54 protein-coding genes and 1 riboswitch (2 of these 55 cut by a window edge) are annotated in these 55,091 nt (G+C 65.1%); of the genes, 26 read left to right on the top strand and 28 right to left on the bottom strand.

All coding sequences use genetic code 11. From position 1 onward, the window contains the following. On the top strand, positions 1–616 hold the 3' end of the coding sequence (locus tag AACH87_RS21005) for a DUF5682 family protein (protein ID WP_338796507.1). It extends 2,120 nt beyond the left edge of the window; the window shows 616 of its 2,736 coding nt (coding positions 2,121–2,736); its start codon lies off the left edge, out of view; it ends in the stop codon at positions 614–616. 326 nt (positions 617–942) lie between these two features. Here the strand turns inward: AACH87_RS21005 and mnmA are convergent, their stop codons facing one another. Both mnmA and AACH87_RS20995 read right to left on the bottom strand, forming a co-directional pair. Further along, positions 943–2,079: a tRNA 2-thiouridine(34) synthase MnmA gene (gene mnmA, locus AACH87_RS21000; RefSeq protein WP_338796506.1), complete on the bottom strand. Its 1,137-nt coding sequence runs from the start codon at positions 2,077–2,079 to the stop codon at positions 943–945. A gap of 17 nt (positions 2,080–2,096) precedes the next feature. Continuing rightward, positions 2,097–3,017, bottom strand: a complete 921-nt coding sequence (locus AACH87_RS20995) for a LysR family transcriptional regulator (protein ID WP_338796505.1) — start codon at positions 3,015–3,017, stop codon at positions 2,097–2,099. 179 nt (positions 3,018–3,196) lie between these two features. Between AACH87_RS20995 and AACH87_RS20990 the strand changes: the two genes are divergently transcribed. The 4 genes from AACH87_RS20990 to AACH87_RS20975 all read left to right on the top strand — a co-directional run bounded on the left by AACH87_RS20990 (position 3,197) and on the right by AACH87_RS20975 (position 8,278). Continuing rightward, positions 3,197–4,288 carry a 4-oxalomesaconate tautomerase gene (locus AACH87_RS20990; RefSeq protein WP_338796504.1) on the top strand — a complete coding sequence of 364 codons (1,092 nt, stop codon included), beginning with the start codon at positions 3,197–3,199 and terminating at the stop codon, positions 4,286–4,288. A 167-nt stretch (positions 4,289–4,455) separates the two neighbouring features. Continuing rightward, positions 4,456–5,415: a tripartite tricarboxylate transporter substrate binding protein gene (locus tag AACH87_RS20985; RefSeq protein ID WP_338799044.1), complete on the top strand. Its 960-nt coding sequence runs from the start codon at positions 4,456–4,458 to the stop codon at positions 5,413–5,415. A 53-nt stretch (positions 5,416–5,468) separates the two neighbouring features. Beyond that, a complete protein-coding gene (locus AACH87_RS20980; protein WP_338796503.1) occupies positions 5,469–6,530 on the top strand; it encodes a porin in 1,062 nt (353 codons plus the stop codon). A gap of 164 nt (positions 6,531–6,694) precedes the next feature. After that, positions 6,695–8,278 carry a methyl-accepting chemotaxis protein gene (locus tag AACH87_RS20975; protein ID WP_338796502.1) on the top strand — a complete coding sequence of 528 codons (1,584 nt, stop codon included), beginning with the start codon at positions 6,695–6,697 and terminating at the stop codon, positions 8,276–8,278. Positions 8,279–8,392: 114 nt separating this feature from the next. Here the strand turns inward: AACH87_RS20975 and AACH87_RS20970 are convergent, their stop codons facing one another. Continuing rightward, the gene (locus tag AACH87_RS20970) at positions 8,393–9,421 is read right to left on the bottom strand and encodes a LysR family transcriptional regulator (RefSeq protein WP_338796501.1); all 1,029 of its coding nucleotides are present in this window, start codon (positions 9,419–9,421) and stop codon (positions 8,393–8,395) included. Between the two features lie 90 nt (positions 9,422–9,511). On the opposite strand from AACH87_RS20970, the gene AACH87_RS20965 reads away from it, so the two are divergent. From AACH87_RS20965 to AACH87_RS20955, 3 genes are all read left to right on the top strand, one after another. Continuing rightward, positions 9,512–9,832 carry a hypothetical protein gene (locus AACH87_RS20965; RefSeq protein WP_338796500.1) on the top strand — a complete coding sequence of 107 codons (321 nt, stop codon included), beginning with the start codon at positions 9,512–9,514 and terminating at the stop codon, positions 9,830–9,832. A gap of 17 nt (positions 9,833–9,849) precedes the next feature. Next, entirely contained in the window at positions 9,850–10,848 is a 999-nt protein-coding gene (locus AACH87_RS20960) for an alpha/beta fold hydrolase (RefSeq protein WP_338796499.1), read from the top strand. 92 nt (positions 10,849–10,940) lie between these two features. Then, positions 10,941–11,915 carry a tripartite tricarboxylate transporter substrate binding protein gene (locus AACH87_RS20955; RefSeq protein WP_338796498.1) on the top strand — a complete coding sequence of 325 codons (975 nt, stop codon included), beginning with the start codon at positions 10,941–10,943 and terminating at the stop codon, positions 11,913–11,915. Positions 11,916–11,963: 48 nt separating this feature from the next. On the opposite strand, the gene AACH87_RS20950 is transcribed toward AACH87_RS20955, so the two are convergent. The 3 genes from AACH87_RS20950 to AACH87_RS20940 are packed head-to-tail and all read right to left on the bottom strand — an operon-like array spanning position 11,964 to position 15,308. Then, positions 11,964–12,755 (bottom strand): citryl-CoA lyase, encoded by a 792-nt coding sequence (locus AACH87_RS20950; RefSeq protein WP_338796497.1) that lies wholly within the window; start codon positions 12,753–12,755, stop codon positions 11,964–11,966. Between the two features lie 14 nt (positions 12,756–12,769). Further along, the gene (locus AACH87_RS20945) at positions 12,770–14,275 is read right to left on the bottom strand and encodes an AMP-binding protein (protein ID WP_338799043.1); all 1,506 of its coding nucleotides are present in this window, start codon (positions 14,273–14,275) and stop codon (positions 12,770–12,772) included. 40 nt (positions 14,276–14,315) lie between these two features. After that, on the bottom strand, positions 14,316–15,308 hold the full coding sequence (locus tag AACH87_RS20940; RefSeq protein ID WP_338796496.1) for a tripartite tricarboxylate transporter substrate binding protein: 993 nt from the start codon (positions 15,306–15,308) through the stop codon (positions 14,316–14,318). A gap of 161 nt (positions 15,309–15,469) precedes the next feature. Here AACH87_RS20940 and AACH87_RS20935 point away from each other — a divergent pair, with 161 nt between their 5' ends. From AACH87_RS20935 to AACH87_RS20885, 11 genes are all read left to right on the top strand, one after another. Continuing rightward, entirely contained in the window at positions 15,470–16,255 is a 786-nt protein-coding gene (locus tag AACH87_RS20935) for an IclR family transcriptional regulator C-terminal domain-containing protein (RefSeq protein WP_338796495.1), read from the top strand. A 161-nt stretch (positions 16,256–16,416) separates the two neighbouring features. Next, the gene (locus tag AACH87_RS20930) at positions 16,417–17,319 is read left to right on the top strand and encodes a LysR family transcriptional regulator (protein WP_338796494.1); all 903 of its coding nucleotides are present in this window, start codon (positions 16,417–16,419) and stop codon (positions 17,317–17,319) included. 104 nt (positions 17,320–17,423) lie between these two features. After that, entirely contained in the window at positions 17,424–18,440 is a 1,017-nt protein-coding gene (locus tag AACH87_RS20925) for an NAD(P)-binding domain-containing protein (protein ID WP_338796493.1), read from the top strand. 152 nt (positions 18,441–18,592) lie between these two features. Further along, positions 18,593–19,612 (top strand): dihydrodipicolinate synthase family protein, encoded by a 1,020-nt coding sequence (locus tag AACH87_RS20920; protein ID WP_338796492.1) that lies wholly within the window; start codon positions 18,593–18,595, stop codon positions 19,610–19,612. A gap of 11 nt (positions 19,613–19,623) precedes the next feature. Beyond that, on the top strand, positions 19,624–21,093 hold the full coding sequence (locus tag AACH87_RS20915) for an NAD-dependent succinate-semialdehyde dehydrogenase (RefSeq protein ID WP_338796491.1): 1,470 nt from the start codon (positions 19,624–19,626) through the stop codon (positions 21,091–21,093). Positions 21,094–21,157: 64 nt separating this feature from the next. Next, entirely contained in the window at positions 21,158–22,126 is a 969-nt protein-coding gene (locus AACH87_RS20910) for a tripartite tricarboxylate transporter substrate-binding protein (RefSeq protein WP_338796490.1), read from the top strand. Between the two features lie 194 nt (positions 22,127–22,320). Beyond that, positions 22,321–23,331 carry a LysR substrate-binding domain-containing protein gene (locus tag AACH87_RS20905; RefSeq protein WP_338799042.1) on the top strand — a complete coding sequence of 337 codons (1,011 nt, stop codon included), beginning with the start codon at positions 22,321–22,323 and terminating at the stop codon, positions 23,329–23,331. Between the two features lie 147 nt (positions 23,332–23,478). Continuing rightward, on the top strand, positions 23,479–23,601 hold the full coding sequence (locus AACH87_RS20900; RefSeq protein ID WP_338796489.1) for a hypothetical protein: 123 nt from the start codon (positions 23,479–23,481) through the stop codon (positions 23,599–23,601). Continuing rightward, on the top strand, positions 23,591–25,090 hold the full coding sequence (gene tcuA / locus AACH87_RS20895) for an FAD-dependent tricarballylate dehydrogenase TcuA (protein WP_338796488.1): 1,500 nt from the start codon (positions 23,591–23,593) through the stop codon (positions 25,088–25,090). The genes AACH87_RS20900 and tcuA overlap by 11 nt, the downstream gene beginning before the upstream one ends. Next, positions 25,077–26,258 (top strand): tricarballylate utilization 4Fe-4S protein TcuB, encoded by a 1,182-nt coding sequence (gene tcuB / locus AACH87_RS20890; RefSeq protein WP_338796487.1) that lies wholly within the window; start codon positions 25,077–25,079, stop codon positions 26,256–26,258. Before tcuA ends, tcuB begins: the two co-directional genes overlap by 14 nt. A 158-nt stretch (positions 26,259–26,416) precedes the next feature. Next, positions 26,417–27,391: a tripartite tricarboxylate transporter substrate binding protein gene (locus AACH87_RS20885; RefSeq protein ID WP_338796486.1), complete on the top strand. Its 975-nt coding sequence runs from the start codon at positions 26,417–26,419 to the stop codon at positions 27,389–27,391. Positions 27,392–27,453: 62 nt separating this feature from the next. On the opposite strand, the gene AACH87_RS20880 is transcribed toward AACH87_RS20885, so the two are convergent. Together AACH87_RS20880 and AACH87_RS20875 are read right to left on the bottom strand one after the other, a co-directional pair. Continuing rightward, a complete protein-coding gene (locus tag AACH87_RS20880) occupies positions 27,454–27,936 on the bottom strand; it encodes an NUDIX hydrolase (protein WP_338796485.1) in 483 nt (160 codons plus the stop codon). A 137-nt stretch (positions 27,937–28,073) separates the two neighbouring features. Next, positions 28,074–28,595 carry a GNAT family N-acetyltransferase gene (locus AACH87_RS20875; protein WP_338796484.1) on the bottom strand — a complete coding sequence of 174 codons (522 nt, stop codon included), beginning with the start codon at positions 28,593–28,595 and terminating at the stop codon, positions 28,074–28,076. Between the two features lie 256 nt (positions 28,596–28,851). On the opposite strand from AACH87_RS20875, the gene AACH87_RS20870 reads away from it, so the two are divergent. After that, entirely contained in the window at positions 28,852–29,199 is a 348-nt protein-coding gene (locus tag AACH87_RS20870; RefSeq protein WP_338796483.1) for a hypothetical protein, read from the top strand. Positions 29,200–29,253: 54 nt separating this feature from the next. Here AACH87_RS20870 and ubiD read toward each other — a convergent pair whose 3' ends face one another. The 12 genes from ubiD to AACH87_RS20810 all read right to left on the bottom strand — a co-directional run bounded on the left by ubiD (position 29,254) and on the right by AACH87_RS20810 (position 41,438). Next, positions 29,254–30,741, bottom strand: a complete 1,488-nt coding sequence (gene ubiD / locus AACH87_RS20865; RefSeq protein ID WP_338796482.1) for a 4-hydroxy-3-polyprenylbenzoate decarboxylase — start codon at positions 30,739–30,741, stop codon at positions 29,254–29,256. Positions 30,742–30,805: 64 nt separating this feature from the next. Continuing rightward, positions 30,806–31,447 carry a UbiX family flavin prenyltransferase gene (locus AACH87_RS20860; protein WP_338796481.1) on the bottom strand — a complete coding sequence of 214 codons (642 nt, stop codon included), beginning with the start codon at positions 31,445–31,447 and terminating at the stop codon, positions 30,806–30,808. Further along, the gene (locus AACH87_RS20855) at positions 31,440–31,880 is read right to left on the bottom strand and encodes a putative zinc-binding protein (protein WP_338796480.1); all 441 of its coding nucleotides are present in this window, start codon (positions 31,878–31,880) and stop codon (positions 31,440–31,442) included. Before AACH87_RS20855 ends, AACH87_RS20860 begins: the two co-directional genes overlap by 8 nt. Continuing rightward, entirely contained in the window at positions 31,877–32,491 is a 615-nt protein-coding gene (locus AACH87_RS20850; protein ID WP_338796479.1) for an SCP2 sterol-binding domain-containing protein, read from the bottom strand. The genes AACH87_RS20855 and AACH87_RS20850 overlap by 4 nt, the downstream gene beginning before the upstream one ends. Positions 32,492–32,529: 38 nt before the next feature. Further along, a complete protein-coding gene (locus AACH87_RS20845) occupies positions 32,530–33,450 on the bottom strand; it encodes a U32 family peptidase (RefSeq protein WP_338796478.1) in 921 nt (306 codons plus the stop codon). Positions 33,451–33,511: 61 nt separating this feature from the next. Continuing rightward, positions 33,512–34,645: a peptidase U32 family protein gene (locus tag AACH87_RS20840; RefSeq protein WP_338796477.1), complete on the bottom strand. Its 1,134-nt coding sequence runs from the start codon at positions 34,643–34,645 to the stop codon at positions 33,512–33,514. A 313-nt stretch (positions 34,646–34,958) separates the two neighbouring features. Beyond that, complete coding sequence (locus tag AACH87_RS20835; protein ID WP_338796476.1) at positions 34,959–35,828, bottom strand: lysophospholipase; 870 nt, start codon at positions 35,826–35,828, stop codon at positions 34,959–34,961. Positions 35,829–35,905: 77 nt separating this feature from the next. Further along, on the bottom strand, positions 35,906–37,432 hold the full coding sequence (locus AACH87_RS20830) for a M20 family metallopeptidase (RefSeq protein WP_338796475.1): 1,527 nt from the start codon (positions 37,430–37,432) through the stop codon (positions 35,906–35,908). A gap of 126 nt (positions 37,433–37,558) precedes the next feature. After that, positions 37,559–38,782 carry a diguanylate cyclase gene (locus AACH87_RS20825; RefSeq protein WP_338796474.1) on the bottom strand — a complete coding sequence of 408 codons (1,224 nt, stop codon included), beginning with the start codon at positions 38,780–38,782 and terminating at the stop codon, positions 37,559–37,561. Between the two features lie 234 nt (positions 38,783–39,016). Then, positions 39,017–39,601, bottom strand: coding sequence for a methionine biosynthesis protein MetW (gene metW / locus AACH87_RS20820; RefSeq protein WP_338796473.1), 585 nt, complete (start codon positions 39,599–39,601; stop codon positions 39,017–39,019). Beyond that, positions 39,598–40,725: a homoserine O-acetyltransferase gene (locus AACH87_RS20815; RefSeq protein WP_338796472.1), complete on the bottom strand. Its 1,128-nt coding sequence runs from the start codon at positions 40,723–40,725 to the stop codon at positions 39,598–39,600. The genes metW and AACH87_RS20815 overlap by 4 nt, the downstream gene beginning before the upstream one ends. A gap of 149 nt (positions 40,726–40,874) precedes the next feature. Next, on the bottom strand, positions 40,875–41,438 hold the full coding sequence (locus AACH87_RS20810) for a TMEM165/GDT1 family protein (protein ID WP_338796471.1): 564 nt from the start codon (positions 41,436–41,438) through the stop codon (positions 40,875–40,877). Between the two features lie 16 nt (positions 41,439–41,454). Continuing rightward, positions 41,455–41,636: riboswitch (yybP-ykoY riboswitch) on the bottom strand. A gap of 234 nt (positions 41,637–41,870) precedes the next feature. On the opposite strand from AACH87_RS20810, the gene AACH87_RS20805 reads away from it, so the two are divergent. Both AACH87_RS20805 and AACH87_RS20800 read left to right on the top strand, forming a co-directional pair. Then, a complete protein-coding gene (locus tag AACH87_RS20805; protein ID WP_338796470.1) occupies positions 41,871–42,248 on the top strand; it encodes an RNA-binding protein in 378 nt (125 codons plus the stop codon). 327 nt (positions 42,249–42,575) lie between these two features. Next, positions 42,576–43,133 (top strand): RNA-binding protein, encoded by a 558-nt coding sequence (locus tag AACH87_RS20800; protein ID WP_338796469.1) that lies wholly within the window; start codon positions 42,576–42,578, stop codon positions 43,131–43,133. Between the two features lie 110 nt (positions 43,134–43,243). On the opposite strand, the gene AACH87_RS20795 is transcribed toward AACH87_RS20800, so the two are convergent. The 4 genes from AACH87_RS20795 to AACH87_RS20780 are packed head-to-tail and all read right to left on the bottom strand — an operon-like array spanning position 43,244 to position 46,275. After that, entirely contained in the window at positions 43,244–44,029 is a 786-nt protein-coding gene (locus tag AACH87_RS20795) for an SDR family oxidoreductase (protein WP_338796468.1), read from the bottom strand. A gap of 37 nt (positions 44,030–44,066) precedes the next feature. Continuing rightward, positions 44,067–44,693, bottom strand: a complete 627-nt coding sequence (gene lptC / locus AACH87_RS20790; protein WP_338796467.1) for an LPS export ABC transporter periplasmic protein LptC — start codon at positions 44,691–44,693, stop codon at positions 44,067–44,069. Then, on the bottom strand, positions 44,690–45,274 hold the full coding sequence (locus AACH87_RS20785) for a 3-deoxy-D-manno-octulosonate 8-phosphate phosphatase (RefSeq protein ID WP_338796466.1): 585 nt from the start codon (positions 45,272–45,274) through the stop codon (positions 44,690–44,692). Before AACH87_RS20785 ends, lptC begins: the two co-directional genes overlap by 4 nt. Further along, entirely contained in the window at positions 45,274–46,275 is a 1,002-nt protein-coding gene (locus AACH87_RS20780; protein ID WP_338796465.1) for a KpsF/GutQ family sugar-phosphate isomerase, read from the bottom strand. The genes AACH87_RS20785 and AACH87_RS20780 overlap by 1 nt, the downstream gene beginning before the upstream one ends. Before the next feature lie 97 nt (positions 46,276–46,372). On the opposite strand from AACH87_RS20780, the gene AACH87_RS20775 reads away from it, so the two are divergent. Beyond that, complete coding sequence (locus AACH87_RS20775) at positions 46,373–48,358, top strand: monovalent cation:proton antiporter-2 (CPA2) family protein (RefSeq protein WP_338796464.1); 1,986 nt, start codon at positions 46,373–46,375, stop codon at positions 48,356–48,358. A gap of 92 nt (positions 48,359–48,450) precedes the next feature. Here the strand turns inward: AACH87_RS20775 and AACH87_RS20770 are convergent, their stop codons facing one another. Next, positions 48,451–51,537, bottom strand: a complete 3,087-nt coding sequence (locus AACH87_RS20770; protein ID WP_338796463.1) for an EAL domain-containing protein — start codon at positions 51,535–51,537, stop codon at positions 48,451–48,453. 17 nt (positions 51,538–51,554) lie between these two features. Then, positions 51,555–51,728, bottom strand: coding sequence for a hypothetical protein (locus AACH87_RS20765; RefSeq protein WP_338796462.1), 174 nt, complete (start codon positions 51,726–51,728; stop codon positions 51,555–51,557). A 249-nt stretch (positions 51,729–51,977) separates the two neighbouring features. On the opposite strand from AACH87_RS20765, the gene AACH87_RS20760 reads away from it, so the two are divergent. Continuing rightward, positions 51,978–52,532 (top strand): adenine phosphoribosyltransferase, encoded by a 555-nt coding sequence (locus tag AACH87_RS20760; RefSeq protein WP_338796461.1) that lies wholly within the window; start codon positions 51,978–51,980, stop codon positions 52,530–52,532. Positions 52,533–52,538: 6 nt separating this feature from the next. Here the strand turns inward: AACH87_RS20760 and AACH87_RS20755 are convergent, their stop codons facing one another. Next, a complete protein-coding gene (locus tag AACH87_RS20755) occupies positions 52,539–52,682 on the bottom strand; it encodes a hypothetical protein (protein WP_338796460.1) in 144 nt (47 codons plus the stop codon). A gap of 12 nt (positions 52,683–52,694) precedes the next feature. Beyond that, complete coding sequence (locus AACH87_RS20750) at positions 52,695–52,961, bottom strand: DUF2061 domain-containing protein (RefSeq protein WP_338796459.1); 267 nt, start codon at positions 52,959–52,961, stop codon at positions 52,695–52,697. A 352-nt stretch (positions 52,962–53,313) separates the two neighbouring features. On the opposite strand from AACH87_RS20750, the gene AACH87_RS20745 reads away from it, so the two are divergent. After that, complete coding sequence (locus AACH87_RS20745) at positions 53,314–54,360, top strand: SPFH domain-containing protein (RefSeq protein WP_338796458.1); 1,047 nt, start codon at positions 53,314–53,316, stop codon at positions 54,358–54,360. Between the two features lie 119 nt (positions 54,361–54,479). Continuing rightward, on the top strand, positions 54,480–55,091 hold the 5' portion of the coding sequence (locus AACH87_RS20740; RefSeq protein ID WP_338796457.1) for a DUF4178 domain-containing protein. 897 nt of this gene lie beyond the right edge of the window; only the first 612 of its 1,509 coding nucleotides appear in the window; its start codon is at positions 54,480–54,482; its stop codon lies off the right edge, out of view.

The raw sequence follows: 55,091 nt of genomic DNA, 5'->3' as shown, positions 1-55,091 counted from the left end.
AGCCGTGCAACACCTGCTGGCCCTGCGCGAGCTGGGCCGCATGCTGCACACGCTGGATGCGCTCGCTGATACAGCGGCGCCGGCCCGTGCGTTGATCGACGCCAGCCTGCTCACCCCCCACCTGCAGCACTTTGCCACCGCGCCCGACACCGCCCCCGGCGTGTGCGGCGCTGCCACGGCCCTGCTGTACCTGGAGGGGCTGTGGGACGACGCGCAGCTGGATACCGTGCTGTGCCAACGCTTTGGCCCCGGTGCCGTGCCTGCCGATGCGGTGCGGTTTTTGAACGGAGTGATGCAAGCCGCCCCCGAGCTGCTGCTGCGCTTACCCGCCCTGCTGCACGGGCTGGACGCCCTGGTGCGCGGCTGGGACGATGCCGCCTTCATCGCCCACCTGCCCGACCTGCGCCAGGCCTTCACCGCCCTGCGCCCGCAAGACACCGCCACCCTGGCCGAACGCGTGGTGGGCCTGCACGGTGGCGATGCGCGCGTGGCCGGGTCTTTGGTGGCCATGCACTACGAGACTAGCGAGGCCGATTTGCAAGCCGGGCTGGCGCTACAGCAGGCCTTGCAGGCGTCGTTGGTGCGCGATGGGTTGGGGGCGTGGGCGGGGCAGTGAGGGGCACCACACCACCCGTTCGGGCTAGGTTGGTCAAAGCTACGGCATCTACCCTATCCGTTCGGGCTGGGCTTGTCGAAGCCGGGGCATGCCGCAAAATACTCCTAAAACAATAGCTGTTTGCGCTTATTGCACGATGCTTAGAGCCATATTTGATGTTCTGCGCAGCGCTTCGACAAGCTCAGCGTGAACGGGTGGGGGAGTACAGGGCGGGAAATACGGGGATGGAAATACGTGTGGGGGAATGCGGGCAGGGAGCTCCTGGCACCACCCCTACCCGTTCAGGCTGAGCCCATCGAAGCCAGGGTACGCAGCGGGCCACCCCCTCAGCGAGCGGCCTCCACCGGGCGCTCCACCGCATTGATCACTCCCCCCCCCAAACACACGTCCCCGTCATACAGCACCGCGCTCTGGCCCGGCGTCACCGCCCATTGCGCATCGACAAAGTCCAGGGCAAAGCCCTCGGGGGCGGCGGTCAGGCTGCAGGCTACATCCTGCTGGCGGTAACGGGTTTTGGCGGCATAGGCGCCGGGTGCGGGGGCGTGGCCTGCGCACCAGCTCACGTCCTGCGCTACCAGCCGATGTGACAGCAGCCAGGGGTGATCGTGCCCCTGCACCACGCGCAGGGTGTTCTTCTCCAGGTCTTTGCGGGCCACAAACCAGGGCTCGTGCGCGCCGCCGCCGCGCTGGGCTCCTTTTTCTTTCACACCGCCAATGCCCAGGCCCTGGCGTTGGCCCAGGGTGTAAAAGCTCAGGCCCACATGCTGGCCCAGCTTGCGCCCTCGGTCGTCCAGGATGGGGCCGGGGGCGTGGCTGATGTAGCGGTTCAAAAACTCGCGGAAGGGCCGCTCGCCAATGAAGCAGATGCCGGTCGAATCCTTTTTCTTGGCGTTGGGCAGGCCAATTTCTTCGGCAATGCGACGCACCTCGGTCTTGTGCAGCTCGCCCACGGGGAACATGGTCTTGGCCAACTGCGTCTGGTTCAGGCGGTGCAAAAAGTAGCTCTGGTCCTTGCTCGGGTCCAGGCCCTTGAGCAGCTCGTGCAGCCCTGTGGCCGGGTTGTGGCGCACGCGGGCATAGTGGCCCGTGGCAATCTTCTCGGCCCCCAGGCGCATGGCGTGGTCCAAAAAGGCCTTGAATTTGATCTCGGCATTGCACAGCACATCGGGGTTGGGCGTGCGCCCGGCCTGGTATTCGCGCAGAAACTCGGCAAACACCCGGTCTTTGTAGTCAGCCGCGAAGTTGACATGCTCGATTTCGATGCCAATCACATCGGCCACGGCGGCCGCGTCCACAAAGTCGATGTTGGACGAGCAGTACTCGCTGTCGTCGTCATCTTCCCAGTTCTTCATGAAGATGCCGACCACTTCGTGGCCTTGTTGCTTGAGCAGGTAGGCAGTGACGGCGGAGTCCACTCCGCCGGAAAGGCCTACGACAACGCGATGTTTGGTATGGGCAGTCATTACCCCAATTGTATTTTTTATGCCCCGGCGGCCTTCCGCGGACGCGCAGAACGCGTAGCCACCAGCAGGTCATACAGCTGTTGCGCAGCGGGCGAAAGGGTTTTGCCTCTGCGCTTGATCAACCCCATTTGCCGGGTGACGACCGGCTCCACCAGCGGAACGCTGACCAGCGTGGGGTGGTCCTTGCCGGGCATGGCAAGGCTGGGCACTGCGGCCACACCCAGCCCGGCCTCCACCAGTCCCAGCAGCGTGGTCACGTGTTTGGCTTCGTACAGGCACTGGGGCCGGTCGGGCACGTTGGCCAGCGCCAGGTCCATCAGCAGACGGTTGCCCGAGGTCTTGCCGACCGACATGAAGTCGTGCTGACCCAGCTCCGCCCAGCTCACCTTCTTGCGCCGGGCCAGTACATGGTCTCTTCGGCATGCGGCCACAAAGCGCTCTGCCAGCACAGGCTTGAATTCGATCTCAGCCTCCTGGCTGCCAATGAAGTTGAGGCCAAAGTCCGCGTCGCCCTGCGCCACGGCCACCAGCACCTCGTTGGCGCTGGCGTCATGCACTTTGACGCGGATCTTGGGAAACCGCTCGTGGTAGCGCTTGACCACCTGCGGCAGGAAGTAATACACGGCAGAGGGCACGCAGGCGATGGTCACTTCACCCATGCGGCGTGCCGCCACATCGCCTAGGCCCATCAGCATGCCATCCAGGTCGTCCAGCCATGCGCGGGTCTTGCGTGCAAAGTCGCGCCCCACGGCAGTGAGCGTGACTTTGCGCGTCGTGCGGTCCAGCAGCCGCACTCCCAGCGCTTCCTCCAGCTTGTCTATACGGCGGCTGAACGCGGGTTGCGACAGATGGATGGCCTCTGCCGCCGCACGGAAGCTCTGCAGTTCTGCCACTGCGGCAAAGGCCTGGATATCAGCGAGATCGAATTTGTTGTTCATGTATGGGCCTTGTACTGCATCAGCAATTTGATGCGTTGAATGCATCAAATGTTCTGAAAATTGCAATTCATAAAGGATAAGGTGTTTGTTAAAGCAGATTTTATTATTTTGTTCAGTGCATCAATCATTGCCAACAATGCAATTCACAGAATGAACCGGGGGCAGCACCATCACGGTCCATGAGCTTCACCCTTCCCTGTGTTCTGATGCGTGGCGGCACCTCCCGCGGGCCGTTCTTCCTGGCGGACTGGCTGCCCAAAGACGCCGCAGCCCGCGACAAGACCCTGATTGCAGCCCTCGGTTCGCCCCATGAGTTGCAGATCGACGGGCTGGGCGGCGGCAACTCGCTGACCAGCAAGGTGGCCATCGTGTCGCGCTCAGTGCATGCCGACTGTGATGTGGACTATCTGTTTGCACAGGTCAGTGTGGAGGAAGCGCGTGTGGACACCAAACCCAACTGCGGCAACATGCTCGCAGGGGTGGGACCATTTGCCATAGAGCAAGGGCTGGTGAATGCCTCTGAAGGGCCTACCACCAAGGTCCGCGTTTTCAACGTCAATACGGGCTCCCGCATTGACGTTCAGGTTTGCACAGCGGGTGGCCATGTGCGCTACGAAGGCGATGTACAGATCGATGGCGTGCAGGGCACTGCAGCGCCGGTGCTGATGAATTTCCTGGATGCGTGGGGAGCGGTAACCGGTCAGATCTTCCCGACTGGGCAACGCATTGACACCATCCAGGGGCTGCAGGTGACCTGTATTGATGCCGCCCAGGTGATGGTGCTGGTGCGCGCTGCTGACCTGGGCTTGCAGGGCACCGAAACCCCTGCGCAGCTGGATGCCAATGCCGACTTGCTGCAGCGGCTGGAGTCCGTACGCCGTGAGGCCGGGCACCGCATGGGCATGGGTGATGTGTCCCAGAGCGTGCTGCCCAAGCCCGTCATCGTCTCCCCCGGTGCAGAGCTGGGCAGCATTGTTTCCCGCTATTTCACGCCTCATCGCTGCCATCGGTCGCACGCGGTCACAGGAGCCATTGGTGTGGCTGCCGCCATGGTGCTGCCCGGCACGGTGGCATCCGATCCTCGTTCCCAACCTGTTGCCGGTGTGCAGCGGGTGGAAGTGCAGCACCCCGCCGGACGCATCCATGTCGATGTGGAGCTGGCCATGGAAGGGGGGCAGTGCACGCTGGTGCAAGCCGCGCTGGTCCGCACAGCGCGAAAGATTTTGCAGGGCACCTTGTACGTACCCGACAGCGCCTTGCTGGCGCACTGAGCCAGTCCACACCTTCGCGAAGCATGGCTTCGCATTGCCTTGAGCGGAAGCCGCCCGTCGTGCGAGCCCGCATTTCCAACCAGGAGACAAACATGCAAGCTATCCCTTTCCACCGCACTCGCCATGCCGCATCTGTCGCAGTGCAATCTGCTGGCCGCCGCCGCGCCATGGGGGCGCTGCTCGCAGCAGCAGCCACGGTGGGCATGGGCTGGAGCAGTCCGGCGCTGGCTGCCTACCCTGAAAAGACGATCACCCTGGTGGTGCCCACCGCAGCCGGTGGCGGCAACGATGCCATTGCCCGCGTGGTGGCGCAGAAGATGAGCACCCTGCTGGGGCAGCAGGTCATTGTGGACAACAAGGCCGGGGCCAATGGTTCCATTGCGTCAGAGTTTGTGGCCCGCGCCACGCCTGATGGCTACACCATCCTGTTCGGCTACATCGCAACGCATGGCATGAACCCTGCGCTGCAAAAGCTGCGCTATGACCCCATCAAGAGCTTTGAGCCGATTGGAATGGTGTGCACATCGCCCACCCTGATGGTGATGAACCCCCAGGTGCCCGCCAAGTCGGTGGCTGAGCTGATCCGGCTGTCGCAGTCTGCTCCTGACAAATACAACTACGCCTCGGCAGGCAACGGTACAGCCCCGCACTTTTCTGCAGAGATGTTCAAGCTGGAGAGTGGAGCCAAGCTGGCCCACGTGCCCTACCGCGGATCGGCCCCAGCCATGACAGACACCATGGCCGGCCAGACCCAGGTGATGTTCCCCAGCCTGTTTGCAGCCTATCCCTACGTCAAGTCTGGCAAGTTGCGCGCCATGGCCGTCGCAGGTACCAAACGTTCACCGCTGCTGCCCCAGGTTCCCACGCTGGAGGAACTGGGTGTCAAGGGTGTGGACATCAACCAGTGGTATGCCCTGTTTGCACCGGCGGGCACGCCCAAGCCGCTGGTCGACCAGCTCAACAAGGCTTTGCTGGCATCGCTGGCCGACAAGGACGTGGCCAAGCGCATTGAAGACCATGGCGCGCAGGTGGAGGGCAGTACCCCCGAGGTGCTGGCCCAGACCGTGAGCAAAGAGCTGACCAAGTGGCGCGGTGTGGTGCAGAAGGCCCAGCTCACACCCGACTGATATCCCAAGCCACGCGCACCCTGCGCACCAACGATTCACAACGAGGAGACTTCATGAAAAAGACAGTAGCAGCCTGCCTTGCCCTGGTGGGCACCTGTGCCATGGCGCAGACCAGCAATGTGACGATTTACGGCATCATGGACCTGGGGGTGCGCCATGCCACCGGGCTCACTGCGGCGCATGCCCCCGCAGCCGCCTCTACGGACAGTGTGGGCAGCGGCATCAACACCACCAGCCGCTGGGGCTTTCGCGGCACGGAAGACCTGGGCGGTGGCATGGCTGCTGTCTTCAACCTGGAAAGCGGTCTCAATGCCGACGTGGGCGCGCCCGCCAACAGCAGCAAGTTTTTTGACCGCGCCTCCTGGGTGGGCTTGCAGTCGGGTTGGGGCACCGTGGCGCTGGGCCGCCAGACGACGCTGCTGGCCGACGCCATCTCACCCGTAGACCCTCTGGGCATGCGCTTTGCCAGCTTCAACCCCAACATCGGCGTCACGGCGCTGAGCCAGCACGGGCTGGGCATCGAGTACGGCAGCGCGGGCAGCAACAGCGGCTCCTACCGCCTGGACAATTCCATCAAGTACACCGCCCGCTGGGGTGCCTGGACGGGCCGCGCCATGCTGGGTATGGGCGAAGTCGCAGGCAGCAGCTCTGCGCTGGCTTCTCGTGGCCTGGGATTGGGCTACGGCGCAGACGGGCTGGCGGTCTCCGGTGCCTACCAGACCTTCAAGGACGCGAACCGCCGCGATCTGGACGCCACATCACTCGGCGCTGCGTACCAGTGGGGTGCGTGGCGCCTGTCGGCCAATGTGGGCCGAAGCAAGGCTGAGACGGCTGCCGGCAAATTCACTGTGCAGCGCGTGCTGTCTGCAGGTGCCACATGGGCTGCCACCAGCCAGGTGGACCTGGTGGCCAGCTACTACAAGGTGGATCGCAGCCGTACCGGCCTTGCAGACGACGGCTACGGCCGCTGGGTAGGCTTTGCCGAGTACAAGCTCTCGCGCCGTACCAAGCTCTATGCCGAGCTGGATCGGACCCAGTGGCGCCGTGGATACCAAGGGGCCGCCAACAAGACGAATGCCACGGGTGTTTCTGCAGGGGTGATGCACACGTTTTAACGCTGGCATCTACAGGCGCAGGTCTGTATAACCATCCAACCGTGCAGTAACTGGTGGGGCTGCACGGTCTTTTTGCGTTGTGATTCAGAGCTATCTTTTGCAATAAGCGCAGGTCTTCCCATCGAGTTGGAATGCGGCCCCATCCGTACCGAAGGACACGAAGCATGAACAACCTCTCGATTGGAAAGCGGCTTGCGCTGGTGCTGGGAGCCATCCTGGCCCTGCTGGTTATCACCAGTGCACTGGCCATTGCCATGTTGCAGCAGCTCGGCCAGGAGGTGGAAGTGATGCTGGAGCGCAACACCCGCACAGAGCGCCTGGCGGTGGACTGGAGCATGAACCTCAACGCCGCCGTGCAGCGGCGCGCGGCCATCTCCAAGAGCCAGGACCCCAGCCTGAAGGCCTACTTTGCCGAAGCGAATGCGCAGAGCGTGCGGGTGACCGGAGAATTTCAGAAGCTGATCGACGAACAGCTCACCTCATCGGGCGATCGTGCTGCGCTGGAGGAAGTCAACACCCGCCGCAAGACCTACCAGACGGTGCGTGACGAAGTGACCAAGCTCAAGGACGCGGGTGACGAAGCGGCTGCGGCCCGGCTGTTTGACGAAAAGTTCGATCCTGCCGCGCGTGCGTATCAGGAAGCTGTGCAGAAGGTGGTGAACCTGCAGCGCCAGCAGCTGGATGCACGCGGCGCCCAGGTGCTGGCCTTGCGCTCACGCACCCTGTGGCTGCTGTCGATCAGCGCCGGGGTGGGGCTGGTGCTGGGTGCCGTGCTCGCGTGGCTGCTGTCACGCAGTATCGTTGGGCCGGTGCGCCGTTCGCACGCTATTGCCGTGGAGATCGGGTCGATGGATCTGCGGGGCCGCCCCCAGGCGGGCTACAGCCGGGATGAGACCGGTGCCCTGTTGCAGGCCTTGGACCGCATGCGTGCAGCACTGCGGAACACCTTGCTGGAAGTGCGCGGTGTGGTGGATGGTGTGCACACCGCCAGCCAGGAAATTGCCGCAGGCAACATGGATCTGAGCGCCCGCACCGAAAGCACCGCAGGCAGCCTGGAGGAAACCGCCAGCGCCATGGAGGAACTGACCAGCACCGTGCAGCAAAGTGCCGACGCAGCCACGCAGGCCAGCCAGCTGGCGCTGACGGCGGTGGATGTGGCCCAGCGCGGTGGCCAACTCATGGGCACCGTGGTGCAGACCATGGACCGCATTCACTCCTCTTCGGGCCGCATTGCCGACATCATTGGCGTGATCGATGGCATCGCCTTCCAGACCAACATCCTGGCCCTGAATGCCGCCGTGGAGGCCGCGCGTGCGGGTGAGCAGGGCCGGGGCTTTGCCGTGGTCGCCAGCGAGGTGCGTGCGCTGGCCCAGCGCTCGGCCTCTGCTGCCAAGGAGATCAAGACACTCATCGACGCCAGCGTGGGCGAGGTGGGCACGGGCTCCACCCAGGTCAAGGAAGCCGGGGCCACCGTGGCGCAGATCGTCGACAGCATCCAGAAGGTGCGCGACATCGTCAACGAAATCAGCGTGGCCACACGGGAGCAGAGCCAAGGCATCGCACAGATCAATGTGGCCATCAACCAGCTGGACCAGATGACGCAGCAGAACTCTGCGCTGGTCGAAGAGTCTGCCGCAGCGGCAGGCAGCCTCAACGAGCAGGCGCAAAGGCTGACACGTGCCGTGTCTGCTTTCCAGTTCGAGGATGGAGCCCGTGAGGGCGTTGCTCGGCTGGCGCATATGCAGTAACGCAGACGGGCTGGTGTGCGTGGCAAAAACAACCCCTTGGCGTTGCTTTGGTGGCCGCACAAGGCTTACGACACAACGGGAAACGACGCCAAGCGCGTGTCCGTTGTTTTGGGGTTATGGCGTTTTCCGCTGTGCCCTCGATGAAGTAGCCTGACGAGTGCGGCTTGCCCGCCGCTGCAGCGGCAGCAACCCATTGCCTGCCGACTGAGCCGTAGTCAGGGCAGACTGGGTTTTAGCGGGGGCACCAGGCGCCAACTGCACCTGCAAAAGTTGCCATAGCACTTGGGCGGGTTGCGAGAGCAGCGCGTCACGACGGCGTAGCAAACCGATGGGGCGCACGATGGCAGGCTCGACCAGTGGCCGGGTGCGCAACTCTGTGGCGTCGGCCGAGTGCAGCGCCCAGCGCGGAAGCACGCCGATACCGACACCACCGCGCAACAGGCCAAGCATGGAGGACAGGTGTTCCACTTCGTCAAACCAGGGGGGTGTCACGCCAGCCTCCGTGAGCGCCGCGTCTATCTGCTGGCGGTTGGCACTGGTGGACCGCAGGGCTACCACGCGATGTGCCGATAGCGTGCGCCACGGTACTTTCCGCATCCTCTCCAGAGGGTGTCCCGGCGCGAAAGCAATGACGTAAGGGTCGTCTGCGCAGTGCTGACTGATGATGTCGGGCGGCAAGTTGTTCAGCACGCCGACACCAAACTCCGCCTCCCGCTGCAGCACGGCTTGCACGACGCGTTGACCCGTGTCATCGCGCAGGTGCAGACGCAGCTGCGGGTATCGCTGCTGGAAGGCTCGCATGATCGGTGGCAGTAGGGCATAGGCCACGGTGGTCAGGCAGGCGACGCTCAGGCGACCGGATTCGCCTCGCGCGCAGCGGGCCGTTTCGGCCAGCGTCTCGTCGAGCTGCTCCAGCAGTGGGCCGGCGTTGCGCACCAGATCGAGCCCGAGGGTTGTCATGGCAACCTTGCGCGTGGTGCGCTCAACCAGTGCACCACCCAGCGCGGCTTCGAGCTGGGCAATTCGACGACTGAAGGCGGGCTGTGTGATGTGCAACTGTTCGGCCGCGCGCACAAAACTGCCACTGCCATGCAAAGCCAACAGGGCACGCAGATCATCGAGCCGGTAATTTATAGATGGCATGCATGAATGGTGCAAAAAATAGCAATTTACCAAATGGGTTGCCATTCCCACAATGCCGGATGCACCCGCTGATGGACGCCGATTCAACCCATGCCAGTCATCAAAATCTTCACCGCACAACCCACACCCGCGCAGGCCGCCGAAGCCTTGGCGCAGGACATCGAACACCTGTGCCTCACGCTGCTGAGGGCCCAGCCCACGGCCATTCAGGTGCTGCTGGTGCAGGCGCTCATGGTGCGCGGCAACCCCGTGCTGGTCGAGGCGCACTACCGCGCCCAGCCCTACCGGGACGCTGAGGCCCTGGAGCGCTTCATGGACGGTGTTGACCACTCGGTACAGCAGCACCTGGGCGAGCAGCCGCGCATCCGTTGCTTTGCGGTGGATCAGGCGGGCCTCTCGGCACGCCACTGACCTGGGGCTCATCACCGATGCCACCCTCTCCCCTGTCATCCGCTCCACTGCGCTTGCGGCGCATCCACGGCTTCTTCGTCAACGGCGGGCTGCGCAGCTTGCACGGCCTGCCTGTGGAGCAGCGCCGCTTTGCACAGAACGGGCCACTGCGGGCCGTGGACCCGAACGGCGATTACGTCACCGGCCAGATGTACGTACAGGCCTATCTGCAGGCCGAGCCCTCGCACGACGTGCCAATCGTGCTGTGGCACGGCGGTGGCATGACCGGCGCGAACTGGGACGCGACCCCCGACGGACGGCCCGGCTGGCTTGAGCTGCTGCTGCATGCGGGCTTCGACGTGTACGTATGCGATGCCGTGGAGCGCGGCCGATCGGGCTGGTCGCGCTGGCCCGAGATCTACGAATCCGCGCCCCTGCACCGCACGTTGAATGAAGGCTGGGACATGTTCCGCCTGGGACCTGCCGATGGCTACCACAGCACCGCAGCACGGCGCCGGGCCCATGCAGGCCAGCAGTTTCCGCAGGAGGCCTTCGATACCTTCGCGGCCCAGTGGGTGCCGCGTTGGGCTGGGCACGAGGAGATCACCCTGGCCGCGTACGGCGCGCTGCTGCAACGGCTGGGCCGCAGCATCGTGGTCGGCCATAGCCAAGGGGGCGGATTCGCCCTGGAAGCCACGCGCCGCTGGCCACAGCATGTGGCGGCTGTTGCCGCGATTGAGCCCTCGGGCGCGCCATTGCCGCAGCAGGTACCGTCGGTTGGCCAGCCGTTGCCACCGCACCTGTGCATGTGGGGCGACTTTCTGTCAGCCCATCCCATCTGGGTGCGCTACCGCGAAGCCGTGGACGCTTACTGCGCTGCGGTCCGCGCATCAGGCGTGGCCGTAGACCTGTGCGATCTACCGGCTGAGGGTGTGCGCGGCAACTCGCACTTTCCCATGCTGGATCGCAACTCGGACGTGGTCGCAGACCGTCTGCTGCGCGGGCTGCATTCGCTGCGGCAGGAACCTGTGCGCTAGCACACAGTGCGCGACTGCAACAGCCTGCATTCCTTGCGATCCCTCTTTGGCCAAGGCCTCTCAACGCATTTCAATCACGGAGACAAAACATCATGACCCGCCGCACCTTTCTGCGCGCTGCCTGCGCTGCCGCTGTACCTGCCAGCCTGGGCCTACCGGCGCTGGCGCAACCCGCCGCCTGGCCTGCGCGCCCCGTCCGCGTGATCGTGCCATTCGGTGCCGGTAGCGGCAACGACATCGTGGCGCGCCTGATGGGCGACCATTTGGGTCGGGCTTTAGGTCAGCCCATCGTGGTGGACAACCGGGTCGGCGCCAACGGCTCCATTGGTGCCGATGCGGTGGCACGCTCAGCACCCGATGGTTACACCTTGTTTGTGACGACCAACACCACGCAGGCTGCCAACCCGGCGCTGATGAAAAAGCTCAACTACGACCCCATCAAGGATTTCGCGCCCATCGGGCGCATCGCCAACACGCCAGCCATGCTGGTGGTGAACCCGTCGCTGCCAGTGCGCAACCTGCAGGAGCTGATCACGCTGGCCAAGTCTCGTCCAGGCAAGCTGACTTACGCCTCGGGCAGTGCAGGCACACTGGTCCCCGCCGCTATGCTCACGCACATGGCGGGTATCGACATGCTGCATGTGCCATACAAGACCATCCCGCCTGCGCTCAACGACGTGGTGGCTGGTCAAGTGGACATGATGTTCACCGACATGGCCACCGGCATGCCTCAGGTCAAGGGAGGCAAGGTGCGCGCCATTGGTGTGAGCAGCCTGCAGCCCGTTGCCAGTCTGCCCGATGTGCCGCCGATCGCCGCCACCATCAAGGGCTTTGAGCTGCTGGCGTGGTACGCAATGTATGCGCCCGCGGGTACCCCCACTCCGATCATCGAGCGACTCAGCCGCGAACTGCAGGCCGCAGTGAATCACCCGGGGCTCCGTGAACGCCTGGCCTCCCTGGGTCTGCAGCCCGTGAGCAGCACACCCCAGGAATTGGCCGACTTCAGCCGCAGCGAGCTGGCACGCTGGGGCCAGCTGATCCGCAGCGCGGGTATTGAGCCCGAGTAAACGGCCTTGGGGTCCCCAGCCGCGCAGATGGAGATGGGAGAGGGTGTTTCAGTCGGGGTTTGTGGTACCAGCTTGACCCACGTAGGGAATCGCGTGCTCTACCGTGTCCCAGATAAATCGGCCTGAAGGGCTTTGCTGCTCTTCAACGATATGGGCCACCAGCCCGGCGGCGCGGGAGATCACGGCAAAACCGCGCATCACGTTGGTGGGCACGCCGATCTCCCCCAGCAGCGCGGCCACGGCACCGGTGGCATTGAGGGTGATGGGCCGCCCGGCCACCTGGTCTACCGCGCGTGACAGTGTCTCCAGCGCCTGGATGTGCCGACCCGCCAGGTCGGGCTCGGCCCGGGCCAGTTCCAGCAGTTTGTAAGCACGTGGGTCCACCGGCTTGTGCAGGTGGTGGCCGAAGCCGGGCATCGCGCTTTTGCTCTCGCGGTACTGGCGTGCAATGGCCAGGGCTTCGACCTCGGGGTCGTCCGCAGCCAGGATGCGGTCGAGCAGGCGTGAGCAGTTTTCCATGGTGCCCACAAAGGAGCTGCCCACGGCCAGCAGGCCCGCACTGACAGCGCCCTGCAGGTTTTCTGGTGCGCTCATGTAGATGAGCCGCGTGGCGATGGCGCTGGGCGTGAGGCCATGCTCCATCAGCACGATGAGCACTACGTCTGTGATGCGCAGGTCTACAGGGCGCGGCGTGCGGCCCAGGATCTGCATCAGCATCACCTCGGTGAAGGTCTTCTTGCCCATCAGGTCTTCCACCAGATTGGCGTCGCGGTAGTGCAGGCTGGTAAGGCTGTGGGTGCACAGCCGGGTCACGGGGGTGTCGTTGCGTACGGATGTCATGGTGTCTTTCAGGTTCATGAAGCCAGGGCCTGCTCTCGCACGCTGCTTTTGAGCACCTTGCCCACCGGCGAGCGCGGCAGGCTGGCATGGAAGTGGATGCGCTTGGGCGTCTGTACCGGCCCCAGGCGCTCGCGCACAAAGGCGATCAGCTCGGCCTCGGTGGTCTGCACGCCGGGGCGCAGCTGCACTGCGGCCTGCACGGCCTCGCCCCACTTGTCGTCGGGTATGCCGAACACCGCGCACTCGTGCACCGCCGGGTGCTGCCCCAGGGCGTTTTCCACATCCACGGGGTAGACGTTGAAGCCGCCGGTAATGACCAGGTCCTTGAGCCTGTCCTTCAGGTACAGGTAGCCGCGCTCGTCCACCAGGCCCCGGTCACCCGTGTGCAGCCAGCCATTGACCAGCGTCTCGGCCGTCTTGTCGGGCAGGCGCCAGTAGCCAGTCATGAGCAGGTCGCCGCGCGCCACCACCTCACCCACCTCGCCGCTGGGCAGAAGGCGTCCGTCCGGAGCCATGATGGCCACTTCGCTGAACCAGGTGGTGCGGCCCACGGCAGCCCAGTTGCGCTCGTCCTCAAAGTCTTCAGGGCGCATCACCGTCAGGATTTGCGGCGCTTCGGTCTGCCCGTAGGTGGTGCCCAGTACGGGGCCGAAGAAGGCGCGCACCTCGCGGATTTTTTCGGGCGGCATGGGCGCACCTCCGTAGATGAGCCGCCGCAGGTGCGGAAAATCCGCCCGGCTGGCACCGGGCAGTGCCATCAGCATGTAGACCAGCGTGGGGGGCATGAAGCACACCGTGCCGCCACGCTCACGAAAGGCTGCCCGCACCGCTTCGGCCCCCGCACCATCGATCACTACATGGCACCCCCCTTGCGCCAGGATGGGCAGCAGATAGGTCGATGTGCCGTGCGTGATGGGGGCCGCCACCACATAGCGCTCGTTTTCATCAAAGCCCCATGCGTGGATCTGGTTGGCAATGTTGGCCAGCCACGCACGGTAGGGCTGCATCACCCCCTTGGGCAGGCCGGTTGTGCCACCGGTGAACTTGATGGCCTGGGTGGCGTTCTCGGGCAGGTCCAGCACGGGGCGGGGGGCGCCAGCGTGCTGCTGCACCAGCTGGGCTACCGTGGGCTCTGCAGCGGGGCTGGTGCCACCCGTCAGAATGCGCTGGCCGCGTGCGCCTTGCAGCAGCGGCGCGCAGTCCGCATCCAGAATGAGTAGCGTGGGCTCGGTGGCCTCCACGATGCGCAGGATTTCGGGCTGGGTGCTCTTGGGGTTGAGGGGCACCCACACCTTGCCGCAGGCCAGCACTGCCAGCAGGGCGGTAATGTGCTCCACGCTGTTGCAGGCGCAGATGCCCACGCGGCTTTGCGGGGTGGGATCGCGCTGCAGCAGCGCGGCGGCCAGCGCAGCCACGTGGGTGGCCAGGGTGTCGTAGCGCACCTGCACCTCGGGTGCGTCGATGGCGATGCGGTCAGGCCAGCGCTCCGCAGCGCGCCAGAAGAAGTCAATGGGGTACATCACGGCAAACGGGCTCCTGTCATGGGGTGGGCGGGCAATGTCATTCGGCCTTGACGCCCGAGCGCTGGATGACCTCGCGCCAGCGTTTGGTCTCGGCCACTGCAAAGGCGCGCATCTGCTCCGGCGTGCCGGGCTCGGGCGTGGCAGCCATGTCGTGCAGCCGCTGGCGCACATCCGGCATGGCCAGCACCTTGCCCAGCGCTGCGTTGACCTGGGTGATGACACTGCGCGGTGTGCCTGTGGGGGCCGCCAGACCAAACCACGACTGCACATCAAACCCCGCAAAGCCCGACTCCGCCACCGTGGGCACATCAGGCAGCAGGGGCGAGCGCTGCGCGCTGGTTATGGCAATGGCCCGCAGGCGCCCGGCCTGCACATGCGGCAGGGCCGACGGGGCGTTGTCAAACATCGAGTCCACCTGCCCGCCCAGCAGGTCGGTGATGGCGGGCGCGCTGCCTTTGTAGGGGATGTGCAGCATGCTGGTCTGCGTCTGCATCTTGAAGATCTCGCCCGACAGGTGGATGGAGGAGCCATTGCCGGAAGAGGCAAACGTGATGCCGTCCTTGGCCGACTTGGCATAGCGGATGTAGTCCGCCACGCTCTTGATGGGCAGGGCTGGGTTCACCACCAGGATGTTGGGGATCTTGGCAATCAGGCCAATGGGTTCAAAGTCCTTCTGCGGGTCATAGCCCAGGCGGGTGTACAGCGAGGCATTGGTGGTGTTGGCAATGGTGAACACATACAGCGTGTAGCCATCGGCGGGCGACTTGGCCACCACCTCGGCCCCCAGGTTGCTGTTGGCACCGGCGCGGTTTTCCACCACCACGGGCTGGCCCAGCACCTCGCCCAGCTTCACACCCACCAGCCTTGCGATCACATCGGTGGCGCCCCCTGCGGCATAGCCCACCACCAGCCGCACCGGCTTGGTGGGCCACACAGAGGGTTGCTGGGCCCAGGTGGCAAGCGGTGCGCACAGGGTGAGGGCGGCGGCGCAACCTAGCAGGCACCGGCGCGGCACAGAGGTGAAGGTCATGAACGTGTCTCCTGGTTTTGTGATGACGCCGGGGCGGCCGGTTTCCGTACGCAAAGCATGCGGTGAAAAGGCTGCATCGACGGAAGAAATTCTTGCCAAAGCCCGTCGGGGCTGCCAGTCAAAACGTCCGCTGGCCGGACATTTGCGGTAGGCTCTCTGTCATGACCCCTGATGCCGATGCCCCCGTGGACACTGACCCTGGCAGCCGCACGCTACGCCGTGGCCTGCAGGTGCTGGACGCTGTGCTGGCCGGGGCTGGAGAGGGGGTGCGCGTGGCCGAACTGTGCCGTAGCACCGGCCTGGGCCGTGCCCCGGTGTACCGGCTTCTGGCCACGTTGCAGGAAGCCGGGTATGTGGCACAGGCCGAGCGCTTTCGCTATGTGCCCGGGCCCCGCTTGGCGGGGCAGGTGACGGCCCCTTTGCCCAACTGGGCCGTGCGGCTGCAGCCTGTGCTGGAGCGCGTGAGTGCCGCCTGCGGGGATGCCGCCTTTGCCATCGTGCGCGAGGGGCCCTTGTCGCACTGCATTGCGCGCCAGGTGGGCAGCCATCCAGTGCAGGTGTTGGTCATTCAGGTGGGCACGCGCCAGCCGCTGGGCGTGGGGGCGGCCGGGCTGGCCCTGCTGGCAGCGCTGCCCGATGCGCAGGTGGAGTCCATCATTGCCGCCAATGCTGCCGTGCTGGGCCATTACGGCGGCATGACGCCCGAGCGCATGCGCCTGCTGGTGCGCACCACCCGGGAGCGCGGCTGGTCGGTCATCGGCAACCACGCCACGCGCAACGTGCTGGCTGTGGGCATGCCCGTGCGCAACGCCCAGGGCGAGCCGGTGGCCGCGATCAGCGTGGCATCCACCCAGGCCCGCATGCCGCGCGAGCGGCAGCAGCTCATCGCCCGCTGGATGGGCGAAGCCTTGGTTGCGCTGCAATCCCCGTCTCGCCGGGCGAACTGAATTGCTCCTGAAATCGTAGCTGCTTGCGCTTGCAGCTCTCCACAGCGCTGTTAACCTTCGGCTTCTTTGCTCCGATCTGGGTGCAGAGTCCACGCCGCAAACATCGAGCGCCTGTGCGAGAGATCCACAGGTGCCTGCATGCCAATCGATCACGACCGATGATGAAATTTCTGGATCCTCGCTGGCAACTGTTCATCCGTGTTGCAGAGTACGGCAGCATCTCGGGCGCAAGTGCTGCATTGGATGTGCCGCAATCCGTGCTGAGCCGGCAGATCGCGCAGCTCGAAGCGGAGGCCGGTGCGCGCCTTTTTCGCCGCACTGGCCGGGGCGTGGTGCTGACGGAGCTGGGAGCGTTGGCTTACCCCCGCATCGTCGCGCTCATACGCCAGGCAGACGAGCTTGCGGACAAGCTGCAAAGCCACAGCGGGCAGCCCATGGGCGATGTGCACTTTGGGGTGCTGCCCTCCACGGTGCGGCTGATTGCCGGTCCTTTGTGTTCCGAGATACAGCGGCAATGGCCCCGGGTGCGCATTCACCTTACCGAGGGGTCCAGTGCCCAATTGGAGGAATGGATTGCGCAAGGGCGCCTTGATCTCTCCTTGCTCTTGAGAGAGGGCGACACTGCCTATCCCCACGAGTCGCTTCTTGCGTGCCTGCCGCTGGACCTGATCGTACCGGCGGGGCATCCTCTGGCCACGCGTCCCAGCATTCCCTTCAAAGAGGTTGCAGCGCTCCCTTTGGTCCTGCCGGGTGAGCCTCATCCATTGCGCGCCCGGCTTGCCGAAATTGCACGCGAGCAAGGTCTGTCCCTGACGCAGGCGGTGGAGGCCAGTTCCATCCACCTCCAGCACGAAATCGTTGCCAATCACGGTGGCTTTGCCATCACCGCGGGTGTTCTTGCACCGCAGGATGCGCACCGCCTTGCAGCGGTGCGCATCGTGGAGCCGTCGCTGTCGCGCAGCATCGTGCTGGGCGTCACGGCGCATCGCCCGCACACCCTCGCGACGCGCTCCGTGGCCCAACTGATCCGTACCATCTGCCCGGCGTTGCTGCAATCCGATTGACGCGGAGATCTGCTATCCGGATATCGGAAAGCTGCTTTCGCTCCAGCCCACTACCTTGCGCAGACTGGCCTGCCTACGATGCCCTCCACTGACTGGAGACTGCATTGGCAAACCACCCTATCGACTCGGCGGAGCACATCGCGCCCACCGTTCTTCTGACGGATCAAGACGTTGCGCAACTGGCGGACTGGAAAGCGGCCTTTGACGCACTGCGGGCTGCCTACGCGAGCCCGCTGGATTCAGCCATGGTGCCCCCACGCTCCATGGCGCGCGGTGAGGGGATGTGGCTGCGTGGCCTGACAGCCGTGTCCCCCAGCGGGGGGCACATGGGCTGCAAGCTGATCGCCGCAGGGACGAAGGTGCGGCGGGCCAGCTACCTGATTTCCCTGTTTGACCAAAAGACGATGGCGCTGGCTGCGCTCATTGACGGCAACCGGATCACCGGGATTCGCACGGCAGCCACGGCTGCAGTGGCCGTGGCCGCCGCAGCTCCTGACCGTCCCTTGGCCGTGGGCGTGATCGGTTCGGGCTTTGAAGCCCGCGGGTTGCTGTCGGCGCTGGCAGCGGTGCGCAAGGTGGCAAGCGCCAGGGTGTTCAGCCCCAACCCCAGCAGCCGCGAGAAGTTTGCTGCAGCCTTTCGCGACGAACACGGTTGGGTGGTCGAGACGGCGGAGTCTGCGCAGCATGCCATTGCCGGTGCGGATGTAGTGCTCTGTGCAGCCCGCAGCCGGGACGAAAGCCCGGTTCTCAGGGGTGAATGGCTGGAGCCGGGAATGACCGTGGCATCGATCGGCTCCACCCTGCCTGAGCAGCGCGAGGTGGATGAGCAGGTCATTGCCCGCGCCGCACTGGTGGTGGCGGACATGCCCGATGAAGTCGCACACGACACCGGAGACATGATTGCCGCGACACACGCTGGCGTGGACTTTGCCACCAAGCTCACCTCGCTTTCTGACTTCATTTCCGGCAAGACCTTGAGACAGCCGGAAGACATCGTCGTCTACAAGTCGGTGGGCTCCGGCCTGCAAGACATCATCACCGCCGAGATGTTGCTGGCCCGTGCACGCGCCATGGGCCTTGGCGTTGAGCTTGCACACACCATCGTCCCTGTCGCCAAGTAAGCGCGGTTCACAAAACTCCTCCGGCGTCGTGGTTCCGCCTTGCCGTGCCTTGCGCACTGCCTGCGATGGAACGCCTGCCCCGAGCCGCTTCGCCGGGTTTTGTGAGCCTTTCCCAATCTCCCCAAACCTCCCCCAACCTAGAAAGATTCGCCATGCCTGCCTACCAACGCAAACACGCCCGCGAATGGGCCCGTGAACACCTCGTCGGCTGCTCCGCAGTCACCATCCCAAGCTACAGCGGGGACTTGAAGTCCCTGAACGAACGCGGTATCCGGCACGATATCGAACTGGTCCAGAAGCTGGGGTTTACCTACACGCTGCTGTGCTCGGAAGTCGCCATCACCGCGCAAGAAAACGCACAGTTCACCGCCTGGGCGCGGGAGACAGGCGGCGAGAAACTGGGCCTGTTCTTCCACGCTGCATTTGGCACGTTGAGTGACAACATCGAGGCCGTCCAACTCGCAGAGAAGGCCGGGGCAGATCTGGTGCTGCTGTCCTACCCGTCCACCTTCTGGCCCACCAGTGAAAAAGAGATCTACGACTACACCAAGGCCTTCTGTGACGCCACAGACTTGGGCGTCATGCTCTTCCCCATCCCCACATGGGGCTTTGAACGGGTGCACCCCGCTGGCATGTCTTTGTCCTTGGTCACCCGACTGCTCCGGGACTGCCCCAACATCGTTGCCATCAAGTCCGAGCAGGGCTTCCCGCTGCCAGCGGGCATCTGCGAGATGTACCACCACTTCCGGGATCAGGTGGTCATCAGCTGCCCGATCGAGTCCGATGCCATCCCGCTCATGAGCCTGATGAAGCTGCAGTTCTCTGGCACGAGCAACACGCAATGGATGGGCGACTACTACCCTCGGGCCTTCGAGCTGGCACGCACCGGGCGCTTCGAAGAGGCCATGGAGATGTACTGGAAGGTCAACCCGGCACGCCAGGCCAACACCGCCGCATCCGCGGCCTCTGCCCCCGGCATTGGAGCACTCAACCGCACACAGTGGAAGTACCAGGACTGGCTGGCAGGCTTCAATGGCGGGCCGCTGCGGGCTCCATCGCTGCGCATTCCGGATCGCTTCATGAAGTCGCTGCGGCAGGCGCTGGCGGCGTCCGGTTGTGAAGTGACCTCTGATCCGGACTCTGCCTTCATGGTCGGGCGTCACCCTTGCTGAAGGAGTGGAAGATGCAACACCTGCTGAAAGACCCTGAACTCTGGCGCTCGGGTGCCTTCGTGGGCGGCGTGTGGACCCACACCACGCCTCATGGAACCTATGCACTGCGCAATCCGGCCAGCGACGAAGTGCTTGTAGAACTGCCCCGCTTCCAAGGCGCAGAGACGGCTGCTGCCATCGAGACTGCGCACCAGGCCTTCTTGAGCTGGAGAAAAACCACGGCCAAGGCTCGCTCAGAGATCCTGCATCGCTGGTACGAATTGATGCTGCAGCATCGCGAAGACCTGGCCACCCTGATCACGCTGGAAGAAGGCAAGCCGGTGGCTGAAGCGAAGGTCGAGATCGACTACGCGGCTTCATTCTTGCAATGGTTTGCCGAGGAGGCCAAGCGGGTTCGTGGCGACGTGATTCCGGCACCCCGCGATGGGGCACGCATCGTGGTGCTGAAAGAGCCCATTGGCGTGTGCGCAGCCATTACGCCGTGGAACTTTCCCGCAGCGATGATCACCCGCAAGGCAGGCCCGGCATTGGCTGCGGGGTGCAGCATGGTGGTCAAGCCCGCCAGTCAGACGCCTCTGACGGCCCTGGCCATCGCTGAACTGGCGCGCCGCGCCGGTGTGCCGGCCGGTGTGTTCAACGTCGTGACGGGCAATGACACCCGTGACATTGGTCAACAGCTCACCTCCCATCCCCTGGTGCGCAAGATCACGTTCACAGGCTCCACAGAGGTGGGGCGCGTGCTGCTGGCGCAGGCTGCCTCCACCATCAAGAAGTGCTCGATGGAGCTGGGTGGAAACGCGCCCTTTCTGATCTTTGATGATGCCGACCTGGATGCAGCGGCAGAGGGCGTGGTGGCCGCGAAGTTCCGCAACACGGGCCAGGCATGCATCAGTGCCAACCGGGTGCTGGTGCAATCCGGCGTGTACGACGCTTTCGCGGCCAAGCTGGTGGAACGCGTGGCCAGGCTGCGTGTGGGCAATGGTCTGGCCGATGGGGTGCAGCTCGGCCCGTTGATTGACGATGCCGCCGTGGCCAAGGTGGAAGAGCACATTGCTGATGCCACCGCCAAAGGGGCCCGTGTGCTGCATGGGGGCCAACGGCATGCGTTAGGGGGCCGCTTCTTTGAGCCGACCGTCATTACCGGGGCCACGCCGGAGATGGCGGTGGCTTTTGAGGAAACCTTCGGCCCTGTGGCTCCGCTGTTCAGGTTCGAGAAGGATGAAGACGCCATTGCGCTGGCCAATGCGACGGAGTTTGGCTTGGCCGCCTATCTGTACAGCCGCGATGCCGCCCGCATCTGGCGCACGGCCGCGGCCATCGAGTCAGGCATGGTGGGCATCAACTGTGGCCTGATCTCCAACGAAGTGGCACCGTTCGGCGGTGTCAAGCAAAGCGGCCTGGGCCGCGAGGGGTCTCACTACGGCATTGAGGAGTTTCTGGAAGTGAAGTACCTCTGTTGGGATGGGCTCGCTTCACCTTAGAGCTTGATGGCGATCTCGCAGGGGATCGCGTAGCTGAGCAATACCAAAAGAACAGGAGACAACCATGAAAGCCCCCTTCGATGGATCACGCCGCCGCATGCTTGCCGCAACGCTGGGTGCGGTAGCCAGCATCACCCACGCGCAGCCTAACATTCTCAGGCTCGTGGTTCCGTTTGCAGCCGGAGGCATCACCGATCAAGCGGCGCGGATCGTGGCTGAAAGAATGTCGCAACAACTCGGGCGCCCGGTGATTGTGGACAACCGCCCGGGTGCAGGGGGACGCCTCGGCATTGACGCCGTGGTGAAGGCCCCGCCGGACGGCAATACCTTGTTGTTCACCAACTCCAGCTACAGCATTTACCCCGTGGTCAATCCGAAGGCGGGTTTTGATCCCGCCAAAGCGCTTGCACCCGTGAGCCTTTGCGCCACCTATGGCCTGCAGATCGTCGTCAGCAACGCGCTTGCGGTAACCACGCTGCCTGAACTCATCGCCTACGCCAAGAAAAACCCTGGCAAGCTCAGCTACGGCAGTGCAGGTGTCGGCAGCGGCGCTCACTTTGCCGGTGAGTTTTTCAAGTCACTCACGGGCGCCCACCTCGTTCACATTCCGTACAAGTCCACCTCGGCTGCGCTCAACGACGTGGCGGGTGGTCAGCTGGATCTGACGTTCGACGGATCCACCAAGCCGCTGGTGGACGCGGGCAAGCTCAAACTGCTCGCCGTCACCGGAGCCAAACGTGACGCCCGGTTTCCCCACGCACCCACCGCTGCGGAAGCAGGGCTTCCCCCCTTCGCCAGCATGCAATCGTGGGCCGGAATTCTGGCACCTGCGCAGACGCCTCAGGCGCTGCTGGACCCATTGAACAAGGCGGCTACGGCAGCGGTGGCCGACCCAGGGGTGCAAAAACGCTTTGCAGAACTGGGCCTTCAGACGCAGGGCGGTGCGGCAACCCGGCTGGCCGACGCCATTGCCGCCGACATGGCGCTGTATCGACACATTGCTGCAGAGGCGCATTTGCGGTTTGATGATTGATGTGTGAGCTTTTGGCACGGCAGAAGAGAGGCCTGACGTTCTCTGGATGCTCCTGAAAATATAGCTGCCTGCGCTTGTCCATTGGGCGCTACCGCCTGTTTTTGCTCATTGCCCCCTGTGCGCGCCACACAGGGTATGCGAACATCCACCCCATCACTTTGCTGGATGGCCAGCGCGAGGGAGAGGCATTTTTCATGGAACTGCGGCAGCTGCGTTACTTTGTGCGGGTGGTGGAGCGCGGCTCCATCAGCCGGGCGGCGCTGGACCTGGACGTGGTGCAGTCGGCCCTGAGCCAGCAGATCACGCGGCTGGAGAGCGAGCTGTCCACCCGGTTGTTGCACCGCACCCCGCAGGGCGTGACGCCGACCGAGGCGGGCGTGGCCTTTTTCCGCGAGGCGCAACTCACGCTGCGGCATGCGCAGCAGGCAGTGCGGGCGGCGCAGCAGGCGCGGCTTTCGGGTTCCGTCACCGTGGGGCTGGCACCAACCACCTCGGCCGTTCTCGGCTTGCCCCTGATGCGGGCCATGCGCGCCCGCTACCCCGATGTGCGGCTGCACATGGTCGAGAGCATGTCGGGCCACCTCACCGCCATGCTCAACGCCCGCCAGCTGGACCTGGCCGTGCTGTTTGACAGCCGCCTGCACCAGGCGCGGCAGGCCGGGGGCGGGCGGGGCTGGGAAATCCTGCCCCTGCTGGAAGAAGACCTTTTCCTCATCTGCGCCCGGGGTGACAGCGGTTCCGCCCGTGCCCCCCGCCAGTTGCCCGCCAGCGTGGCCGTGGCGGACCTGGGCGAGGAGCCGCTGATTCTGCCCACGGGCCCGCACGGCCTGCGCAGCACGCTGGACACCGCCTTTGCCCGCGCCCGGGTGGACCCGCATGTGGTGATGGAAGTGGACTCGCTGGCCATGGTGATGGCGGCGGTGGATGCCGGGCTGGGCTCCACCGTTCAGCCCTGGGCGGCCATGGGGCGCTACCCGGATGCGCCTGCGCGCTTTCAGTGGGCGCGCCTGGCCGATGCGCCCGCCCGGCGCGTCAACCTGCTGTGCAGCCTGGGCGACGAAGAACTCTCGCCCGCCGCTCTGGCCACCCGCGTGGTGCTGCGCGACACCGCGCGCACGCTGGTGGATGAAGGGCTCTGGCCCGGCACCGCATGGCTGGCGGAGACGACCGAGCCAGAGACACCCGAGGCCCCTGAAGCCCTATAGATGGGCTGAGGTGGACTGAAGTGGGCCGAGATGGCACCTGCAGGCCATCTGCATATGTGATACCCCCATAGGCCCACAGGCCTGCCCAAGGCGGGCGGGGCTTTCTACAGTGGCGCATCCCCGCGAAGACCCCTGGAGACATCCCCCATGATTGCCCGCGCCCTGCGTCCCTGGCTGACGCGTTCGTCCCCTGCGCATTCGCGCGTCCTGCCCTGGTGCCGTTGCACGGCAGGTGCCTTGCCCCTTGCCGGAGCGCGCCATGCCTACTGACCGCCCGGATTCCCGCGCCCCCGTGGATGTGCTGGTCATCGGCGGCGGCAACGCTGCCCTGTGCGCTGCGCTGATGGCCCGCGAGGCCGGTGCCAGCGTGCTGCTGCTGGAGGCTGCACCCCGGGCCTGGCGCGGCGGCAACTCCGCCCACACCCGCAACCTGCGCTGCATGCACGATGCACCGCAGGACGTGCTGGTCGATGCCTACCCCGAAGAAGAGTTCTGGCAGGACCTGCTCAAGGTGACCGGGGGGCTCACCAACGAGCACCTGGCGCGGCTGGTGATCCGCGAGTCCGGCACCTGCCGGGACTGGATGCGCAGCCACGGCGTGCACTTCCAGCCCTCGCTGGCGGGGGCGCTGCACACGGCGCGCACCAATGCGTTTTTCATGGGCGGCGGCAAGGCGCTGGTCAATGCCTACTTCCGCAGCGCTGAACGGCTGGGCGTGCAGGTGCGCTACGAATCGCCGGTAGACCGCATCGAAGTGGAGAACGGCCGCTTTGTGGCCGCGCACTGCACCACCAACGGCCGCAGCGAACGCATCACCGCCAAAAGCTGCGTGCTGGCCGCAGGCGGCTTTGAATCCAACCGCGAATGGCTACGCGAAGCCTGGGGCCAGAACGAGCGCGGCGAGTGGCCTGCAGACAACTTCCTGATCCGCGGCACCGCCTACAACAAAGGCGTGCTGCTCAAACACCTGCTGGACGACCACGGCGCCGACCGCATTGGCGACCCCACGCAAGCCCACATGGTGGCGATTGATGCACGCGCGCCGCTGTACGACGGCGGCATCTGCACCCGCATCGACTGCGTTTCGCTGGGCGTGGTGGTCAACCGCAACGGCGAACGTTTCTACGACGAGGGCGAGGACTTCTGGCCCAAGCGCTACGCCATCTGGGGCCGCCTGGTGGCGCAGCAGCCGGGGCAGATTGGCTATTCGATCATCGATAGCAAGGCCATTGGCCGCTTCATGCCGCCGGTGTTTCCGGGCGTGAAGGCCGACACACTGGCCGAGCTGGGCCAGAAGCTGGGCCTGCCGGCGGACACCTTCATGCGCACGCTCAACGGCTACAACGCAGCGTGCCGTGTGGGCCAGTTTGACCACACCGCGCTGGACGATTGCCACACCGAAGGCATCACGCCCGCCAAGACGCACTGGGCCCGGCCCATTGATACCGGGCCGTTCTACGGCTACGCGCTCAAGCCCGGCGTCACCTTCACCTACCTGGGCCTGCGCACGGACGAGACCACGGCCGTGCACTTTGGCGGCCAGCCCAGCCCCAACCTGTTTGTGGCGGGCGAAATGATGGCGGGCAACGTGCTGGGCAAGGGCTACACCGCCGGTGTGGGCATGAGCATTGGCACCGCGTTTGGCCGCATTGCGGGTACGCAGGCGGCGCAAGCGGCTTTGAATAAAAATAAGGCTCTAGCGCAAAGTCAGCAAGCGCAAGCAGCTACAAAAACAGGAGTAAACCATGCAAGCGCTTGAAGCCCTGACCCGCGACGCCAAGGCGCTGGCCAACGGCGACATCGTGCTGTCGGCCCCCGAGTCTGAAGTGGCCCGCCAGCTGCAGATCTGCAACGCCTGCCGCTACTGCGAGGGCTTTTGCGCCGTCTTCCCGGCCATGACGCGGCGGCTGGAGTTTGCCAAGGCCGACATCCACTTCATCGCCAACCTGTGCCACAACTGCGGCGCCTGCCTGCATGCGTGCCAGTACGCGCCGCCGCACGAGTTTGCGGTGAACATTCCGCAGGCCATGGCCCAGGTGCGCGGGCAAACCTATGCCGACTACGCCTGGCCGCCCGCGCTGGGCCAGCTCTACCAGCGCAACGGCCTGACCCTGGCGCTGGCCCTGGTGGCGGGGCTCACGCTGTTCCTGCTGCTGGCGGTGGGGCTGCATGGGCAGGGGCTGGCGGCGCTGTGGACAGCACCGGTGGGCGGCTTCTACGGCATCTTTCCGCACAACCTGCTGGTGGGTTTGTTTGCGCCCGTGTTCCTGTTTGCCGTGCTGGCCCTGGGCCTGGGCGTGCGCCGCTTCTGGCGCGATGTGACGCCCGCCACCAGCGGCGCGCCGCTGAGTGCGCCCGCCACGGCCGAGGCTACCGATGCGGTGCTGCGCCTCAAGTACCTGGACGGCGGCCACGGCGAGGGCTGCCACAACGAGGACGATGCCTACACCCTCTCGCGCAGGCGCATGCACCACCTCACGTTCTATGGCTTCATGTTGTGCTTTGCAGCCACCAGCGTGGCCACGCTGTACCACTACCTGCTGGGCCTGCCTGCCCCGTATGACCTGCCCAGTGTGCCCAAGCTGCTGGGCGGCGTGGGCGGCATCAGCCTGGCGCTGGGCACCGCAGGCCTGTGGCGGCTGAACCTGCGCCGCCACCCACAGCACGGCGATGCCGCGCAAAAGCCCATGGACCGCGCCTTCATTGCGCTGCTGTTCCTCACCGCCACCAGCGGCCTGGCCCTGTGGGCAGCACGCGGCACCGCAGGCCTGCCGCTGCTGCTGTGCCTGCACCTGGGCGCAGTGATGGCGCTGTTTGCCACGCTGCCCTACGGCAAGTTTGCGCACGGCATCTTCCGCACCGCGTCGCTGCTGCGCCACGCGGTAGAGAAGCGCCAGCCCAACCCCATTGGTTTAGGCGCAGACTGAGAGCGACTCAAAAACTCCCCTGGCGCCGTTGTCTCGCCTTGTCGTAGTGCTACTGCCTGCGGGCGAAACGCCTGGCCAGGGCCGCTTCGCTGAGTTTTGTGAGTCGCTCTGAGCCCACGACCCGTTCCAGAAAACCATCCACGATGAAGGAGACCCCGATGAAAAAACGCACCCTGCTGCACTGCGCCCTGGCGCTGGTAACGGCCCCTTGGGCCTTTGGCGCTGCGGCGCAAGACTTTCCGCCCAAAAAGCCCGTCACGCTGGTCGTGGGCTTTGCCGCCGGTGGCGCGGCCGATGCGGCGGCGCGGCTGATTGCCAAGAAGCTGGGCGAGAACATTGGCCAGTCGGTGGTGGTGGACAACAAGGGCGGTGCAGGTGGCAACATCGCGCACCAGTTTGTGGCCGGTGCCGCGCCCGATGGCTCGGTGCTGCTGCTGGGGTCAGTGGGCCCGCTGACTATTGCGCCGCACCTGATGAAGCTGCCCTATGACCCCTTCAAGGATCTCGCCCCCGTCTCTGGCGGGGTGAACTTTCCGAACGTGCTGGTGGTGCACAAGGGCGCGGGGGTGAAGACGCTGGCCGAGTTTGTGCAGCTGTCCAAAAAGAAGCCCGGCAGCGTGGACTTTGCCTCCACTGGCGCGGGCTCCGCATCGCACCTGGCGGGCGAGTTGTTCAACCAGCGCGCAGGCATCGACATGACCCATGTGCCCTACAAAGGTGGAGCACCTGCTTTGCAGGACTTGCTGGGCGAGCGTGTCACCTCGTACTTTGCCGCGCCCCCCACGGCGCTGCCGCATATCGAGGCGGGCAAGCTGATCCCGCTGGCCACCACGGGCCTCACCCGGCCCTCGTACATGCCCAACATCCCCACCGTGGCTGAGGCGGGCTACCCCGGGTTTGAAGCGCTCAACTGGTACGCCTTTGTCGCACCCGGCAAGACGCCGCCCGCCGTGCTGGAGCGCTGGAACCAGGAGATCGTAAAGGTGCTTAACGACGCGGGCGTAAAAGAGGCGCTGAACAAGCACGGCCTCACGCCCCAGCCCACCACGCGGGCGGAGCTGGCCGCCTTCATGAAGAAAGAGTCTGCGCAGTGGGCCGCCACCATCAAGGAGCGCAAGATCTCGATGGACTGAGCGGCCTTTGCCGGGGGCCTTGCGCAAGGCCCCCGGCATGTCCATCACACGCCGGTCAATGCCTACCGGGGCGTGATGACCGAAGGGTCGGTGTGCACCAGCGTGAGCGGGTAGCGCTGGCCCGCCAGGTAATCCTCCAGGCACGCCAGCAGCAGCGGGCTGCGGTGCCGCTCGGGGCAGGCGCGAATCTCGTCCGGCGTCATCCACACCGTGCGGACGATGCCCTCGTCCAGGCTGCGCCAGGGGTGGTGGGTGCCCAGCGAGCCTGCAAACGCAAAACGCATGTAGGTCAGGTCATCGCCCGTGCGGGTTTTGGTAAAGCGGTTGAGGTACACGCCAATCAGGGCGGTGGGCACAAAGTCGTGCGCGGTTTCCTCGAGCACCTCGCGGGCACAGGCTTGCTCAGGCGATTCGCCAGGGTCCAGATGGCCTGCGGGGTTGTTGAGCTTGAGACCGTCCGTGGTCTCTTCTTCCACCAGCAAAAAGCGCCCCTCGCGCTCGATGAGGGCGGCCACGGTGACGTTGGGTTTCCAGCGGTTTGGCATGTGGGCCATTATGACGACAGGGCGTGTCAGGGTTCTTACGGAGGGCGGTTCACCACACACCCCTGGCAGCGGCGTAACGCCTGGCCAGAGCCGCTTGGCTGAGATGTGCGGGCCGCGCTGACCCCTTGGATGTGCGCTTACCTGGGTGACGGAAGGAGCTTTGTCATGTACACCGCACCGTCCCCATAGCTGGCCAGCCTTTGCTGCTGCAGCGGCTGGGCCAGCGGTTGCACCGCATAGCCATGCCGCTCCCAATAGCCTTGCGAGCCTTGCACCGACACCAGCGCGCTGTGGCGCAGGCCCTGCGCTGTGGCCTGGTCCCACAAGGGCTGCAGCAGCCGCTGTGCCAACCCCTGGCCTGCCATGCCGGGCAGCACGGCCATGTCGTGCAGGTACAGCGTGTCGGGCGCGGAGCCCACGGGGGGCTCAAAGTCGCCATGCAGCGGCGTCACCTTGCCCTGCACCGACTGGTAGGCCGCCAGGTAGGCGCACAACGCGCCATCCAGCAGCAGGGCCAGCGAGCAATTCACGGGGCTGGCCAGACGGCGGGCAAAGACCTCGGTGCTTTCCATGAACCCATCGCCATAGGCAGCGCGTTGCACGGCCATCAGTGCAGGCAGGTCGTCGGTTTGCAGGGGGCGGACTTCAAGGGGCGGCATGGGGGGAAGGGAATGGAGAAAACAAACACCACGGTGGGCGCGATCCACCGGGATTGTGCGGGTTCAAGAGGATATGAGGAAATGGCCCGTTGCCAAGGCGTTTCCATCGCTGCTATTGCATTGAATCATCTTGCTTTGGACGCTCAGCACCTGCCTACACGGACTCCTCCTAGAGTGCTTGGGTACTGTTTTCCGTGAGGCAGAATTCGGCCATAAGCGGGCATTTTTGTAGATCTAAAACCAGCCAATTAACCATATGCCAACCATGGAGCCAATACCCAAGCGCTCGCTTAGCCGCATTTCAAAGATTTTCCTTGCTCTGACCATTGGCCCATTTGCGATCGCTGGTGTCGTGGCCCTGTACATCGGCAATTTTTCCGCAGGATTGGGATTGCTTGTTTTTTCCGCTGTGCTAGCTGCTTTCCCATTGATAGGCATGTTTTTCTTGCGCCATCCAGTGCAAGGCCGTTCTGCAAATTTGGGTGATGAATTGGAGAAATACAAAGCGCAATATCCGGGTTGGAAAGGTAAGGCTGTGTACTACGGGCTTGCCATTGCATTTTTTGTGGTTGCTATTCTGCGAATTGCGGGTCTCGCGGCATAGAAGAACGAAGCAGCGGCCTTGGGCTCAAAAAGTCGCCTCCACCAAGCAACACGCCTACAGCCCCAGCCCCCGCATCAGCGCCTCAGCCCGCGCGTTCGCTTCCGGCGTCATGTGCATAGGCCGCCCCCATTCCCGCTGCGTCTCCCCCGGCCATTTGTTCGTCGCATCCATCCCCATCTTGCTGCCCAATCCGCTCACGGGCGAGGCGAAGTCCAGGTAGTCGATGGGTGTGTGCTCCACCATCATCGTGTCGCGCGCGGGGTCCATGCGGGTGGTGATGGCCCAGATCACTTCCTTCCAGTCGCGCACGTCCACGTCATCGTCCACCACCACGATGAACTTGGTGTACATGAACTGGCGCAGGTGGCTCCACACACCCATCATCACGCGGCGCGCGTGGCCTGCGTAGGCCTTTTTGATGCTGACCACGGCCATGCGATAGCTGCAGCCCTCGGGTGGCAGGTAAAAGTCCACGATCTCGGGGAACTGCTTTTGCAGCAGGGGGATGAACAGCTCGTTCATTGCCAGGCCCAGCACGGCGGGTTCGTCGGGCGGTTTGCCGGTGTAGGTGCTGTGGTAGATCGCGTCCCGGCGCATCGTGATGCGGTCCACGGTGAGCACGGGGAACTCGGCGCATTCGTTGTAGTAGCCGGTGTGGTCGCCATACGGCCCTTCCAGCGCGTGTTGCCAGCCGCTGGCGTGGTGGGCGTCGGGCTGGATGTGGCCTTCGAGCACGATCTCGGCGGTGGCGGGCACTTGCAGGGGCACGCCTAAAGCAGCAGTGACTTCGGTGCGCGTACCACGCAGCAGGCCGGCGAACTGGTATTCGCTCAAGCTGTCGGGCACGGGCGTGACGGCGCCCAGCAATGTGGCGGGGTCAGCCCCCAGCGCTACGGCCACGGGGTAGGGCTGGCCGGGGTGCTGGGCGCAGTGGTCAGCAAAGTCCAGCGCGCCGCCGCGGTGGGCCAGCCAGCGCACGATGACCTGGTTGCGCGAGAGCACCTGCTGGCGGTAGATGCCCAGGTTCTGCCGGGCCTTGCGTGGCCCGCGCGTGATGGTGAGGCCCCAGGTGATGAGCGGAGCCACATCGCCGGGCCAGCAGTGTTGCACGGGCAGGCGGGCCAAGTCGACATCTGGCCCTTCCCACACCTCTTGCTGGCAAGGCGCGTTGCGGCCCACGGTGTGGGGCGCCATGTTCCACAGGGTTTTGAGCAACTGGCCCATGCCCAGCATGTCTTTGAAGCCTTTGGGAGCCTCGGGCTCTTTGAGTGTGGCGAGCAAGGTGCCCAGGGCGCGCACGCCACGCAGGTCGGGCACGCCCATGGCGCGGGCCACGCGGGCGGGGGTGCCAAACAGGTTGGTCAGCACGGGCATGCGGTGGCCGGTGGGCCGGGTGAATAGCAGCGCCGGGCCGTTGGCGCGTAGCACGCGGTCGCTCAGCGCGGTCATCTCCAGGTGGGGCGATACGGGTTCCGCCACGCGGCGCAGCTCGCCCGTGGCTTCGAGCTGGGCCATGAAGTCGCGCAGGTCTTGGTACGACATCGGTTTGAATGAAATCAGCCTCTAGCGCTTGATGGATAAGTGCAGGCAGCTATGAAATTGATAGTTAAGAGGCGGTAGTTAGTGGGGCGGGCAGCCCGGCCCAGCGCGTGGCCAGGGTGTGGGGCACGTCGATGAGGTCGAGCACGCGGGCCACGCTGGCGTCCACCACGTCTTGCACACTGCGCGGGTGCTGGTAGAAGGCGGGCAGGGGCGGGCAGCAGATGGCGCCCATCTCGGTCACGGTGAGCATGTTGCGCAGTTGAACCAGGTGCAGCGGGGTTTCGCGCACCATCAGCACCAGCTTGCGGCGCTCTTTGAGCATGACATCGGCCGCGCGGGTGAGCAGGTTGTCGCTCAGCCCGTGGGCAATGGCCGCCAGGGTGCGCATGGAGCAGGGCGCCACCACCATGGCGTGGCTGCGAAAGGACCCGCTGGCCAGCGTGGCCCCCACGTTGCGCACATCGTGCAGCTGGTGGCCGGGGGCCAGGGCCTGCAGCGCGGCGGGGCCGTCCACACCGCATTCGTGCTGCAGCGTGCGCCAGCCTGCGTCGGACACCACCGCATGCGCTTCAACGCCCGGCTGGCCTTGCAGGGCTTGAAGCAGGCGCACGCCATAGGTGGCACCGCTGGCCCCGGAGATGCCGATGACGATGCGGACCAAGGTGCGCGCAGTGGGGTCGCGGGGGGTGGCTTCGCCATCAGCCATGCGCGGGCTCGGCACGGGGTGGGTGAACAGGGGCGTGGAGTGGCTTTGCCAGGGGCTCGTAGTGCAGGTCGTCCAGCACGCGCTCCAGCACCAGGGCGGCCTGGGCGGGGTCGAAGTCTTCATGGGCGCGCTTTTTGACGCCGTATTGCTGCAGCTGGTAGTGGCGTGCGGGCGCAATGCCGTGGCGGTCCAGCGTGCTTTTCACGCAGACCAGCGGGCAGCCATCCAGCGCGATGATGGGGCGGCCTGAGCGCGCAGTTTTCATGAGGTGGGGTACATCACCGCCCACGCCCGCAATGCACGACATTTCGGCTGCGCCGCAGCGGTCCAGCCGCAGGGCCACGTGGTTGGCCAGCTGGGCCGCGCTGGAGCAGCCGGAGCATGAATACACCAGGGGAATGGGGACGTTGTGGGGGTGGGGAGCGGTGGTCATGGCGTTTTTTCTGGGTAGGTATGGACGGGGCGGGCAGCGTGGGCGCTTGGGCCGCTTGCACGGGCGGGACCCAGCAAGCGGGCCAGCACGGCGCGGGGTGTCCATTGGGCGGGGGCGAGCACGGGCAGTTCCAGGGCGTCCAGCGCGTTCTTCACCACCAGGCCCAGTTCGGTGTCGCCCTGCATGGACAGGCGGCGGCTGAAGAACAGCGTGTCCGGGTCTTGCTGGCGCTGGGCCAGCAGCACAAAGTCATGCGCGCTGGCGCTGATAGTGAGATCGGCGCCGGCGTCCCCTGGCACCCCGGCTGCGGCACTGCGGGGTGCGAAGCGCTGGCCGTTCCACGCAAAGTCAAAGGCCACGCGCGCATCGCGCACCTCAATGCGCAGGCTGCGGTCCTTCAACAGGGCCAGCACATCGGCAGGCAGGTGCCGGGCCAGCGCGAGGTTGAGCGCCGTCACCAGCAGCATCGAGCCAGGGTAGGCAGGCAGGCGCGAGAGCACCGCACCCACGGGCGCAGGCAGCTGGCGCGATTCGGTCGTGCGGCCAGAGGATGGACGTGATGGGTTTGCAGCGTGGGCAGGGTTCGCGAGGAAGCGGGTAGGCGGGAGCATGGGCAATCCAGTAGGGGGTGAAGGAGCGCGGCGGCGCGTCAGGCGGCCGAGCGTTCGGCGTGGTGCAGGTCGCTGCGGCCCTGCTCCAGACCGGGGCGGCCATGCCAGAAGCCGTTGCAGGGCCAGTCGGGCATCAGCGGCAGGATGCGGCTTTGCGCCCGGCTGGCGCTGGCAGGCTGGCGGCGCACTTCGTCAAACAGGGCAATGACCTGTTCCATGTGCTGGGCCTGGGGGCTCAGGCGCACCAGGTCCACGCCCATGTCCTGCATTTGCGGCAGTTCTTCGATGAGGTTGTAGACGCGGGCCGACTGCGTTTGCGTGCCGTTGAGCACGAGGAAACCTTCCTTCTCGCGGGTGCGCAGGGCCAGCCCTTGCGGGTGCTCCAGGCAGCGGAAGTGGCAGTCGTCCTTGGGCAGGTTGTGGTGCCGTGCGGTAAAGCACCGGGCCGAGTACGCCAGCGGCAGCCGCCCGTAGGCAAACACCTCGGTCTGCAGGCCTGCAGGGCGGGCCGCCTGCACCACGGCCAGGTCCTGCTGGCGCATCTCCAGCGGCATCACCCAGCGGGTGGCTCCCAGTTGGGCCATCCATTGCACGGCCTGGGGGTTGTAGAGGTTCAGGTGCGGCCCGGCCACAAAGGGCTGCTTGCCCGCCAGGCAATGCACGGCCCCCATGTCGTTGGCCTCCACGGTGAATTCGCCGTTGGCTGCCAGCTTGTGCAGCCAGGCCACGTCCGAGCCCGATTCGAGCAGCACCTGGCTTGACATGACGACCCGCTTGCCCTGGCCCTGCAGGTGGCGGGCCAGGCCCAGCCAGTCGGACAGGCGCAGCTCGTGGCGGCGTGAGCACACTGTTTCGCCCAGGTAGATCTCGTCTACGGCGGTGTGGCACATGGCTTCGTAGAAGGCAAACACGCTGTTGCGCGGCCAGTAGTACTGCAGGGGGCCCAGGGTGATTTTCATGGTGGGGACTCCGTGGGGAGGTGAGCGGGCTTTGCGCGCCTCTGTGCTCTGGGTCGGTGGGTTACTTCCAAGGGCGGTGGTAGGCCCCCAGCGTGTGCTGCTGGCCCTCGGCCACCTGGTCCAGGCGGGCCATCCAGTGCGTCTTGGGGGCGTAGCGGTGCGGTTGGGCCATGCAGTGGTCAATGGCCTCGCGCCACACGCGCGTCACATCGGCCACATAGGCCGGGCTGCGCTGGCGGCCTTCGATCTTGATGGCGCGCACGCCGATCTTCACCAGCTGCGGCAGCAGCTCCAGCGTGTTCAGGCTGGTGGGCTCTTCGATGGCGTAGTAGTTTTCTTCGTCGCCCACGTCAAAGCGGCCTTTGCACAGCGTGGGGTAGCCCGCGTTCTCGCCGGGGGCGTAGCGGTCAATCAGCACACCGTTCAGGCGTGATTCCAGGCCCTGCGGCGTCTCTTGCCAGCGCACGGCTTTGGGGGGTGAGCACACGCCGTGGGTGTTGGGCGATTTGCCTGTCACGTATGACGAGAGGGCGCAGCGGCCCTCCACCATCACGCACAGGCTGCCAAAGCCGAAGACTTCGATCTCGACCGGCGTGCGCTCAATGACCTGGCGCACTTGCTCCATCGACAGCACGCGCGGCAGCACGGCGCGCACCACGCCAAACTGTTCGCGGTAGAAGTTGATGGCCTCGAAGTTGGTGGCCGAGCCCTGCACCGACAGGTGCAGCCGCAGTTGCGGGTGGTGCTGGGCGGCGTATTGCATGAGGCCGGGGTCGGCCAGGATGACGGCGTCCAGCCCCATGTCCACGGCCTTGTCCACCGCGCTGCGCCAGGGGCCGGGGTTGGAGGCCTGCGGGTAGGTGTTGAGCGCCATGAACACCTTGCACCCGCGCTGGTGGGCGTAGGCAATGCCCTGGGCAATGGCGGCTTCGTCAAAGTTCAGCCCCGCAAAGTTGCGGGCGTTGGTGGCGTCGCGCAGGCCCAGGTACACGCAGTTGGCGCCGTGGTCCACGGCGGCTTTGAGGGCGGGCAGGCTGCCTGCGGGGCAGACCAGTTCGGGGGCCGTGGGCGCGGTCTGGGTGTTTGCAGCGTTGGCAGCGACAGGGATGGCCGCCGGGCCTGCGGGTGGGGCCGCGAGGGGGTTAGCCGGGTTCGGCGCAGCTGGGTAGGAGACAGCCGGGGTTAATGGGTCCATGGCAAGCGTTTCATCGCCAGCACCGGTAGGGTGCCAAGGCATTGGCCGCCACCTTAGTCAGACCCGCATGCGCTGCCGCTGATCTTCATCAACCGGCGCGCACAATGTCATACAAATTTGATCGGGATTTGATGGCGCAGGGCGTTTGGCTGCCCGCCTGGGGCTTGCCAGCGGCAATCACCCAACGGGTGCTTGCGCTTGTGCCTGCGTTGGGGAACGGCTTGCCTTGCATCAAGCCCGTCAGCCGTTTGCTATGAAAAAATGAGCTGCTTGCGCTTATGCATCAAGCGCTAGAGGCGGATTCCATGCTGAATCAGTATTTCACCGGAAAGCGGGCCAGCAGCCAGTCGCGCAGCATCTCCAGCACGGGCGTGGCGTATTCAGGTGCCTCGTTGAACAGCTCGTGGAAGGCGTCTTCAAAGCAGTGCGACTGCACCACCTCGGCCGGTGCGGCAGCAGCAAAGCGGCGGCTGCCTTCGGGGTTGACCAGATGGTCGGCTCCCGCCCACATCAGCAGGGTGGGCGTGTTCCATTGCGCGGCGGTGGCCAGGGTGGCGGGGCCTGCGTCGGCAATGAAGCGGGCGAGCCGGGCACTGATGCGGTCGTGGCAGCGGCGGTCGCGCTGGTATTCGGCCACCACCTCGGCATCGTGCGAGAGGTAATGCGGCTTGAGCCCGTTACCCACCCGCAGGTTGGGCGCAATGCGCGGCAGGGTGGACACCAGCAGCTTCTGCACCGCGCTCAGGCCCGCATCCAGCGCGGGCGAGGACAGCACCAGCGCATCGACGGGGCACAGGTTCAGCGACACCAGGCGCGCCGCCACCAGCCCGCCCATGCTGTGGCCCAGCAGCACCAGCGGCAGGCCGGGCGGCATGCGGGCACGGGTGCATTCGATCATGTCGGCCAGGTCGTCCAGCAGCCGCGTATCGGTGGTCAGGCCGCCGCGGGGGCCTGCGGATGACCCGTGACCGTAGTGGTCGTAGCCGCGCACGGCAAACCCCCACTGGTTGAGCTGGTCGGCCAGCGCGCCGTAGCGCCCGGCATGTTCACCCAGACCATGCACCAGCATCACCAGCCCGCGCAGGGGGGTCTTGGAGGCCACGGGCCAGTCGTGCAGTGCCAGGTTTTCGCCATCGGTGGCGGTAAAGGGGCTGAGCGTGGATGGCGAGAAGTTCTGGGGCATGCAATGCGTCAGGGTGGGCCGGGTGGCCTGCCGTGGCAGCCACCGTGTGGAGCGAAGGGGCTGAGTTGGCGACTTTCTCAGGCCGAGGGCGAGCTGCTTTCAGCGCTGGCTGCGCTTTCTGCTGTCTCGGTTTGGGCCTGGGCCTGGGCCATGGCAGAGATCACATGCGCGACCGAGGCCGTGAGGCGCTTGGCATAAGGCACGTGCAGGAACTCGTTGGGCCCGTGCGCGTTGCTCTTGGGGCCAAGCACGCCGCACACCATCATCTGCGCCTTGGGAAAGCCTGCGCTGAGCATGTTCATGAGCGGGATGGTGCCCCCCTGGCCGATGTAGCCGCAGGGCGCGCCAAAGTGCGCCTGCGAGGCCTGGTTGAGGGCCTGCTCAAACCAGGGCGTGGTGGCGGGCGCGTTCCAGCCCGTGGCGCTGCTGGCGCTCTGGAAGGTCACCTTGGCTTGGTAGGGGGCGTTGTCTTCCAGCAGGGTCTTGAGTTCCTGCACGGCCTGGGCGGCATCCACCAGCGGGGGCAGGCGCAGGCTGAGCTTGAAGGCGGTGTAGGGGCGCAGCACGTTGCCTGCATCCTGCAGCGACGGAAAGCCCTCGGCCCCGGTCACGCTCAGGGTGGGCGTCCAGGTGCGGTTGAGCAGTGCCTGCACCGGGTCGGTGGTGGTGGGCAGCGCAAAGGTGGTGGAGCCACCGCAGTCGTAATGCGCCCACGGAAAGCGCCGGTACACCTCCTCGCCCAGGATGGCGGCAGTGGCTTGCGCCTGGGCCAGGCGGTCGGCAGGCACTTCGCAATGGAAGCTGGCGGGCAGCAGGCGGCCCGTGGCGCTGTCTTCCAGCCGGTCGAGCACCTGGCGCATGATGCGGAACGACGAGGGCACCAGGCCGGACGCGTCGCCCGAGTGCACGCCTTCGGTCAGGATCTCGACCTTGAGCGTGCCGCTGGCCATGCCGCGCAGGCTGGTGGTGAGCCACAGCTGGTCGTAATTGCCCGCGCCGCTGTCCAGGCAGATCACCAGGCCAACATCACCCAGGCGGGTGCGCAGGGCGTCGATGTAGGGCATCAGGTCGTAGGAGCCGCTTTCCTCGCAGGTCTCGATCAGGCCCACGATGCGGGGGTGGGGCACGTTCTGGCGTTTCAATTCCTGAACGGCAGCGATGCTGGCGTACACGGCATAGCCGTCATCTGCGCCGCCACGGCCGTAGAGCTTGCCGTCTTCGTATTTAGGGGTCCAGGGGCCCAGGTCGTTGCGCCAGCCCGAGAATTCGGGTTGCTTGTCCAGGTGGCCGTACATCAGCACGGTGTGCGGTGCGTGGGCCTGCGTGGCCTCGATCTCGAAGAACAGCACGGGGGTGCGGCCGGGCAGGCGCACCACTTCCAGTGTGAGGCCGGGCACCTTCTGTGCCTCTACCCAGGCGGCGGCGTTGCGCACCACGGTGTCCAGCAGGCCCTGGCCCGCCCAGTCGGCCGCAAACATGGGGGACTTGGCGGGAATGGCGATGTAATCGGTGATCTGGCGCACGATGTCGCTGTCCCACGCCTGGCTGACCCGCTCCAGCGCCAGGGCGGGTTCAAGGACTTGAGGGGGGACACGGGCGTTCATGGCAGGCTCCTGTGGACGGTTCAAAAATGCCATTCCAACACAAGCCCGCGGCATCTGTCACCGTTTTGTGTGTATCCCGACAGCGCCCTGGGGTGCTGGGAACTCTGAGCAGGCTTCGCGCAGACCCTAAAAGAGCGTGGGCTGGGTCTCAGGCCCCGTCTGCACCGCCGGGGCCGAGCTGGGGCGGCGCAAGCCTTCATTCACTTCCACCCGATTGCGGCCTCGCTCCTTGGCGTCGTAGAGGGCGCGGTCAGCCGCGTAGATGAGCATGTCCCAGTGGTCGCCGGGCAGCAGGATGCCGCCAAAGACGCCAATGCTCACCGTGAGCGGAATTTCCTGCCCGTCGTGAATGAAGCCGTGGGCTTCCACCGCTTCGCACAGCTCCAGGGCCAGCTGGTAGGCCCCTTTCAGCGGGGTGTCGGGCAGCACCACCAGAAACTCCTCGCCCCCGTAGCGGCCCACCAGGTCCTGCGAGCGCAGCCGCTCGCGCAGCACATCCACCACGCTGCACAGGGCGCGATCTCCCGCCGGGTGGCCGTAGCGGTCGTTGACCTGTTTGAAGTGGTCGATGTCCACCATCATCACCGAGATGGGTTCGCGGGTGCGGATGGCGCGGGCCACGTCCCGGTCCAGCGCGGCAATGGCGGCGCGGCGGTTGGCTACCCCTGTGAGCGCATCCACGGCGGCCATGCGGCGGTTGCCTTCGTCAGCGCGGTCGCGGGCCATGAACACAAAGCCCATGGATGCCAGCAGCCCGACGGCAAAGGTCGTCATGAATGTGAGCGTCTGCACCGCGCTGGGTTGCATCAGGTTCATGCCGGTGAGGGGAGCCACCCCCACCAGTGCCACGCGCAGCGTCAGCACCAGTGTCTGAAAAACCAGCGCCCCGGCCACCAGCCAGGCACCACGCCCCCCTGAGATGCGCCAGCGCAGCAGCAGGTGGGTGAGCAGCCACAGGTTGAGGCCGCACAGCAGCAGGCCGGCCACCACCACCCGGGCGGAATAGTTGTCTGCCAGCAAAGCCATGCTGGCGGCCATCAGCAAGGGCAGGCCCAGCACCGAGGGGCGCAGCGGCCCGCGCCCCTGGAACTGCAACACGGCCGACAGCATGGCCAGGTAGACGCCCACCAGCAAGGTGTTGCCCACCACGACAGAGAGCACATCTGGCACCCGGCCCCGCAGTGCAAACAGCAGGTGGGCCACGGCGTTGAGCAGCAGGCCCAGCGCCCACCAGCGCACGCCGTCGTCGCGGTGCCCCCAGCCCACCGTGGCCATGCCCCCCGCCATAACGATGGACGACAGGATGACCATCGCGAGCATGGTGGAGACGTCGGCAAGGGCGGGAACCATGGGTTGGCGTGTGAAAAGTGGTCAGCAGCGGGCGTTGCGCCGGGGTGGTGCCAGGGCTGGCCGCAGCGGTGGCGGCTTCAGCCCCGCTTTGGGTATCGGCAAGACTTCAATGGCCGCAGGATGTTGGCATGAAATCATGGGCCAGGGCAATAAGGGGTTGCGCTAGCAGCTACATTTTTGATAGTGCCTGTAAGCCGTGCCCATGTGCCCTGTGCCCTGGGGTGGCGAAGAAACTCAGGCGTTCTCGAAGTGGAATACCGCCGTGCCTGCCAGCGCGTTGGGCAGCCAGCGCACCTCGCGTCCGTTCTGCAGGCCGAAGGAATCCAGAATGCGTAGCCGGTTCTTGTGTGCCAGCACCTCAAAGTCCTTGTACGTGCCCACGCGGATGTTGGGCGTGTCGTACCACTGGTAGGGCAGACGGCGCGTGACGGGCATGCGCCCCTGCAGGATGGACAGCCGGTTGGGCCAGTGTGCAAAGTTGGGGAAGGCCACCACGCCGGTCCGGCCCACGCGGGCGGTTTCGCGCAGCATGACCTCAGCGTTGCGCAGGTGTTGCAGCGTGTCGATCTGCAGCACCACGTCAAAACTGTTGTCGCCAAACATCGCCAAGCCTTCGTCCAGGTTGAGCTGGATCACATCGACCCCGCGTTGCACGCAGGCCAGCACGTTGGCGTCGTCAATCTCCACGCCGTAGCCGGTGCAGCCGCGCTCGCGTTGCAGGTACGACAGCATGGCCCCGTTGCCGCAGCCCAGGTCCAGCACGCGCGAGCCGTGGGGCACCAGGCGTGCCAGGGCTTCCATGGTGGATTGTTCGCTCATGCAAACTCCTTTGCAATGCTATCGAAATAAGAGCGCATCACGCTCATGTAACGGGCGTCATCGAGCAAAAACGCATCGTGCCCGTGGGGGGCGTCGATCTCGGCGTAGCTCACGCGGCGGCGGTTGTCGAGCAGGGCCTTGACGATCTCGCGGCTGCGCTGGGGCGAGAAGCGCCAGTCGGTGGTGAAGCTCACGAGCAAGAACTTGGCCTGCGCACGCGCCAGCGCCAGGGTGAGGTTGTTGGCGTGCTCACGGGCCGGGTCGAAGTAGTCGAGCGCCCGGGTGATGAGCAGGTAGGTGTTGGCGTCGAAGTACTCGCTGAACTTGTCGCCCTGGTAGCGCAGGTAACTCTCAATTTGAAATTCGATGTCCTGCGTGCTGTATTTCAGGTCCATGCCCTCACGCAGCTGGCGACCAAACTTCTCGTTCATCACATCGTCGCTCAGGTACGTGATGTGCCCGATCATCCGCGCGATGCGCAGGCCGCGCTTGGGGATCGCGCCATGGCGGTAGAAGTGGCCGCCGTGGAAGTCCGGGTCGGTCACGATGGCGCGGCGAGCGACTTCGTTGAAGGCGATGTTCTCGGCCGTGAGGTTGGGCGCGCTGGCCACCACCACAGCGTGGCGCATGCGCTCGGGGTGCTGCAGCGTCCAGCTCAGGGCCTGCATGCCGCCCAGGCTGCCGCCCAGCACGGCGGCGAGCTGGTCAATGCCCAGGCGGTCGAGCAGGCGGGCCTGGGCGTTCACCCAATCCTCCACCGTCACCACAGGAAAGTCCGCGCCGTAGATGTCGCCCGTGTCGGGGTGCGCGTGCATCGGGCCGGTGGAGCCGAAGCATGAGCCGAGGTTGTTGACGCCGATGACGAAAAAGCGGTTGGTGTCCACCGGCTTGCCGGGGCCAATCATGTTGTCCCACCAGCCCTCGCTCTTGGGCTGGCCTTCGTACACGCCCGCGACGTGGTGCGAGGCATTGAGGGCATGGCACACCAGCACGGCGTTGGACTTGTCGGCATTGAGGGTGCCGTAAGTCTCGAAGGCCAGGTGGTAGTCGCGGATGGACGCTCCGCTTTGCAGCGTGAGGGCCTCCGGAAAATGCATGGACTGGGGCGTGGCTATGAACGACATAAAAAAACCCGGCATCGCTAAAAACGAGGCCGGGTGGGTATGTCGGACGGGTCTTTAGCAGGATTTATAAAGCGCCCGCAAGCTGTGGCAAATCGGCGCGTGGCGCAAATATACCAAAAGCCCCGCCCTGTGGGGGGGGCTGCCTGGCCTCAGGCAGGGGTCACAAAGGCCAGCACGCCCAGCACCGCAAAAATGATGGCGGAGATGGTGTGCACTGCCTTGATCGGCACGCGGCGCGTGATGCGCTCGCCCAGCCAGACCACGGGAGCATTGGCGATCATCATGCCCAGCGTGGTGCCCGCCACTACCCACCAGTAAGCGTTGTACTGGGCTGCCAGCATCACTGTGGCAATCTGGGTCTTGTCACCCATTTCTGCCAGGAAGAAAGCCACCACGGTGGTGCCGAAGACCCCCCAGCGCGGCGAGCCATCGGCATCGCCTTCATCCAGCTTGTCGGGGATGAGCATCCAGATGGCCATGGCAATGAAAGAGGCACCCAGAATCCAGCGCAGCACCTGGGGGCCGACAAATGTGGTCACCCAGGCACCCACAGCCCCCGCGAGGCCATGATTGACCAGTGTGGCGACCAGAATGCCCAGAACAATCGGCCAGGGTTTGCGAAAGCGCGCAGCCAATACCAGTGCGAGCAGCTGGGTTTTGTCGCCCATTTCGGCAAGGGCAACGATGGCGGTGGAGATGAAGAAAGCTTCCATGGTGTGGGGTCAATCCGGCCGGATTGGTTTAGAAACGCATTGACTGCACCCCGACTCCGGCCATTGGATCGGCATGCAGTCAATGGTCTCGCCCAGCTCACAAGCCGCATACGCCATAGGTTTTCAGGAAACCCAAGTGTGTTGACGCATGCCCCGGTGCATTGCGCAACCGGCGGGCTACTCCCCAAAGACTCATAAATTTTAGCGCATTGCAATGCCTATTTTCCCGGGAGAAAAAATCACCACAGAAATAAAAAGCCACAGCACCCATAAAGTGATTAATAATGGTTTGGTCTTTTTGTGGGCGCACTCCGCTCCGAAAAGGCACCGAAGTAAGCGGTGATTGGTCAGTTTCGCGTCTTTGAAGTCGTCACAGGTTTGTTGATTGCGTCGGGCTCCATCGCGTTTTCATGTTTTTTGAGGAGTCCCGTCATGGGCAACAAACTTTACGTGGGCAATCTGCCCTATTCTTTCCGCGACCAAGATCTGGAGCAAACTTTCAGCCAGTTCGGCTCTGTTGGCAGCGCCAAGGTCATGATGGAGCGCGACACAGGCCGTTCCAAGGGTTTCGGCTTTGTCGAAATGGGCAGCGATGCTGAAGCACAAGCCGCTATCCAAGGCGTGCATGGCCAAAACTTTGGCGGCCGCGACCTCGTGGTGAACGAAGCTCGCCCCATGGAGCCCCGCGCTCCACGCAGCGGCGGCTTTGGCGGCGGTAACGGTGGTGGCTTCGGCGGTGGCCGCAGCGGTGGCGGCGGCTACGGTGGTGGCAATGGCGGCGGCTACGGCGGCGGCCGCGGCGGCTACTAAGCCCTCATCCCTCAGGCAGCTTCGCTGCTGCCTGTCCCCCGAAAAGGAGCCCTTGGGCTCCTTTTTTGTTGTCTGTGGTGTCTTGCGCTACCTGCACCGCACCCTGAGTTCATCGGGGGCGTTGGGTTTTGTCAGCAGCCCATATTGCCCCTGCACAACAGCTTGCATTTTTTTTAATTTTGTGGCGCATAATGCCAAAGCGGGTTTTTCTCGCCTTTTTTGGTTTGCGGTGATCCGTCAGTTTCGCGCTTAGAGCGTCATTGAGATTAGCTGGCTGCGTTTTCGGGACTCCATCGCTTTATTCATGTGTTTTTGAGGAGTCCTTCGATGGGCAACAAACTGTACGTCGGCAACCTGCCTTACTCGGTGCGCGACAACGATCTGGAACAGGCCTTTGGCCAATTCGGTGCCGTGACCAGTGCCAAGGTCATGATGGAGCGCGACACAGGCCGTTCCAAGGGCTTCGGTTTTGTGGAAATGGGCAGCGACGCTGAGGCGCAGGCTGCCATCAATGGCATGAACGGCCAGCCCCTGGGTGGTCGCAGCATCGTGGTGAACGAAGCTCGCCCCATGGAGCCACGTCCTCCCCGTTCCGGCGGCTTTGGCGGCGGCGGTGGTGGCGGTTTTGGTGGTGGTCGCAGCGGTGGCGGCGGCTACGGTGGTGGCCGTGAAGGTGGCTACGGTGGCGGTCGCGGCGAAGGCGGCGGTGGCTACGGTGGTGGCCGCGAAGGCGGTGGTGGTTACGGCGGCGGCCGTGGCGATGGCGGCTACGGCGGTGGCCGTGGTGACGGCGGTTTCCGCAGCCCCTACGGCTCTGGCCCACGTAACGGCGGTCGCAACGGTGGCGGCGGCGGCGGTTACGGCGGCGGCAACAGCGGTTATTGATTTCCGAGAGGCCGAGCAACCGATAAGTTGCTCTCCACTTTCACAAGAAAGCCCCTTCGGGGGCTTTTTTGTTGCCTTTTTGCCTCCGTAGTTGCGCCGCTTTGGGGCCGCTAGTTCGCAGGCTCGTTCTGGCGACGTTTGCGCGGTCTGCCTGCCAGCAGGCGGTCAAACAGCGCGTTGGGCAACATCCGCAGCAGCTTGGCCACCACGCCCATTTGCCATGGAATCACACGGTAACTGTCGCCGCGGGTGATGGCCTGAAAAGCCTGGCGTGCAAAGTCCTGTGGCTGCATCAGAAAGGGCATGCTGTAGCGGTTCTGGCGGGTGAGCGGCGTGTCGATATACCCCGGGCAGATCGTGACCACGCGCACCCCATGGGGCCGCATCTCGCCCCGAAGGCTTTCGCAGTAGCTGATGACGGCAGCCTTGCTGGCGCAGTAGGCTCCGTGCCCGGGCAGACCACGAATACCCGCCACGCTGCCGATACCGACCAGGGTGCCGCTGCGGCGCTGTGTCATGCCTTGCACAAAAGGATGGAACGTGGCGGCCATGCCGGTGTTGTTGGTGGCCAACGTGCGCACCATCACTTCCAGGTCGTCCCGCTCGGCGGTGTCCATGCCCACGCTGATACCTGCGTTGGCAATCACCACGTCGGGCAGGCCCTGGCGGGAAATGCATTCGGTGCCAGCGGCCACGATGCTGTCCACTACCGACACATCGGCGCTATAAATTTCGTAGCTTGCTGCGCTGATTCCATGTGCATCAGCCCATGATTTCACTTCAGAAGTGCGACGTGCCACCAGTGCCAGCCGGTAACCCGCCTGGTAGAAGTGCAGCGCCAGCGCCTGGCCAATGCCGCTGGATGCGCCGGTGATGAATGCGAGAGGCTGGGTCATTGGGCGAATCCTGAGATGCTGCAGTGGGCCAAGGTGCTCAGCGGCCTTGCGGAGTGCCGGGCATCAGCATGCCGCGTACACGGCCATTCAATTGCAGCACCTGGTCCAGGTTGTCATATTCCATGGAATCTGCGGTGAAGCGGTCGCTGCCACGGGTCAGGGTGACCGGCTGGTTGGATCGCACCTTCTCTTCCTGGGTGAAGGCGTGCAGGAACTCGCCGCGGAACTGCAGCTGCGGCTGCGCTGGGGCTCCGTTGTGTGCAGGCATGGCCTCGCGGGTCACCACGGCGTCGCCGAACAGCTGCACTTCAGAGCCATCGCCGTTGCTCAGTGCGCGGTTGGATGTCGCGATGGTGAGCCTTCCGTTGGGTGCGATGGAGCGCATGTGCGCCTTGTCGATTTCCAGCGTGTCCGATGCCGGGAAGTGCCGGGCCACGTCGCCCCGCACCTCGCTTTGCAACCGGCCCTTTGCGTCAAAGCTCTTCACGGCAAAGTTCTTCATCGAATAGTCGGGCTGGTCTGCGGGCACGCTGCGCTGGGTGGTAGACAGCGGCATAGGCGCATTGCGCACCAGCCACCAGGTGCCCATGGCGAGCAGGCCCATTAGCAGCACCGGCAGGTACAGCGAAAGTCGGTCCCAGCCTTGTTGAATCCAGCGTGTCATGAGCCGTAGTCCGAAAGCAGGCGGGCATAAGCCCCGGTGGCCACCAGCAGCAGGTCGCAGAACTCACGTGCTGCACCTTCGCCCCCACGCGCCTGGGTCACGTAATGCGCACAGTGGCGATTTTCCAGGTGGGCATTGGCCGGGGCGCAGGCCAGTGCGCAGCGCCGCATCACAGGCAGATCTGGCCAGTCGTCCCCCATGGCGGCGGCCTGAGACCAGTCCAGCCCCAGCTGGGTGAGCAGGCGCTCTCCAGCAGGGCGTTTGTCCTCGGTGCCAAACACGGCGTGCTCAATGCCCAGGGCCTTGAGCCGCACGCGCAGCGGGGCCGAATCCCGGCCGGTGATGACGGCCGGCGTAATGCCCGCCTTTTGCAGCAGCTTCAGGCCGTGGCCGTCCAGGGTGTTGAAGCGTTTGAGGGTTTCGCCGTTTTCGCTGAACAGCAGCCCGCCATCGGTGAGCACGCCATCCACATCGAAAAACGCCACACGCACGGGCTGGGCGCGCAACAGCAGTTCAGGGTCCCAGTTCAGTGCCGGATGCAACGGGGGCAGGAGGGGCAGAGTGGATGACGTGCTCTGCATCAGATCACCTTGGCCCGCATCAGGTCGCCGATGTGCACCACGCCTGTGAGCTGGCCCGCGGCGTCCACCACCAGCACGCTGGTGATGCCATGGGCTTCCATCATCTCGGCGGCGTCCACCGCCAAGGCATCCGGGGCAATGCGGCGGGGCGATGCGTGCATGACCTGGGCAGCCGTGGCGGTGCGCAGGTCCGCCCCGGCCTCAATGCGTCGGCGCAGGTCGCCGTCGGTAAAGATGCCGAGCACCTGGCCTGAGGCATCCACAATGGCCGAGCAACCCAGGCCCTTGGCGCTCATTTCACGCATCAGGTCGCTGAAAGATGCCTCGGGTGCCACGCGGGGCACCTGGGCGCCGCTGCGCATCACGTCGCTCACATGGGTGAGCAGCTTGCGGCCCAGCGCCCCACCGGGGTGGGAGCGGGCAAAGTCTTCGGGCCTGAAGCCGCGGGCATCCAGCAGCGCCACGGCCAGCGCATCGCCCATGGCCAGCTGGGCCGTGGTGCTGGCGGTGGGGGCCAGGTTCAGTGGGCAGGCTTCGCGCTCCACGCTGCAGTCCAGCACCAGATCGGCATGGCGGGCGAGGGTGGAGTGCAGGCCGCCGGTCAGTGCAATCAGCGGAGCGCCCAGGCGCTTGAGCACGGGCAGGATGGCGGTGAGTTCGCCGCTTTCGCCGCTGTTGGAGATGGCCAGCACCACATCGCTGCCGGTCACCATGCCCAGGTCGCCATGGCTGGCTTCGGCAGGGTGCACAAAAAATGCGGGGGTGCCTGTGGACGCCAGCGTGGCAGCAATCTTGCGGCCTACGTGGCCGCTCTTGCCCATGCCCATCACCACCAGGCGGCCTGTGGTGGCCAGCACCATCTGTACGGCGCGGGCAAAACGCTCGTCCACCCGGGCTGCCAGCCCGTGCAGCGCTGCGGCCTCGATGTCAAAGGTCTCGCGCGCCAGGCGCAAGGCCTGTGCCGGGTCGAACGTGGGGGGCGTGGGGAGGCTCGCTGTCATGCCGGGATTCTATCGACCGGGCACATGTCCCTGCTGCAATGGCTCAAAGGCTTCATATGCCTTGGGGACAGCGGTATCCCTCGTATAGCATCGCCCTATGTCCTCTCTCGCTTTGACTTTGCTTTACCTTCTGGCTGCGGTGCTGGGTGTGGTCACCTGCCGCAGCCTGAAGTTGCCGCCCATGCTGGGGTACCTGGCTGCCGGGGTGCTGATTGGGCCCCATGCCATGGCGCTGGCCCAGAACTCGGAAGGCGTGCGGCATCTGGGCGAGTTTGGGGTGGTGTTCCTGATGTTTGCCATCGGGCTGGAGTTCAGCCTGCCCAAGCTGCGGGCCATGCGCCGCCAGGTGTTTGGCCTGGGGCTCATGCAGGTGCTGCTGACCATGGCAGTCGTCACTGCGGGCGGTGTGTTGTTGTCCTACGCCGTGGGCGGGATCTGGGACATGGGCTGGCAGACGGCGCTGGCCCTGTCGGGCGTGCTGGCGATGAGCAGCACCGCCATCGTCGTCAAGCTGATGGCCGAGCGCGCCGAGCTGGAGAGTGAGCACGGGCGGCGTGTGATGGGCGTGCTGCTGTTTCAAGACCTGGCGGTGGTGCCGCTGCTGGTGCTGATTCCTGCGCTGGGCACTTCGCCCGACGAACTGCTGGTGGCGCTGGGCTGGGCCTTGCTCAAGGCCACGGTGCTGGTGGGCGTGTTGCTCACCGGTGGGCAGAAGGTGATGCGCTGGTGGCTTACCCTGGTGGCACGGCGCAAGAGCGAAGAGCTGTTCATGTTGAACCTGCTGCTCATCACCCTGGGCCTGGCTTGGCTGACGGAGCTGGCCGGGCTGAGCCTGGCGCTGGGTGCCTTCATTGCCGGGGTGCTGGTGTCCGAGACCGAATACCGCCACCAGGTGGGCACCGATATTCGCCCCTTTCACGACGTGCTGCTGGGGCTGTTCTTCATCACCATCGGCATGATGCTCGATTGGCACATTCTGGTGGACCGCTGGGCGCTGGTGCTGGCTTTGCTGGCCGTGCCGCTGCTGGTCAAGCTGCTCATCATCATGGTGCTGGCCCGGTTGATGGGGGCCACCACGGGCGTGGCGCTGCGCTCGGGGCTGTTTCTGGCCCAGGCGGGGGAGTTCGGCTTTGTGCTGCTCTCGCTCACGCAGGAGCATGGCCTTGTGCAGCCTGCGCTGATGAACCCCATCCTCGCGGCCATGGTGCTGTCGATGCTGGCCACGCCTTTCCTCATCATGCACAGCAACCGCATCGTGATGAAGCTGGTGGCCAGCGACTGGTTGCAGCAGTCGCTGCAGATGACCACGATTGCACGCAAGTCCATCAATACCAGCAAGCACGTCATCATCTGCGGCTACGGGCGCTGCGGCCAGAACCTGGCGCGCATGCTGGAGCGCGAGAACATTCCCTACATGGCGCTGGACCTGGACCCCGACCGTGTGCGCCAGGCCGCTGCGGCGGGCGATTCGGTGGTGTACGGCGACGCCACGCGCCTGCAGGCCCTGATGGCAGCCGGGCTGGTGCGTGCCAGTGCGGTGGTGGTGACGTATATCGACGTGCCTGCAGCCCTCAAGGTGCTGGCCAACACCCGCTCACACGCCCCGCAGGTGCCTGTGGTGGTGCGTACACAGGACGATTTTTCCTTGGACAAGCTGCAGGAAGCCGGGGCCACCGAAGTGGTGCCCGAGGCGATCGAGGGATCGCTGATGCTGGCCAGCCATGCCCTGGCGCTGGTGGGCGTGCCCATGCGCCGGGTGCTGCGCGTGGTGCAGGACCAGCGCGATGCGCGCTACAACCTGCTGCGGGGTTACTTCCACGGCGCAGACGATGACACCGTGAACGAGCGTGACCAGGAGCGCATGGTCACCGTGAGTCTTCCGCTGGGGGCGAGTTGCCTGGGGTCCACCCTGGGTGCCCTGGCCCTGCCCGCCGTGGGCGTGCGCGTGGTCAACCTGCGCCGCGCCAGCGGCCACCAGACCCCCGTGGCAGATGGAACCGAGCTGCAGGAAGGCGACACGCTGGTGCTGTCAGGCCACCCTGCGGCGCTGGCCCTGGCAGAAGACAAATTGCTGCGCGGTTGAGGGCCGGGGCAGCCCGCCGCGGGGCGGTGTGGGCGGCCGACGGAGCGGGCGGTGTGAGGCTGTGAGAAAAATCAGGCTGCAGCGCTCATGAATCAAGCGTTGGCAGCTATGTTTTCTGTAGCGTTTTGCAGTTGTTCTGCCGGCCCCGGCCGTCCGAACAGATAACCCTGGAAGCGGTGGCATCCATTGCGCAGCAGGAATTCGCGCTGCCCTTCGGTTTCCACCCCTTCGGCCACCACATCCAGCCCCAGGCTCTGGGCCAGGGCCACGATGGTGCAGGCAATCGCGGCATCGTTGGGGTCGGTGAGCACATCGCGCACAAAGCTCTGGTCAATCTTGAGCTGGTCCAGCGGCAGGCGTTTGAGGTAGCTCAGCGACGAGTAGCCCGTGCCAAAGTCATCCAGCGAAAAGCCCACGCCCTGCTCGCGCAGCGCCCGCATCTTGGCGATGCTGTCTTCCACATCCTGCAGCAGCAGGCTTTCGGTCAGCTCGATCTTGAGTTGCTGGGGGCTCGCGCCCGCCTCTTTCAGCGCCTGCCACACCTGGGCGACGAAGTCGGGGTGCTTGAACTCTTGCGCGCTCACGTTCACAGATACTGTCCAGTGGCTGGTGGTGGCCTGCTGGCCCCAGCGCGCCAGTTGGGCGCAGGCCATGCGCAGCACCTGCCTGCCCAGCGGCAGGATCAGCCCCGTCTGCTCTGCCAGCGAGATGAACTCGCCCGGTGGCACCATGCCCCGCTGCGGATGCCGCCAGCGCACCAGCGCCTCGGCCCCCAGCACCTGCCCTTGTGCATTGACCACGGGCTGGTAATGCAGCATGAACTCCTGCCGCTCGATGCCAGCACGGATATCGCCCTCCAGCGCCGAGCGTGCCGTGGCGGCCGCCTGCATGGCCGGGTCGAAGAAGCACAGCGTGTTACGGCCTTGCGCCTTGGCCTGGTACATCGCCAAGTCTGCCCGCTTGAGCAGTTCCTGCAGCGACTGCCCACCGTCATGGAACAGGGTGATGCCGATGCTGGGGGTGCTGTGCAGCACTGCGCCTTCGAGCGCATAAGGGCGGGTCAGGTTTTGCAGCACCTTCTGGGCCACCAGTTCGGCCTCCACGGCCGCCTCGGTCTGTTCCTCGTGCAGGCCTTGCAGCACCAGCACAAACTCGTCGCCCCCCAGCCGGGCCACGGTATCGCTGGCGCGCACACTGGCGCTGATGCGCTCCGCCACCTGCCTGAGCAGGCGGTCGCCCCACTCGTGGCCCAGGGTGTCGTTGATGCCCTTGAAGTTGTCCAGGTCCAGAAACAGCAGCGCACCGTGGGTGCTGTCCCGTGCGCAGGTGGCCACGGCGCGCTCCAGCCGGTCCATCAGCAGGCGGCGGTTGGGCAGGCCGGTCAGCTCGTCGTAGAACGCCAGGCGCTGGATTTCTGCCTCTGAACTCTTGCGCTGGGTGATGTCGCGCGCCACCCCCCGGTAGCCAGCAAACCGGCCATGCTGGTCGAAGATGGGCTCGCCGCTCACCGACACCCACACCATTTGCCCGTCCGGCCCCTGGCGCTGCATCTCGAAGTCCTGAAACACCTCGTGGGCCTGCACCTGTGAGCGGTGTTCTCCCCACAGGGTGTCGCTGACAAAGGTGTTGGGCAGCTCCCACAGGGTGCGGCCATAAAAGGCCTGCGCGTCCAGCCCCAGGTCTTCCACAGGGCGTCCGTTCAGCCGCACAAAGCGCAGCTGCGCATCCTGCTCCCAGTACCAGTCGGAAGACAGGTCCGTCAGGCTGCGCCAGCGCGCTTCGCTCTGGCGCAAGGCTTCCAGGGTGCCCAGGTAGTCGGTCACGTCGGTAAAGGTGCGCACCAGCCCGCCATCCGGCATGGAACGCGAGCGCACTTCCAGATAGCGGCCAGCCTGCGTGCGGCGCACGTAGGTTTCGGGAATGCTGTGGCCACGCCCCTGGGCTGCGTATTCGGCCTGCACATAGGCTCGTGCAGGGGCTTCGATCAGCTCGAACCCCATGCCGAAGTCGCCCCGCTCGGTTTGATAGCGCACGATGTCTTCGTGGCTGGGCTCGCGGGAGAGGAATTCCTCCGGCAGCTCCAGCAACTCCAGATACCGCTGGTTGTAGACGCGGATGCGGCCGTCGGCGTCCACTTTCACAATCCCTTGCGCCACGCTGGCCAGGGTGGCCTGCAGGGCGTCGGACTTTTCGCACAGCAGCGCGCTGGTGCGCATCAGTTCAGCATCCAGATTGCGTCGCTCCTCCTGGGCGCGCCGCGCCATCTCCAGCTGGCCAATGGTGCTCAGCAGCGGCTGTGGGAACTGGATGTCGGCCAGCGCGTAGCCATTGGGGCAATTGGCCAGCAACACCAGCGCCACCATTTCCTGCGCCGCATGGATGGGCAGGCACAGACAGCTTTGCAAGGCGGGCAGCCCGGCGGGCCAGCGCTGGCAGCGTGGGTCGGTGCTGGCATCGTTGACGATGACGGCTTGCTCGCTGGCGAGCGCTGCGCCCACCAGCGACAGGGGATCGCACAGCTCCAGTGCCCCGTGGGAGCGGCGCACCGTGCGCATGCGCGTCATTTCGTCCCAGCGGATATCGGTGAGTGCATGCACCAGCAGGGCAGGGGGCTCTGCAGGCGTGCGCTGCACATGGCCCACCAGACCGAAGCTGCTGCGCGTGAGCTCCATCAGCTCTTCCAGCAGTGTTTCAAAGGCCGCTTGCGGCTGGTCATTGCTGATGAACACCGCCTGGGCTCTGGAGATCGCCTGCAGCAGCCGATGCTGGCGTGCCAGCATGGCTTCTGCCGTGCGGCGTGCCCGGGCGCTGGTGCTGCGCTCCAGAATGGCCTCGATCTGCGCTGGCAGTGCCAGCAGGTAGTTCAACCCGGCATCCTGCACGGCAAAGTCGGCAAAACCATGGCGCATGGCGTGCGCGGCGTGCCCCTCCTCGCCCGGTCGCACCACAATCAGGGCCGGAATACCCTGCAGTGTCTCCAGCACGTCGAACGCGGTGCCGTCCTCCACCTGCCGGGTGCACACCACAATGTCTACCCCCTGCTGGCGCAGGCGCTCGCGCCCCGCCTGCACGGTGCTGGCTACTTCCACGCGCCAGCCCAGCCAGGGGTCAGCCAGGGCAGTCACCAGCGACTGGGCATGCGCCGGGTCGTTGTCGATCAACAAAACGGTGATGGGCATGGGGCGGGGGCGCGGTATCAGCAGGTCAGCGCGGGCAGACGGATGTCTGCAAAGTCTGCCAGGGGGAGCATGCATGGGGCTGCACGCTGCATGTCTTGCCCGTGCTCTTGCAAGGGCTGAGAGGGTCGATGCACCGCCCGCGCAAAGCCGCAGCTTGCCGTCTGTTCCCGGTGTGGGGGTGTCGATTCCATGCGTAGTCCTCCAGTTCAGGGCCGCTTCGCTGGGTCGCGCATCCCAGCCTCTGTCACCCACATGTGGTGCGCGCCCTTGGGTGCCATTGTGCAGACAACTGGGCACGGACGCACACAATTTGGAACAATACGCACCCTTCGTTGTTGCCAAGCGCCGTTCACAGGTCGCCCCCATACGCACCCTTCGCTTGGCAATGCGGGTTTTCTCTGCTTTTTCCGATCTATCTCACGGCTTCAAGCCGTTTTTTCATGCAGTCCTTCAGCGTCAACCAGTATCTTCGTCAACACATCCGCACCGTGCCTGACTGGCCCGCACCGGGCGTGCAGTTCCGCGACATCACGCCGCTGCTGCAAGACCCCAAGGTGTTTCGCGTGCTGATTGACGCCTTTGTGCACCGCTACATGGACAAGGCCCTGCGCCCCGACGTGGTGGCCGGGCTGGATGCGCGTGGCTTCATCCTGGGGGCCGTGGTGGCGTATGAACTGAACGTGGGGTTCGTGCCCATCCGCAAGAAAGGCAAGCTGCCTTTCACCACCGTGGAGGAAACCTACGAACTGGAATACGGCAGTGCCACGGTGGAACTGCACACCGACGCCGTCAAACCCGGCGACCGCGTGCTGCTGATTGACGACCTGATTGCCACCGGCGGCACCATGATGGCCGGGCGCCGCCTGCTGGAGAAGCTGGGGGCCACCGTGACCGAAGGGGCTGCGATTGTGGACCTGCCCGAACTGGGCGGCTCAGCCCGTCTGCGCGAGTCGGGCTTGCCGCTCTTCACACTGGTGGACTTTGCGGGGCACTGAGCCACGTCACAGGCAATGCGCCCACAGCGCCAGGCGCTGCTGCAGCCAGTAGGAGAAGCCGCCTGCGGCGGCCTCTGCTTTGCAAGTGCCGCGAGATGTGCCTGAAGTGGGCGACGTGGGCGATGACTGGGGGCGTTGCAGGACGTTCATGGCCGTCTCCCCTCAGGCGGGTTGGGCAGCCTGGGCTGCTGCAGCTTTTTCCGCGGCACTGGCATTGCTGCGGCCAGCCCGGTCCCACGCCTTTTCATGGAAGAAGAAGGCCACCGCCTGCACCGTGGGCTCCAGCAGGCTCAAAGTGAGCGATGCCAGCAGATTGCCCGTGACGGCATAGGCCACCATGGCGGCTACGCAGATGTGGATGATGTAGTAGCTGCCGGTCTTGAGCAGCATGGTCTTGTTCTGGCTGGCGATGCGGCGGATGTGGGACATGGCGGGCTCCTTCGGTCTGTGGTGTTGCAATGCAGGCGGGTGCACTGCGGCATGGATGAAATGGTAGGCATTCTCAATAGCAATGGCCAATCAATAAGACCTAATTTGCAGATAGAGGCTATGAATGGGGTGGCCTCCGCCCAGGCCTGCCGCTCTTTGCACTGCCCGCCTGGTCATGCCTTGTTCATGCCGCACAGCGCCGCCTCCTACCCCTTGCACAGGGCTCTGCCAGCCCGCCGGACAGGTTGTTGCAACCACCCCATACCCGCACGCCGCAAGCGCTTTGGGCACAACACCCCCGTTGCTATGATGGTTGTCTTTTCAACTTGCGCTAGCGCAACTGGGAGCACACATGGCCCTGATGGACTTCATCAAGAAACAGTTCATTGACATCATCCAGTGGACGGAAGACGGCGACGGCACACTCGCCTGGCGCTTCCCCATGCGCGACATGGAAATCCAGAACGGCGGCACGCTCGTCGTTCGTGAGTCGCAGATGGCCATCTTCGTCAACGAAGGCAAGGTGGCCGACGTGTTCGGCCCTGGCACCTACAAGCTCACCACCCAGACGCTGCCCGTCCTCACCTACCTGAAGAACTGGGACAAGCTCTTTGAGTCGCCCTTCAAGAGCGATGTGTACTTCTTCAGCACACGCCAGCAGATCGACCAGAAGTGGGGCACACCCCAGCCCATCACCATCCGCGACAAGGACTTTGGTGCCGTGCGCCTGCGCGCCTTCGGCAACTACGCCTTCCGCATTGCCGACCCCAAGCTGTTCCACACCGAGATCTCCGGCACACGCGAGGAATACACCGTGGCCGATGTGGACGGCCAGCTGCGCGGCATGGTGCTGCAGAACATCAGCAACGCCATTGCCAGCAGCGGGTTGCCGTTTCTGGACCTAGCAGCCAACCAGATTGCGTTTGCCAACGCGCTGGCCCAGGAGCTGCAGCCCGCCTTTGCCAAGGTGGGTCTGCTGCTCGAAGCCATGACCGTGCAGAACGTCTCGCTGCCCGAAGAGCTGCAGAAGATCCTCGATCAGAAGATTGGCATGGGCATGGTCGGCAACGACATGGGCAAGTTCATGCAATACCAAACGGCGCAGGCCATTCCGAAGTTTGCCGAAGGTGCGGGCAACGGCGGCGGCGTGGCAGGTGACGCCATGGGCCTGGGCGCGGGCGTCGCCCTGGGGCAGGTGCTGGCGCAGAACCTGCAGCAAGGCCTGCAAGGCGGCGCGGCCCAGGCGGCGCCTGCGGCTGCACCCGCTGCCCCGGCGGGTGTGCGGCCTGAAGACGTGATGGCCACGCTGGAAAAGCTGGGCGACCTCAAGGCCAAGGGCATCCTCACGCAGGAAGAGTTCGACGCCAAGAAGGCGGAATTGCTGAAGAAACTGGTCTGACCGGCCACTGGTTTTGCTATTGATTCAATAGCTTGTAGCGCTTGTTGAACGAGGGCTGGTGGCATTTTTTGCCTTCAGCCCTTGTTCGCAGGTGAAGCCTTCTTGCCCACCGCCTCTCCATGGCCACAGACCCTACCCAGCGCGCTTACCGCGCACCTTGCCCCGGCTGTGGCGCGCCGGTGGAGTTCAAGAGCGCCCAGTCCACCCATGCCGTGTGCGGCTACTGCCAGAGTACGGTGGTGCGCAGTGGCGATGTGCTCACGCGCCTGGGCAAGATGGCCGAGCTGTTCGACGACCACAGCCCGCTGCAGCTTTTTGCCAGTGGGCGCATCACGCTGGACGGCCAGGAGCAGCCCTTCACCCTGATTGGCCGCCTGCAGTTCAAGAGCGATGCGGGCGTATGGACCGAGTGGATCGCCTTCCTGCAGGACGGAAGCACCGCCAGCCTGGGCGAGGACAACGGCTCTTACGTCTTCACCCGCAAGATCGACCCGGGCCGCGAACTGCCCGAGGCCAGCCGCTTCCGCCTGGGGGCGACCACCGCCATCAATGGCAAGAGCTACAGCGTGGCCTACAGCGGCAGTGCGCAGCTGGTGTCCGCCCAGGGCGAGCTGCCCAAGCTGCCGCCCCTGGGCCACCCCTTTGACATGGTGGAGCTGCGCAGCGCCGACGGCGAAGTGCTCAGCATCGACTACGGCCACACCCCGCCTGCGGTGGAGCGGGGCCGCTCC

It is taken from the genome of Acidovorax sp. DW039, assembly GCF_037101375.1.
GTDB lineage: Bacteria > Pseudomonadota > Gammaproteobacteria > Burkholderiales > Burkholderiaceae_C > Acidovorax.
This window is presented reverse-complemented; position numbering and strand designations above follow the sequence as displayed.

Bases quoted from the DNA above. Each gene is read 5' to 3' on its own strand.
- AACH87_RS20770 (WP_338796463.1), bottom strand. From the start codon at position 51,537: ATGCCCATCACCGTTTTGTTGATCGACAACGACCCGGCGCATGCCCAG.
- AACH87_RS20760 (WP_338796461.1), top strand. From the start codon at position 51,978: ATGCAGTCCTTCAGCGTCAACCAGTATCTTCGTCAACACATCCGCACC.
- AACH87_RS20795 (WP_338796468.1), bottom strand. From the start codon at position 44,029: ATGACCCAGCCTCTCGCATTCATCACCGGCGCATCCAGCGGCATTGGC.
- AACH87_RS20830 (WP_338796475.1), bottom strand. From the start codon at position 37,432: ATGAACGCCCGTGTCCCCCCTCAAGTCCTTGAACCCGCCCTGGCGCTG.
- AACH87_RS20920 (WP_338796492.1), top strand. From the start codon at position 18,593: ATGCCTGCCTACCAACGCAAACACGCCCGCGAATGGGCCCGTGAACAC.
- lptC (WP_338796467.1), bottom strand. From the start codon at position 44,693: ATGACACGCTGGATTCAACAAGGCTGGGACCGACTTTCGCTGTACCTG.
- AACH87_RS20875 (WP_338796484.1), bottom strand. From the start codon at position 28,595: ATGCCGCCCCTTGAAGTCCGCCCCCTGCAAACCGACGACCTGCCTGCA.
- AACH87_RS20950 (WP_338796497.1), bottom strand. From the start codon at position 12,755: ATGACATCCGTACGCAACGACACCCCCGTGACCCGGCTGTGCACCCAC.
- tcuA (WP_338796488.1), top strand. From the start codon at position 23,591: ATGCCTACTGACCGCCCGGATTCCCGCGCCCCCGTGGATGTGCTGGTC.
- metW (WP_338796473.1), bottom strand. From the start codon at position 39,601: ATGAGCGAACAATCCACCATGGAAGCCCTGGCACGCCTGGTGCCCCAC.
- AACH87_RS20745 (WP_338796458.1), top strand. From the start codon at position 53,314: ATGGCCCTGATGGACTTCATCAAGAAACAGTTCATTGACATCATCCAG.
- AACH87_RS20850 (WP_338796479.1), bottom strand. From the start codon at position 32,491: ATGCTCCCGCCTACCCGCTTCCTCGCGAACCCTGCCCACGCTGCAAAC.
- AACH87_RS20750 (WP_338796459.1), bottom strand. From the start codon at position 52,961: ATGTCCCACATCCGCCGCATCGCCAGCCAGAACAAGACCATGCTGCTC.
- AACH87_RS20855 (WP_338796480.1), bottom strand. From the start codon at position 31,880: ATGACCACCGCTCCCCACCCCCACAACGTCCCCATTCCCCTGGTGTAT.
- ubiD (WP_338796482.1), bottom strand. From the start codon at position 30,741: ATGTCGTACCAAGACCTGCGCGACTTCATGGCCCAGCTCGAAGCCACG.
- AACH87_RS20785 (WP_338796466.1), bottom strand. From the start codon at position 45,274: ATGCAGAGCACGTCATCCACTCTGCCCCTCCTGCCCCCGTTGCATCCG.
- AACH87_RS20990 (WP_338796504.1), top strand. From the start codon at position 3,197: ATGAGCTTCACCCTTCCCTGTGTTCTGATGCGTGGCGGCACCTCCCGC.
- AACH87_RS20980 (WP_338796503.1), top strand. From the start codon at position 5,469: ATGAAAAAGACAGTAGCAGCCTGCCTTGCCCTGGTGGGCACCTGTGCC.
- AACH87_RS20975 (WP_338796502.1), top strand. From the start codon at position 6,695: ATGAACAACCTCTCGATTGGAAAGCGGCTTGCGCTGGTGCTGGGAGCC.
- AACH87_RS20915 (WP_338796491.1), top strand. From the start codon at position 19,624: ATGCAACACCTGCTGAAAGACCCTGAACTCTGGCGCTCGGGTGCCTTC.
- AACH87_RS20985 (WP_338799044.1), top strand. From the start codon at position 4,456: ATGGGGGCGCTGCTCGCAGCAGCAGCCACGGTGGGCATGGGCTGGAGC.
- AACH87_RS20945 (WP_338799043.1), bottom strand. From the start codon at position 14,275: ATGTACCCCATTGACTTCTTCTGGCGCGCTGCGGAGCGCTGGCCTGAC.
- tcuB (WP_338796487.1), top strand. From the start codon at position 25,077: ATGCAAGCGCTTGAAGCCCTGACCCGCGACGCCAAGGCGCTGGCCAAC.
- mnmA (WP_338796506.1), bottom strand. From the start codon at position 2,079: ATGACTGCCCATACCAAACATCGCGTTGTCGTAGGCCTTTCCGGCGGA.
- AACH87_RS20960 (WP_338796499.1), top strand. From the start codon at position 9,850: ATGCCACCCTCTCCCCTGTCATCCGCTCCACTGCGCTTGCGGCGCATC.
- AACH87_RS20805 (WP_338796470.1), top strand. From the start codon at position 41,871: ATGGGCAACAAACTTTACGTGGGCAATCTGCCCTATTCTTTCCGCGAC.
- AACH87_RS20870 (WP_338796483.1), top strand. From the start codon at position 28,852: ATGCCAACCATGGAGCCAATACCCAAGCGCTCGCTTAGCCGCATTTCA.
- AACH87_RS20840 (WP_338796477.1), bottom strand. From the start codon at position 34,645: ATGGACCCATTAACCCCGGCTGTCTCCTACCCAGCTGCGCCGAACCCG.
- AACH87_RS20995 (WP_338796505.1), bottom strand. From the start codon at position 3,017: ATGAACAACAAATTCGATCTCGCTGATATCCAGGCCTTTGCCGCAGTG.
- AACH87_RS20965 (WP_338796500.1), top strand. From the start codon at position 9,512: ATGCCAGTCATCAAAATCTTCACCGCACAACCCACACCCGCGCAGGCC.
- AACH87_RS20755 (WP_338796460.1), bottom strand. From the start codon at position 52,682: ATGAACGTCCTGCAACGCCCCCAGTCATCGCCCACGTCGCCCACTTCA.
- AACH87_RS20845 (WP_338796478.1), bottom strand. From the start codon at position 33,450: ATGAAAATCACCCTGGGCCCCCTGCAGTACTACTGGCCGCGCAACAGC.
- AACH87_RS20905 (WP_338799042.1), top strand. From the start codon at position 22,321: ATGGAACTGCGGCAGCTGCGTTACTTTGTGCGGGTGGTGGAGCGCGGC.
- AACH87_RS20930 (WP_338796494.1), top strand. From the start codon at position 16,417: ATGAAATTTCTGGATCCTCGCTGGCAACTGTTCATCCGTGTTGCAGAG.
- AACH87_RS20955 (WP_338796498.1), top strand. From the start codon at position 10,941: ATGACCCGCCGCACCTTTCTGCGCGCTGCCTGCGCTGCCGCTGTACCT.
- AACH87_RS20900 (WP_338796489.1), top strand. From the start codon at position 23,479: ATGATTGCCCGCGCCCTGCGTCCCTGGCTGACGCGTTCGTCCCCTGCG.
- AACH87_RS20860 (WP_338796481.1), bottom strand. From the start codon at position 31,447: ATGGCTGATGGCGAAGCCACCCCCCGCGACCCCACTGCGCGCACCTTG.
- AACH87_RS20815 (WP_338796472.1), bottom strand. From the start codon at position 40,725: ATGTCGTTCATAGCCACGCCCCAGTCCATGCATTTTCCGGAGGCCCTC.
- AACH87_RS20910 (WP_338796490.1), top strand. From the start codon at position 21,158: ATGAAAGCCCCCTTCGATGGATCACGCCGCCGCATGCTTGCCGCAACG.
- AACH87_RS20885 (WP_338796486.1), top strand. From the start codon at position 26,417: ATGAAAAAACGCACCCTGCTGCACTGCGCCCTGGCGCTGGTAACGGCC.
- AACH87_RS20970 (WP_338796501.1), bottom strand. From the start codon at position 9,421: ATGCCATCTATAAATTACCGGCTCGATGATCTGCGTGCCCTGTTGGCT.
- AACH87_RS20825 (WP_338796474.1), bottom strand. From the start codon at position 38,782: ATGGTTCCCGCCCTTGCCGACGTCTCCACCATGCTCGCGATGGTCATC.
- AACH87_RS20835 (WP_338796476.1), bottom strand. From the start codon at position 35,828: ATGCCCCAGAACTTCTCGCCATCCACGCTCAGCCCCTTTACCGCCACC.
- AACH87_RS20765 (WP_338796462.1), bottom strand. From the start codon at position 51,728: ATGGAATCGACACCCCCACACCGGGAACAGACGGCAAGCTGCGGCTTT.
- AACH87_RS20940 (WP_338796496.1), bottom strand. From the start codon at position 15,308: ATGACCTTCACCTCTGTGCCGCGCCGGTGCCTGCTAGGTTGCGCCGCC.
- AACH87_RS20780 (WP_338796465.1), bottom strand. From the start codon at position 46,275: ATGACAGCGAGCCTCCCCACGCCCCCCACGTTCGACCCGGCACAGGCC.
- AACH87_RS20810 (WP_338796471.1), bottom strand. From the start codon at position 41,438: ATGGAAGCTTTCTTCATCTCCACCGCCATCGTTGCCCTTGCCGAAATG.
- AACH87_RS20800 (WP_338796469.1), top strand. From the start codon at position 42,576: ATGGGCAACAAACTGTACGTCGGCAACCTGCCTTACTCGGTGCGCGAC.
- AACH87_RS20775 (WP_338796464.1), top strand. From the start codon at position 46,373: ATGTCCTCTCTCGCTTTGACTTTGCTTTACCTTCTGGCTGCGGTGCTG.
- AACH87_RS20880 (WP_338796485.1), bottom strand. From the start codon at position 27,936: ATGCCAAACCGCTGGAAACCCAACGTCACCGTGGCCGCCCTCATCGAG.
- AACH87_RS20935 (WP_338796495.1), top strand. From the start codon at position 15,470: ATGACCCCTGATGCCGATGCCCCCGTGGACACTGACCCTGGCAGCCGC.